Genomic DNA, 56,891 nt, shown 5'->3' with positions numbered 1-56,891 from the left:
CGCGGTGCGAGGCGCTGGATCTGGTGACGCGCAAGGTCAGCGAAACCGACCGGCGCCAGGTGGAGGTTCATCTGCTGAAGGCCGGTGAAAAAGTGCTGGCGCGCCTCGCCGAACTGCATCGTGCCGAACTCCGCTCGCTCAAGGGTGCCCTCACGATTCCTCAAATCGATCTTTAAACCACCATGCAACACGATACACACAAGCGCGATTTTTCGACCAATGCGCGACTGCCCGGCATTTCCGCGCTGGCAGCGGGCATCGGCGCGCTCAGCACGTTCGCGGCGTTCGTGCTGCTGAACCTGATCCACCTGTTCACCAACCTGTTCTTCTTCGGCAGCTTTTCGTTTGCAGACCGCTCGCCGGCCCTCAACACGCTCGGTGCATGGGTCATCGTGATTCCGGCGGTGGGCGGCCTGATCGTCGGCTTGATGGCGCGCTACGGCTCCGACAAAATCCGCGGCCACGGCATTCCCGAAGCCATCGAGGCGATCCTCTTCGGCAAGAGCCGCATGTCGCCGAAAGTCGCGATCCTCAAACCCCTGTCGTCCGGCATCGTGATCGGCAGCGGCGGGCCGTTCGGCGCGGAAGGCCCGATCATCATGACAGGCGGCGCGTTGGGCTCGCTGATCGCGCAGTGCGTGAAGGTCACGTCCGCTGAACGCAAGACGCTGCTCGTCGCCGGCGCGGCGGCCGGCATGACCGCGGTGTTCGGTACGCCCGTCGCGGCCGTGCTGCTGGCGGTGGAACTGCTGCTGTTCGAATGGCGCCCGCGCAGCTTTCTGCCGGTCGCGCTCGCGTGCGCCGTGGCGGGTTTCGCGCGTGCCGCGTTCTTCGGCACGGGCCCGCTCTTTCCGCTCGTCACCGCGGCGCCGGATGCATGGTCGCTCGTCTCGTGCGTGATCGCGGGCCTGCTGTCGGGCGCGCTGGCGACCGGTCTTTCCACGGCGCTGTACAAGACCGAAGACCTGTTCGGCAAACTGCCCGTTCACTGGATGTGGTGGCCCGCGCTCGGCGGTATTGTCGTCGGTATCGGCGGATTCATCGAACCTCGCGCGCTGGGTGTCGGCTACGATGTGATCGGCGACCTGCTGCACCAGCACATTGCCATCCAGGTCGCGCTGGCGATCCTGATCGTGAAGGCGGTCATCTGGGTCGTCGCGCTGGGCTCGGGCACCTCGGGCGGCGTGCTGGCTCCGCTGCTCATGCTGGGCGCGGGACTCGGCGTCGTGTTCGGCCACGTGCTGCCGGGTAGCGAACCGGCACTGTGGCCGCTCGTCTGCATGGCGGCGACGCTCGGCGCCACGCTGGGCGCACCGCTGACGGCGATCGTCTTCGCGTTCGGCCTCACGCACGACAGCAACGCGTTGCTGCCGCTGCTCGCGGCCACGCTGGTGGCGCACGGGTTTGCCACGGTCGTCATGAAGCGCTCGATCATGACCGAGAAAATCGCGCGTCGCGGGTATCACATCTATCGCGAGTACGGCGTCGATCCGCTCGAACGTCACTATGTCGAAGAAGTCATGACGCGCACGGTCGACGCCCTCGACGCACAACTCACGGTGCGCGACGCACTCGCCGGATGGTTCGGCACGACCCAGACACGCCGTGCGTATCCAGTAGTCGAAGACGGTGCGGTGCTGGGCGTGGTGGACCGCGCGATGCTCGAACGCGTGCGCGCCGCCGAAACCGGTGCCGAAGACAAAGCCGAAGCCGGCAACGCATCCAGCCAGACACTCGCGGACGTGCTGCACACGCATTCAGCGGTGTTCGCCCTCGCCGACGAAACGTGCCGTCTCGTCGCGACGCGGCTCGCCGTACACGGTCTGGAGCGGCTCGCGGTGGTGACGGACATGGACAGCCGGCACCTCGTCGGCATCGTGTCGCGCAGCGACCTCGTCAAGCCGTCGATCGCGCATTTCGAAGAGGAACACAAGAAAGAGCGCTTTCGCCGTCTGCGCCCGCGGTTCGGCAAGCGCCACTCCTGACGGGCGCCCCCGCCTGCTCTATCGCCCGTCGCACAGGACAGCGGTGATCAGAAGCGGGACCACCTGCTTGACGATGGCCCGGCTGCCCGCTTCGCGCACGCGCGACTCCACGGTTTCAGCGGGCCCGTTCACCACGACGCCGTAAGCGGAATCGCTGATCGGCTCGCCGTTCCCCTTCCTGAAGATCGCGTCGTCGTGTTCGTAGCCGAGCACGGCGTAGACGCGAAATCCGAACGCGGTGAGATTGCTGCCGCGTATCGGCCGGAACGCGTTGATCGAGTTGGCCTCGACGCGCATCGGGTTCGGCTCGATGTACCGGCTGTTGAGCAGCTGGGAGATGTAGTCGTGCGCGTTCGATTTGCAGTCGAGTTGCGGATCGAGTTCGTAGGCGCGGCACAGGGCCGGCGTGGACATGACGCCGCCGGTGGCAAGCGCGATCAGTGCATGGACAGCGACCTTTCTCATGGTAGCAATGCCGTTTCCTCTATCGCGTCACGCTCTCACGCAACGGCGCGAGGCGTATGTACGCCAGCCGCCAGTGTCACACACCCGCGTCGCGTCTGCAGGCGCGCGGGCGGCCGGCGGCTTCCTGACATTGACAGTATGCCGGAGCCGGCGTTCATGCCGCGAACCGGCGGCCGTCCATCGCGGGCCGGGCGTCGGCGGGCGGGAACACGTTCCATGAGCCGTCGTCGTGGCGAAAAAAAATGATCGACAGCAGGCCGCCCGGACGCAGCGCCTCGACGCGGACGTAGCGCCGACGCGCCACGCCGTGGCAAAAGCGCGTGACGCGCGCGGGCATCGCGGGCGTCGGCGCGAGCCATTTGTCGACGGCCTCGTGCAGCGACTTTTCCGGGGCGTTCATGACGGTCTCCTTTCGGTCTGTTCGGGTATGCATGGGAAGTGTCAGGCGGCCTGCGCCGTGACATACGCATCGTTCCTGCCGCCTTCGACGAATGCCTTGACGAGGCACACGAGCGCGCGCACACCGGCACGCGGATGCATGAGGCAGGTCTGCACCTGCTCGCTATGGCTCTTGCCCAGCAGGCACCACGCGCAGAAGTGTTCGCAGTTGTTGGTGAGCAGGCGATAACGGTTTTCGCCCAGACGGGAGCGTGCGCGGCGCACCGCTTCTTCGCTGCCGTAGCGGGCGTGCGGGTAAGGACGAACCACCACCGCGTGGCCGGCGGCGAACTGCGCGAGCGTGACTTCCTCGACCGGACCGCGATGCGTCGACGTCGCAAAACCGGCATAGTGAACAACCCGGCCGTCACCGACATAGATGCCGTGGTGCTCGTAGCCGCGACGTTCGGTGACGAGATGCGCGCCGGGTGGAAGTTCGCTGTACGTGCGAAGCGGAAGGTCCGGCGACATCGAAACGACGATGGGGTTTTCTCCCCATCCTTCGCTGCATGTCAGTTGCTGGTTGCTGTTCATGGCTGCCCCGATTCCGTCTGGTTCGTCTGGTTGCTGCAAGTGGCGCTTGCGTCCGATGGCCAACACTTCTGACCGGTGTTTCGCATCAACCGGGCCATATCTCTCAAATCATTGATTTGTATCGATATTTCAGTTTTCGCATTGCAAGTGGTGACACCCGATGTGCGCATCGGGCCGACACACTATCGGGCGAACTGTTGGTGAGCAGCCGTCACCTGAAGGCGGGCAACGCCTGTATGAGCGGACGTTCAGGGTGTTGGGTCGACCACCGCTATCCGGCGGCCGATGTTGGCGCGGGGCCAACGAACAGGCGTGAAATTGCGAGGACCGTGTGCGCGAGCCCACAGTTAACCTTCAAACAATCAACGGGTTGCGCGATACGTCGGGCACCGGCCGGCGCCCGGCATGGCCCTTGCATATCAGGGCTCAGACTTCTTTTGACCAGGCCGGGGCAGACGGCCAACCGGAGACCCAACATGGCTTCCATTACTGTGAACGACCTCTCGTTGAATCTCGCGCTGGATCGCAAGGCCATGGCCGCGATCCGGGGCGGCGGCGGTGCGCCGTGGGTGTACGGCTGGATCCAGCCCTACGTCCGCGAGACGCCGAGCTTCGGTCCGACCGTCAACCTGTACGAGATCTCGAACAGCTTCTATGCTAACCAGATGATCAACACGTTCCAGTCGGTCGACGTCAACAACACCGGCTCGAATTCGAACGTCACCGTTTCTCCCGACGTGCGCAGCAAAAACAATGCGGTGTAAATGTCGTGACCTGTGCAAGCCAGTTTCGATGGACGTCATCGGCGCGTTCCGACGTGGGACGCGTCCGTGAGATCAACGAAGACGCCTGCCTCGATCAGTCCGCGCTCGGACGCTGGGCCGTCGCCGATGGCATGGGCGGCCATGCGGTGGGCGATCTGGCGAGCCGTCTCGTCATCGAAACGTTAAGCCAGCTGGCGCCGCCCGCGAGCATGAAGCGCTTTATCGCGGATGCGCGCACACGCCTGCAGGTCGCGAACCGGCAGCTGCGTGAAGAAGCCGCGCGACGGCAGGTGCAACGCATCGGCAGCACCGTCGTCGTCCTGCTTGCGTGCGACCGGTTCTGCGGCTATCTGTGGGCCGGCGACAGCCGCATCTATCTGCTGCGGCAGGGCCAGTTGCGGCAATTGACGCGCGACCACAGCCAGGTCGAGGAACTGCGCCTGATGGGCCACATCACCGACGAGGAAGCGCGCCATCACCCCGCGCAGCACATGATCACGCGCGCGGTGGGCGCAACGGACCGGCTCGATCTCGACGAAGCCGCCATCGAAGTCGCCGACGGCGACATCTTCCTGCTTTGCAGCGACGGACTCTGCAACGAGGTGAGCGACGAGGAAATTCTCACTGCGCTGGCATCGGTCGACTGCCTGCGCGCTTCGGATGAACTGGTGGACATCGCGCTCGCACGCGGCGGGCGCGACAACATCACCGCCGTGGTCGTGCGGGCGGAAGACCCGGCTGCCTCCGACAAGACGTTGCTCAACCCCGCGCCCTGAGCGTGCGTGATGGGTGCATTGCTTAAGCCTTCGCGAGCGCGTGTGGCACGTCAGGCGTCAGCCCGCCTCTTTCTCTTCGCCGTCGTCGCGGCTTTCCTTGCCGGCCTGATTGCGAAAATCCTTCGAATGCAGGCCGTGTTTCTTGAGCAGCATCTGCAGATGCGAGCGGTTCATGTCGACGCGCCGCGCGAGTTCCGCCACCGTGCCACCCACTTCGTGAAGACCGCGTTCGAGAAACGCCTTTTCGGCTTCATCGCTGGCGGCCCGCTTCGCGTCGCTCAGCGACATCAGGTTCGTGACGCTCGCGCCGTTCGCGCCAGCCTGGCGAGCGCCTCCCGATGTCGCCGACACAGTTGCCGCGGGCCGCATGTCGAGCGGCAGATGTTCGATGTCGGCCGTATCCCCCGCCAGACACGAAACGCGATACATCACGTTGCGCAGCTCGCGGATGTTGCCCGGATACGCGTAGCTCAGCAGGAAATCGCGCAGCCGCGGCGTGAGGCGAACCGGCCGCCGCTTGAGCGCACCGGCGGCTTCGTCGCCGAACCATGAAAAGAGCAGTGGGATTTCGTCACGCCGCTCGCGCAGCGGCGGCAGCGTCACGTGAATCACGCTCAGCCGGTAAAACAGGTCCTCGCGAAACCTGCCCTCCTCGCTCAGTTGCCGCAGATTGCGGTTGGTCGCCGCGACGATGCGCGTGTCGACGGCGATCGGTTCATCGGAACCCACGCGCTGGATTTCGTGCGCTTCGAGCACGCGCAACAGTTTCACCTGGCCCGCCAGCGGCAACTCGCCGATTTCGTCGAGAAAGATCGTGCCCGTATGCGCGCTTTCGAACTTGCCCTTGCGGTCGCTCGATGCGCCAGTAAACGCGCCGCGCCGATGCCCGAACAGTTCCGACTCCAGCAGGTTGTCGGGAATCGCGCCGCAGTTCACCGAGATATACGGTTTGTCCGCGCGGCTGCCGTTCGCGTGAATGACCTTCGCCATCAGTTCCTTGCCGGTGCCGCTTTCGCCGTCGATCAGCACGGGCAGGTCGGTCGGCGCGGCTTTCTCCGCGATTTCGAGTGCTTCGAGCAAACGCGGGTTGTCGCCGAACGTGCCCTCGAAGATGAAGCTGCGTTCGAGCAGGCCCTGGCGCCGTGCCTGGCGCGACTGCTCGATGCGCACCGGTTCGGCCACCGCCGCCTGCACGAAGCGCTCCTTGTGCGACATCTGCATGACTTCGTCGCGCAACGTGTTCGCCTGGCGCAGCAGCTTCTCGATATCCGCGCGTTCGAGCCGCGACGACCAGCGCAGCGTCGAGCGCAGGATTTCGATCTTCTCGATCAGGGCGGCGTACGAGATCGCGGGGCTGCTGTCTTCGGGCTGGTCGAGTATCTGCATCACGCGCTCAACTGTTTTTGAACGAGCTGGTAATACATGCCTTTGCGTTGCACGAGTTCTTCGTGACGCCCCTGTTCCACGATCGCACCTTCGTACAGCACGAGAATCTTGTCCGCGCGCATGATCGTGCTAAGCCGGTGCGCGATGATGACCGCCGTGCGTCCCTTCAGGATGTCGTGCATGTTGCCGAGAATATTGCTCTCCGACTGCGAATCGAGTGCCGACGTCGCTTCGTCGAACACCAGCAGACGCGGGTCGTGATACAGCGCGCGGGCGATGCACATCCGCTGGATCTGGCCGCCCGACAGGCCGATACCGCGCTCGCCGACAATCTGTTCGTAGCCGAGCGGCATCTTGCTGATGAACGCATGCGCGTCGGCCATTTTCGCGACTTCCTCGATGCGGCGGCGGTCGGGCGTGTCGTCTCCGCTCGCGATGTTCTCCGCGATCGTGCCCGAAAACAGCAGATTGCTCTGCATCACGTAGCCGATCTGCGCGCGGTAATACGCCTTGTCGATCACGTTGAGGTCGTAGCCGTCCACCGACATCCTGCCTTCCGAAGGCGCGTAAAACCCCACGAGCAGTTTCGCAAGCGTGGTCTTGCCCGACCCGCTGCGCCCGACAATGGCAACGAGTTCGCCCGGCTTGATATCGAAGCTGATGTTTTCGAGCACGTACGCGCTGTCGCTGTCGCCATAACGGAAGTACACGCCGTTCAGGCTGATTTCGCCTTGCAGGTCGGGCAGCATCACGCGGGACGCCAGGTCCTGCGGCTTCTGTTCCGGTTCGATATCGAGCACGTCGCCGAGCCGCTCCATCGCGACGCCCGCATCGTTCAGCATGCTCCACAATCCGACGAGACCCATCAGCGGGCTCAGCACGCTGCCCATGAACGCGTTGAACGCAATCAGCTGGCCGATCGTCATCTCGCGCGCCAGCACGAGATTCGCGCCGACCCACAGGATCGCGATCGTCGTCGCGGCGTTCAGCAACTGGCTGCCGAGCCCGACCAGAATGCTGAACGCGTGCGCGCGATACTGCACCTCGAGCGCCTTCGCATACTTCTTTTCCCAGCGCAGACGCACCGGCCGCTCGATGCCCATGCCCTTCACCGTCTCGACGCCCGCGAGCGCCTCCATGAGAAACGACTTCGAATCGGTCGATGCGGTGAACGAGTCGCGCGCATAGCGCTTGATCCTCGGCGTGGCGATCGCCGTGAGCGCCATGATCGGAATCACGAACGCGATCAGCACCAGCGTCATCTTGACGTTATAGAAGAACATGATCGAGAAGTAGATGAACACCATCAGCAGGTTGAGCGCGGTGGTCACCGTCGATTCGGTCAGGAACGCGCGGATCGTCAGGTTCTCCTGGAAGCGCGCGAAGATGTCGCCGGTCTTGCGTTTTGCAAAGAACGAGAACGGCAGCGACAGCGTGTGCCTGAAGAACTGCGACATCATCGCGAAGTCCATGTTGCGCACCATGAAGTTCGCGAGGTACGCGCGGATCGACGACATCAGCTGCGAAAACACGTTCGAGATGATCAGCCCGACGATCAGCAGATGCAGCAGGCTCACGTTCTGATGCACGATCACGCCGTCGAGTATGTTCTGGATGATGAGCGGCGGAATCACGCCCAGCACCTGGATCACGAAGGTCGCAAGAAACAGGTACGCGAGAATTTTCTTGTACGGCGTGAGGTATCCGACAAAGCGGATCCACGGCGAGCGCGACGCCGAGATCTGCACGAGATCCGGGCCCGCCGTGAACACGAGACAGGTCCCGCTCCAGCCACGCTCGAAGTCTTCGACCGTGAGCTTGCGAAAGCCGAGCGCGGGATCGGCCACCCACACGTAATCTTTCGACAGGCCGTACACGACGACATAGTGATAGCCCTCCCAATGCACGATGAACGGCAGGTCGAAGCCGCGCAGCGAATCGAACGTGCATTGCACGCCGCGCGCGGTAAAGCCCAGCGATTCACCGGCGCGCGCGAGGCTGTCCAGCGTCGCGCCCTGCGTCGTCACGTTCGCGAGTTCGCGCAGCTTGCCTAACGTCATTGGAATGCCGTAATGGCGGCACACCATCGCGAGGCACGCCGCGCCGCAGTCCATTTCCTCTGCCTGTTCGACGAGCGCGAAACGCCTGATGATCTTTTCGCCGAACTCCGGCTTCGTATGAAGGTCGAGCATCAACGGCAGCTTGCGACGCTGCTCGATGCGTTTCTGACGTTGCAGTTCGCGATCGCCATAACGGATGCGCTCGTCGAGCACCTCGCGCAGTTTCGGATTGCGCTCCAGAATGAAGTGGACGGTGCGCTCGGGAATCACCAGCAGGCGCGTATCGGTTGTCGCCACCACGGAAGCCATCTGCTCCTGGCGCATCAGGCACGCTTTCTCGCCGAAGATTTCGCCTTCCTTGAGCGTCGCAAGCGTGTATTCGTTGCCATCCTCGGTGCGGACGATCCGCACCTCCCCCTGACGCACGACGTAAAGACGGCGGTCGTCGCGTGCGTCCTGCTTGAGGATTTCCTTGCCGGCCGTCACGCGCTTCACGCCGACGCTGCGCACGTATTCCTCGAGCTCGGCCTTGTTCAGCTTGCCGCGCAAATCGAACAGCTGCGCGACAAAGCCGCCCGCCGAACTGATCGCGACATAGCTCGCGATGAACGCCATCGCCGCCTGGTTGCCCGCGATCACCGGCTCGATCGCGCCGCGCGGAATGAACAGCAACTCAGTCTTCGCCGACGCACGCACCGACGATTCATGCATATACGCGCGCAGCATCGCGATATCGGCGAAAATTTCGCCCGCCTTGCGCACGCCCATGCTGATTTCCTTGCCGTGCTCCTCGGTAAAGATGCGCACCGATCCTGAACGGATCACAAAGAGACCCTCTGCCGGCTCGCCCGCGTTGCACACGGTTTCGCCAAACGAATAGAAGCGCGACTGCGCGTGTTCCGCGAGGCGTTCGAGTTCGTCGTGCGAGAACGGCGAGAGAATCTCGACCGTGGAGAGAAACCCGGCCGCCGAGGGCGTGGTCTGGGGCGCGTCCATGGGCCTAGCGCGCCTCGATCACGTGTTCCTGCGAACGCGCGATCAGCCAGCCTTCGCGCAGCAGACGCCTCACTTCGGCGGCGACGTCCGCATCGAGCGTCGCGGGATATTTCGCGGTCACCGCGAAAATCTCATAGCAGGAACGGTCTGGTGAAGGAAACGGCCCGAGCAGGTCGCCCACCTGTGCGTTGAAAATCTTCGCCTCGATATCGGGTTTCAGCGATCCGCGCAGCACCTTGCCGATCACGCCGCCCGCTTCGCGCGTATCCGCGATGGAATGTTCACGCGCCATTCCGGCGAAGCTTTCGGGATCGTCGTTCAGGTACGAGATCATTTCCTTCGCCTTGCCCTCGCTGTCCAGCACGATATGGCTCACTTCGATCGCGTCAAACTTCGGTGAATTCAGCGAGAAGTATTCCTCGATCGCCGCTTCGTTGCCGACCTGGTCGAGCATCTTTTCCTGATACAGCCCGTCGGTGATGAACGCCTCGAACTCGTCGAGGCTCACGTTGAGCGCGTCGAGGTACTGGTTCATGTCGGTCGCGCGATGCAGGCCGCGCACGCGGCGAAACTGGTCGGCGCGCTGCTGGATTTCGTCGGCGGTGACGGTGATGCCCTGCTTCTTCGCCGCATGCACGGTGAGCTTGTCGCGCACGAGCTGCTCGATCAGGCTTTCGAACTGGCCGGTCAGTTTAAGCAACCGGATAAATTCGGCGACGTCCACGACTTCTTCATCGATTCGCACTATCGCGGTCATCTCGTCCGCTCCTCAGGTTGGGCCGCGCACCCGCGCGCGGCCTTCGGTTCTTTTCGGTGCTGCAACCTCGCGCGTCGATCAGCCCGCAATCTGCCGGAACGGATCGAGGCCCAGATCGATCAGGCGCCTTTCGCGCACGACGATCTCGGCGGTCGCCGTCATGCCGTAGCGCAACGGATAACGGGTGTCCGCGATCTGGTAGTAGTTCTTGTCGAGCGTGACGCGGCCTTCGTAGACAGGCTGCTTGTCAACCGCCGAAGGCTTCGTCGCGGGCGATATGAACGCAAGCGTGCCGCTGATCAGCCCGTAACGCTGATAAGGAAACGCGTTGAATTTCATCTTGACCGGCAGGCCTTCGTGCAGGAACGCGCGGTCGTGCTCGGGAATCTCGATCTTCAGCACCTGGCGGGCGTCCTTGGGCGCAATGCCGCCAAGCGGCGCGTTCGCCTGGATCTTGTCGCCGGGCTGCGTCGACGTGACATCCGTGATCACGCCCGAAGCCGGCGCGAGAATCAGCAGGAAGTTGTCCTTGTCGATGTTCTCGAAGCGAATGCGCGCCGCGGCGTCCGCGACGAGCCGCGCGGTTTGCACCTGCAACCGCAGCTTGTCCTCGGTGGTGGCGATTTCGCGCACGGCGGCGTCGTACTGGATCTGCAGATTGGTGGTCTCCTGCCCGCTCGTTTCGAGTTGCGCGTTCGCCTGCGTGTATTCGTGGCTCAAACGGAAGTCCAGTTCCGCGAGCTTCGACTGCGCGACGCGATACGCGTTTTCCGCCGCCAGATACGCGGTGCGCTTCGCCTCCACCTGAAGCTCCGCGATACCGCCGCCGCCTGGCTGCGCGAAGAGCCGCGAATAGCTGTCGAGTTCCTGGCGCGCCGCGTCGCGCGAGCGTCGCGCGTTGTCGAGGATGCTGCGCGCCTCATCCAGTTCGGCTTTCTGCCCTTCGGCGAGCTTCGTCGTGCCTTCGGCGACACGCGTTTCGTGCTGGCGCGCTTCCACGTCGATCTGGTCCTTGAGCGCCGCGACCTTGCGTTGCATCAGCGCCTTCTTTGCCGGAAACTGCTGCCATTCGCGCTCGGCGTCCTCGAGTTTCAGCTGCGCCTGGAGTGCGTTGCTCGCCGCCTCGATCGCGCCGCGCGCGTTGAGCCGCGCAAGCACGTCGCCTTTCGACACGGGCTGGCCCTCGGCGATGTAGACGTCGGCCAGTTCGCCGTCGATCGGCGCATAGAAGCGCCGCACGTCCGATTCCGGCGAGAGCGTGCCGGGCGCGCTCACGATCACATCCGCGCGGCCGACGAACGACCACAGCAGCCCGACGACCACCAGCCCCGCCATCGCCAGGATCAGCGCACGGGCGAGCTTGACGGGTTCGGCCATCAGGATCGCGATGCCCTCGGCGCTGTGGTCCGCCAGCGCCTCCGACAGCAATTCAGGGTGACTGTCGCGTTTCACTGCCGTCGCCTCCGATGAGTGCCAGCTTCGACTTCAACAGTCCGGGTTCGAGCACCATGCGCAACTCCTGCAACGAGCGGCGCTGCATGTCGGCTTCGGCGTCGATGTCGGCAAGCAGCGTTTCCCAGCCGGACGGATGGTCGGCCTTTAGCTGCGTATAGATGCGCATGCCCTGCCGCGCGAGCGACTGTGCATCGGAAAGCAGGTGCGCCTGGCTGCGAAAGCCGCCGGAGATGCCGGATTCGAGCCGCTGCGTGCCGCCGATCGCGCCGTTCGCGCGGTACTGGCGCCATTCGGTCTGCGCGCGCGTCAGCAGATCCTGCGCGCGGGCCAGCGCCTTGTCGTGCGTCGCGGTGACATCCGCTTCGATCGCGTGCATGAACCAGGTATCGTCCGCCGGGTCGAGCGCGGCGTAGAACGACAGCAGGCGCTCGTCATAGTCCTTCGTGCCGCGCGATTTCCGCAGGTCGGCGTACTGATCGAACACCGCCTTCTTATGGGCCTGTTCGGCCGCCAGCACGTCGGACCACGGGTTCGCGGGAATGGCCTGCAACGCGGCCAGCGCCTGCAACCCGTCGCCGCGCTGCCACGCGGCCGTTACCGCGTCGTGCCGCTGGATGACGTCGGTTGAAGGCAGACGGCTCGCCACCAGCCGCGCGTATTGCGCCTCGAACGGCGGCGTCTGGAAACGCGCGTGTTTCATTAGCGCAAGCAGCGGCGTGAGCTTTCGCGCGACGGCGTCGCCCAGCAGTTCGGTGTAGGCCTTCAGGTCGTCGCGCACGCGCTCGAGGCCAGCGAGCCGCGGATAACGCTGCGCGTAGTCGTCGAGCACGGGGAGCAACGCATCGGGTTTGTCGCGCGCGAGCTCGGTGCCGATCGTCGCGTTCAGGCGGCTGATCGCGGCGAGATACACGGCGTCGTCGCTTTGCAGCTTGCGCAGATGGCTCAACGCCTGCGCGTAAGGGTCCGCGAACGCGGGCACGTACGACGCGATCCGGTCGAGCGCGCGCTGGTGAGCCCGCGCATCGTCTTCCCAGCGTCCTAGCAGATTGCCGATCCGGCCTTCGTCGGCGTAGATGCGGATCGGCGCATCCGGGCCGCCGCGCCCGACCACGAAGCGTTCGAGATCGCCCACCCATTGCAGCTCGCCGACAAGCGATGTCGCATCCGGATTCACCGCGCCCGGCGTCCTGATGTTGCCAAGCAGCGTATCGGCGCGGTCGAATTCACGCTTTTGCAGCGCGGCGAGCCAGTCGGGCACCTTCGCCTTCAACAGCGCTTCGCTTGCCAGCGCCTTCAGATGCGCGTCCGTCGGGTGCTGCCGCACGTCGTCGTTCGCGACGGCGAGCGCCTGTTCGTAGTCGCCCGCCGCGAGCAGGTTCTTCAGTTCGCGCTCGGATGCGCCCCTCATATACAGCGCCACGCCGATACCCGCCACCACGATCACGCCCGCGAGCGCCGACCACGCGGCACGCCGTGTCGCGAGACGCTCGCCGCCCGAGAACGCGTTCGAAAGCTCCGTCGCCAGCACGCGCCAGCGCCGCTGCGCGCGGTGCGCACGCGTGTCGCGCTTCGTGTCATCGGGATCGGGTTTCGTCGCTTCGTTGACTTCGTCTTCGCGCTGCCGCGCCTGGTCGACGCAGAAAATATCGAGGAACGAATGCGCGGCGCCGACGAAGGTGGTCTTGTCGGCGTCGAATTCCTCGATCGGCGGGGAGGCAATCATCTGGGTCACGGTCGGCTCGAATTCGGGTGTCTGCTGCAGCTTCACCCTGTAGACGAAGTGATCGCCGCCGAATGCAAGGAGGTCGCCTTCCTGCAGCACATGCGCCGACTCGTCGAGCCGCCTGCCGTTGACGAACGTGCCGTTCGTGCTGCCCAGATCCTCGACATGGAGATCGCCCGCGCGCACGAAAATATGCGCGTGGCGCCGCGAAATGTAATTGACCTGATGCGGATAACGCGCCTTGTAGCGCGCGAAAACGTCGTCGGCCTTGCTGACCAGAAACGGAAACGCACGGACGTCGACGGGCAACAGACCCAGGTCGTCGCGCTCGGGCACGAGCGTGAGGCCAGCCGGCTGCGCGGCCTGGGCAGCGACGATGCGCGCGCGCGGTTCGATGCCGATGCGGTACGACAGCTCGCCGCCAAAACACAGCTCGTCGCCCGCGCGCACGCGGCCAGGCGTCTGCCGTATGGGCTTGCCGTTGAGCGTCGTGCCGTTCTTGCTGTCGAGATCCGCGACGTAGACCGCGCCGTGTTCGGTGAAGATGCGTGCGTGCCGGCGCGACAGGCGGGTGAGCAGTTCGCGCGGGTAATCGACGAACGGCGGTTCGCTGCGGCCAATCGCAAAGAGCGTGTCGATGATCCGGATCGCACCGAGCGCCGGGTGCGACACCGGCGAGAGCACGACGTCGAACGCCGGGTCCAGGGTGGTGCGCGCCTCGGCAGTCTGGACTTCGCCTGGAGTCATGATCTGGATCACTAAGCGTTTACCTGCCGACGCGAATGCGTCAGGGGCGCGCCGCTCTGATCCGCGGCGAGTACCGCGTGACGGGCCCGAGCGTGAGGGCCGCGGTCACATAAAGATTGTAAGTCACGCATCGCGGTAGTCAATTGTCCGGCACCGAAGATGAACCGCGTGGGCGACCGCTCACCCTGCGCTTGTGCGCCACCTCGCCGGCTCATGGCTGTTTCACCTGCAACTGCACGTCGACAGTGGGCCAGCCGCCGCCGAGCGCCTTGTAGAGCAGCACCGTGTCCGACAGAATCTGCTGATGATTGGCGAGCAGGTCCTGCTGGGCCAGCAGCAACGTGCGCTCGGTCTCGAACACTTCAAGCTGCGACACCACCCCTTCTTTCAGCTGCGCCTCGATCTGGTTCGCGACGATCTGCAGCCGCGCCACCTCTTCCTGCAACTCGACGCGTTGCTGACGATGCGCATTCAGATTGACGAGCGCGCTCTCTGTTTCTTCAAACGCGGCCATGACCGTGCTGCGATATTGCTGTTCCGCGACCGTCTGCTGCGCCTGCGTGGTTTTCACGTGCGCGCGCACGCCTGGATCGAGCAGCGGAATATTGATGCTCGGCATGAAGCCATACGTGAACGATTTCAGCAGATCGGTCAGTGCGAAGCTGGCGGTCCCGCCGTGGCCGGTCAGGTTGATCGTCGGCAACTGAGCGAGCTTTGCTTCGCCGACGAGGTCGTACGATTCCAGCACGCGAAATTCGGATGCGACCACGTCGGGCCGGCGCGACAGCAACTGCGCGGGCAAACCGGCGGGCACCGGCGGCAACTGCACGCGCTGCTGCAGATGGCCGGTGGGCAGCCTGAATTCGCCGGCGGGCACGCCGATCAGCGTCGACAGCGCGTTGTTCGCCACGTCGCGCGAGCGGCGCAGTTCCAGCAGTTCGTTGGTCAGACGATTGATCTCCGCCTGCTGGCGCAGCACCTGTGTCTTCGGCACGAGGCCGTTGCGGCTCATGCCGTCGTAGATCGCGAGGATCTGGCGATTCGTCGCGAGCGTCTTCTGTTGCTGCTCGATCTGGTCGTCGAACTGCAGGATCTGGAAATAGGTCGTCGAGACGTTCGCCACCAGTTCCAGGTAGCCCGCGCGCCAGTCGGCCTCGCTCGCGTGAAATTCGGCCTTCTGCGCCTGCACGCCCTTTTCGACCTTGCCCCAGATGTCGATGTCCCAGCTCACCTGGGTCGCGAGGTTGTACTGATGCGAAAACGGCTGCCCGGTGATCTTCTGGTAATTCGCGCCCGCGCCGAGATCCATCACCGGCAGCGCGCCGGCCTTCGCCTCGCCGATCTGCGTGCCGGCCACGTCGATCCGCGCGGCCAGCACCTTGATGTCGAAGTTGCCGGCAATCGCCTTCGCGATGAGCGTGTTCAGGTACGGGTCATGGAAGCCCTTCCACCAGTCGGGTTCGATTGTGTCGGCAGGCGAAACGATCGAGCCGGTCTTGGCGGACCACGATGCTTTCGCCGGCGTATCGGGACGTTTGTAGTCGGGCATGCTGACGTCGACACACGCCGAAAGCAGCACGGCGCACAGCGCGACGGCTGCGCATGCCCGGAACGTGCCGATGGTGGATGCGACATGAGCCACGTGTGTGGCGGCAGGGAGAGGTTCGGCGCCCGCTCCGTCGTCCGCGACGCGGCGGCTGGCTGACGCGATGCGCCAGGTACGACGGACTGGGGAATGAAGCAACGCTGACACGATAGTCTCCGGTCAATCCGGCGGCACTGCATCCGGGCGCGTGCGATCAGGCAAGGCGCGTCCTGCACGTCTTCCGGCTGGGGAGCGTGGCGGGCGGCTGGCGCGGGGGTAGGTGCAGTACGGTGCGGTCTATGAAAAGAACGATTGGTTGCGGTGTCTTTTTCATGAAAGCCGGCTTGCGCGATGACGCAGCCGGCTTGTGTCCGCGGAGACGTCGAGGTCTCCGCGGTGGTCTCCCCGTCACGCTTTACATGTTGACGGTGTTCTTGCTGTCGATATACGGATTCGAGATCGTCTTGACGTTGTCGAGGAACGCCGAGCCGTCACCGGTGGCGATCTGCGAGCCAAGCTGGTTCTCGTTGAGCTGCTTGACGTAAGCCGTCTTGCTGGAATCGAACGTGATCGGCATGATGTTGACGAAGTTGTTCGACGGGAACGGCACGAAGCCGCCGCGCACCGCGCTCATCTTCTTGCTGTCGAGGTCCTGGGCGTTCGAGAGGTCTTTGATCATCAGCGTTGTCATGATAGGTCTCCAAAGAGGAAAAGGTCAGTCTTGCGATCGGTTTCGAGCATCTTGTCTGCTCGGGTGTCACTAACGCATGGCCTGTGCCAGGCACGTGATCTTTAACGATGAAAACCCGCGAAGCCTTGAAAACGCTGGGGTGTGTGCGATACGCGTCGATGCGCGAAGCGCGCAGGACGCAAGATGGGATCAACCTGGGTGATGGGCGTTGACCGACAACACGCCCGATAGTGTTGGGTCAGGAAAGACATTGAAGACTGCTGCAACGTCGGCGATGGTTGCGAAAGTGCTCGCACGGCCCGACTCTCACACCATGACTTTGATCGGCAACGGAGCGCAGAGCGAATTCCAGGCGATCGCGACCGCCTGCCGATAAACACGTGCGGCTGCCGCATAACCCTGTTCGACCGACCCTGTTCGCACGACTTCGCCGAGGTCGATCCTCCCAAGTGACGATCGACCTGTTATTAACGAAGCTTCACCACTGGTGATGGACAAAGGGCGCTATCTTTTCCCGGTACACGGCGCGAAGGGCGGCCATCGCCGGGTCTGTCAGTGCGGGCAGTTCGCTCGCCTCACTGTTTGCTTTAGCTTGCGCTGCGTTCCTCGCGCCCGGGATAACAGTTGTCACTCCCTGATTCATAAGAATCCAGCGCAGCGCAAACTGCGCCATCGTTGCGTTCTCTGGGACCAAAGGACGAATTTCCTCCACGGCTCCGAGCGCGACGTCATAGGGAACGCCCGCAAAAGTCTCGCCTTTGTCAAAAGCCTCTCCATTGCGATTGAAAAGGCGGTGGTCATTGGCCGCAAACGTCGTCTCGCGTGTCATTTTTCCGGTAAGCAGGCCCGATGCAAGGGGCACCCGGACGATGACGGCTATTCCCCTGTCGCGAGCTTCCTGAATGAACCGGGCTGGCCTTTGCCTGAAAATGTTGTAGATGATCTGTACCGACTTCACGCCCGGGTATTCGATGGCCTTCAGACCTTCCTCGACTTTCTCGACCGACACACCGTAGCTGCTGATTTTCCCCGATGCAACCATGCGGTCCATAACATCAAAAACCTCCGGTCGGTAGTAGACCTCGGTCGGTGGACAATGAAGCTGCACCAGATCGAGACACTCCATGTCCAGATTCTTGAGAGACCGGTCGACAAAAGCATTCAGATTCGCCGCGGTGTAGCCTTGCGCCAGGTGGGGATCCAGTCGACGGCCAGCCTTTGTCGCAACGAACGGTCGCGGCCCCGATCGTTCTTTGAGCACGTCCGCGATGATCCGCTCCGAACGTCCATCGCCGTAGACATCGGCGGTGTCAATAAAGGTTGTGCCGTTATCGAGCGCTGCATGCAGGGCTGACTTTGCATCACTCTCGGCGACGTCGCCCCATGAGCCTCCGATTGCCCATGCACCAAACCCAATTTCGGAGACGCTTCTTTCTGTTTGTCCGAATTTCCGCTGATTCATCTTGATTCCCCGTTCATGGCATGAGTTGTCCACCGTTGACTTCGATGACCTGCCCCGTGACATATCCCGACATAGCGGGAGACGCGAGGAACAGGAACGCGCCAGCGCATTCCTCTGGCAAGCCCTCTCTCCCCATCGGCACCGTGGCTGTTTGCGATGCCCGGATTTCCGGAGGGGTATATTTGTCGTGGAACGGTGTCTGGATAAGTCCTGGTGCTACCGCGTTGACCCGAATTCCGTCATGGACGAATTCCTTTGCCTGACCACGAGTCAAACTGCTGACAAAGCTTTTCGAAGCCGCGTAAAGCACCGCTCCCGCGCCGCCGCCCGTACGTGCGGCAACCGACGACGTATTGATGATGTAACCCCCGGCTGCCTTAAGAAACGGATAGGCAGCCGAGGTTGCCTCCCAAACTGATCTTGCGTTCAGATTGACAACCTGTTCGAAGTGGCTCGCCGAGGCGTTTGTAGATGCCACCCGTCCCAACATGCCGCCGGCGTTATTGATAAGCCCGTCCAGTCCACCTAGTATTTCCGCCGCTGCCTTCACGACCCGTGCTGCTCCGCCCGGCTCGCTGACGTCGCCCTGGACAAGCCGAATGCGCTCCGGTGATTCTGCACGCAGCGCTTGCGCAGCCGCTTCGCTCTCGTTGAAATGGGCGACCACTTGCGCACCCTGTGCAGCAAATGCGCGAACGATAGCCGCTCCTATTCCCGTTGACCCTCCTGTGACGAGGACCCTCGTATCCTTCAGATCGCCAATCTGCATCTGCTCAACCCCGTGCATGGAATCTCCCCGGAAAAAATCGAAATGCAAGCGCGGCGTACTTCGCAGCGCCCTCTGCATAGCCACAGGAAAATGATTACATACCGTAGAATGAAGCGGATTCACTGAAACAATGAACCGTATTCATCATGGCAAAGAACGACCGGATTGACTTCGCGGACTTGAAGTTGTTTCTCGCAATCGTCAGGTGCCGAAGCTTCAGGCTAACTGCCATTGAACTCGGACAGACGCCGTCAGCCGTCAGCCACGCAATACGGCGGCTGGAAGATCGCCTCGGCGCAAAGCTGCTAAACAGGACAAGCAGGTCGGTTTCGCCCACGGATGTGGGGTTCGATCTGGCTGCCCGGCTGGAGGACGGCTTTAACCAGATCGGGTCTGCGCTGGAGAGTTTTGAAGCGCCGGGTACCGGGCGACTCGGATCTATCCGTCTGAATATTTTCGCCGATGCCGCCCACTTGCTGGTCGCACCCGCATTGCCAGAATTCGTACGCGTGTGTCCCGAAGTGCAACTTGCAGTTGTTGTCGACAACCGGCCAATTGACATCGTCGCGGAAGGATACGACGCCGGGATTCGCTACGGTCACCATGTTCCGGAAGACATGATCGCGGTGCCGCTCACCGGCCCACAGCGATGGGTCATGGTTGCATCGCCCGCGTATTTGAACAAACACGGCACCCCTCGTCATCTCAGGGAACTGGCCAACCACAATTGCCTGCAGCTTCTGCTTGGCGACAATTCGAGCTACCGGTGGGAAGTGAACGTTCCAGGAGAGACACCCCCCCTTCGAGTGCCTGGCTCGATCACCATCAACGATACCGCGACCACGATAAGCGCATGCAAAGCCGGGATGGGGATAGCGTACCTGCTTGAGGCGCGAATCGCGGATGAACTGGGACGGCACGACCTCCGGGTTGTGCTGGAAGAGCATGCTTGTGCAGAGGATCCGCTCCATATCTATTACGGTAGTCGTCGGTACAACCACCCAGCGTTACTTAGCTTGATAAATATCATTCGAAAACAGCAGTCACTCCCGGAAATTTCACGTGTACACGCGTAATCCTGGTCGGTCCTCTCCTGGGCGTTGTCAACTTGCCATGCCACGCCGCGCGCATCTCATCTCACTTCGCGATGACGGTGATCTTCTTCGAATACACGGGCGGGTTGTGCGGGATGTGCATGTCGTCGCCCATCAGCAGTTGCAGCGTGTGCTTGCCGGGCGGCAGTTCGATCATCGTCTCCGTTTCACCCGCGCCGAAATGCAGGTGGTTACGATCCGATGGTATCTCCTGGTCCATCGGCGGCAGGTCGGTGTCGATCAGCAAATGATGATGGCCGGTGTTCGGATATTTGACGCCCTTGGGCGCGACGCCCATATAGCGCAGCCCGAACCAGACGCGAAACGGCTTGTTGGCCGGCACGACCTGGCCGTCGTTCGGATAGCCGATATAGGCGTGCGCGCCGGCGGGCGATGGCGTCGTGCCGGCGAAGGCCACTCCGGGTGCAACCGGCCCGAGCACCAGAAACGCAGCGATAGAAGCAGCGACTGCAATGATCTTGTACATGGATGGTGCTCTCCGTCCTGACAGGCCGAAGCGGTCGCGCCCGCTTACTTCACGATGATGGTGATCTTCTTCGAATACACCGGCGGATTGTGCGGCACGTGGTTATGGTCGCCGAGCAGCAGTTGCAGCGTATGTTTGCCCGGGGGCAGTTCGATGCGCGCATCCGTTTCACCCGCGCCGAAATGCAGGTGATTGCGATCCGATGGAATTTCCTGATCCAGCGGCGGCAGGTCGGTGTCGATCAGCAGATGGTGGTGCCCGGTGTTCGGGATGTTGACGCCCTTCGGACACACGCCCATGTTGCGCAGCCCCATGCGCACCCACAGCTTGCCGCCGTGAATCACGGTGCCATCCGCGGGCCAGATGATGTACTCCTCGGCACCCGGCGGCGAAGGCGTCGGGGCCGCGAACGCGGGTGCGTTCGCAAGGAACAGCGAAGCAAAAACATACAGCGCACCCAACATTGTTCTTTTTGACATTGCGCATTCTCCCGAAGAGTTGTCCGGGTCGCCCCCTGCCCTGCAAAAAGAGCCTGTCCGCGCGCGCTCGCGCGGGGTGTGCAAACGTGCGTGTCGAAACGACCGGGAGAAAACCCGATCTGTGTTGTCTGCTTTATGGATTAGCTTAGGACGGAACTTGCCAAAAAGATACGCCACTCTCGTTAACGTTTTGACGCGCGAACTGCGTGCTATCGTTGTTTATAACGACTCGCATGCATCGATACGCCAGCAGGATCGTGCGCGGACACTGCCGCGTCACGCGTGGCAGCGGTCGGCACCGGAGCGCTGGTGGCCGGAAACCTGAGTTCGGTCCAGAACAGACAGGAATTAAAAATGTGGCGAAAACTCCTGCTCATCGGTGTCGTTGGCGCGCTTCACGCACAATGGATCGACGCTTTCGCCGCATCCTCGCCGGCCGGCACGCGCGCAACCGCACAGGTCGTCTTTCCCGATAGCGGCATGATTCCACGCGGCGTTGCACTGGTGATCGGCAACGGCGATTACCCCGGCCATGCGCTGGAAAACGCACCACGCGACGCGCTGCGTATGCGCGACGCGCTCGCCGCGCGCGGCTTCGATGTCATCACGCGCACGGACGCTTCGTCACAAGCGATGAAAGCAGCGCTTGCTGAATTCGCACGACGTCTGCGGCACGGCGGTACCGGCGTGTTCTATTTCGCCGGACACGGTTTCCAGCTGGCGAACGCCACGATGCTGTTGCCATCGGGTGTCGATGCACGCGCACCCGCTTCGCTTGTCACGGATGGGCTGAATCTCGATGCGACGTTTCACGCGATGTCCGAACCGCGTCCGCACAAGCTCAATCTCGTGATTCTCGACACCTGCCTGAACAACCCGTTCGACGCGGCGAATACCGGCAACGTCACGCCGCCTTCGCAAACGATGATCGCGTACGCGACCGCGCCTGGCGGATTCGCGGCGGACGGGCCGCGCGGCGGCGTCTTCACGGATGCGTTGCTGCATGAGTTGTCCGGCGCCGCAACGCACGATGTCGCGACGCTTCTCGCGCGCGTGGCTGCGAACGTTCGTGTGGCAACGGGCGGTGCGCAGCGGCCCCAACTGGTGTCGTCGTTCGATCGGGGACCTGCAACGGGCGCTTTCGGGCATGACGCGACCCAGCCCGCGCGCGTGTCCGTCGCGAGCGTGGATGCCGAAGCCCCGATCACGCTGCATAGCCGCGGCATCCTGCCGAAAGACAGCAGCGAACAATACGAACTGACGTTCTGGGATTCCATCAAGGACAGCACGTACCCGAGCGACTACGAAGCGTATCTGAAGGCCTATCCGAACGGGCGCTTCGCGACGCTCGCGCACGCGCGCATCGACCGGTTGCGCGCCGCCGCGAAGACGCAGCCCGCGCCCGAAGCAACACGCACCGCGCCTGCATCCACCCCGCCGCCGCTGCCGCCGGAAAAACCACGCACGACGGCCGCCGCGCCAGCGCCAACACCCGCACCCGCCGCGGCAACACCGGCAAAAGCGCCCGCGGTCGCCGCCGCTCGCAGCGTGAACAATGGCGAGAGCAAGGACTGCGCGACCTGTCCGGTCATGGTCTCGCTGTCGCCGGGATCGTTCCCGATGGGCAGCGCTACCGACGATCCTTCTGAGAGACCCGTTCATCACGTAACCATCGAAGCGCCGTTCGCGATCGGCAAATACGCAGTCACGATCGAGCAATGGAACGCGTGCGTGGACGCGAAAGCGTGCCCGCCGCTTTCGAGCGACAACAACCCGTCGAAAACAGCGCCCGCGCGCGATCTCAGCTGGGACGATGCCCAGGCCTACGTGAAATGGCTGGCGAAAACCACGGGCAAGCCATACCGTCTGCCGACCGAAGCGGAATGGGAATACGCGGACCGTGGCGGCACGACGACGCAATACTGGTGGGGCGACAGGATGACCAAAGGCACCGCGAACTGCAAGGACTGCGGCGACCCGTGGCACAAGGAAGGACCGGAGAACGTCGGCACGTTCGCCGCGAACCCGTACGGTTTGCACGACATGAACGGCGGCGTCTGGGAATGGGTCAGCGACTGCTGGCACAACTCGTATCAGGGCGCGCCCGCCGATGGCCGCACGTGGGATGCGCCTGGCTGCAACATGCGCGTGATCCGGGGCGGCTCATGGCGCGAAGGGGCGAGCTACATGCTCACGTCGACACGCTTCAGGTACAGCGCGAGCGTGCGTCAGTCACAGGATGGATTTCGCGTCGCGAAGGACCTGAGATGAGCGTGGCGTGATCGCCCGTTCGAACCGCTCACGCCTGCAGCATGCACGCAACGTGCGCTCAATGCGAGCGGGCCTTCGTCGTGATCTGCGCGATGTCGACGCCGATGCGCTCGCGTCCGTATTTGTCCGCGATCTGCGCGAGCCGCGCATCAAGGGCATGCAGATAATCGGCGCGCGATTCGCTCTCCGGACGCATCCTGTCGAAGAGCGGCACGGGCGTCACCAGCAGCACCACCATTTCCGATCCGAACGGCTTTGCGATCACCCAGTCGCCACCACCGCCGATGGTCGCGGCATAGTGCGGCGGCGCCTGGTTGTCCTTCGCGCGCGGCCCCGGCACCATGTGGACGACGCTGCCATCCAGCTGGTAATAGTCGAGATTCACGTACGAGTCGTAGCCCGGCGTCGTCACGTCGACGACCAGCGGATCACCCTCGGTCAACTGCCCGCCGGCCGGGCGCACATGGAGTGCCGTGTCCCGCCCGCCCTGCCAGTTTCCGACCCAGTAAGGCGCGAACGATTTCATCTCGTCGCACTTGTCGTCGGCGAGTGTCTGCACGTCGAGCTTCAGCGTGTCGACGCCCGGCACCGCGCCTAACGTGCTTTTCAGCTGCGTCACGCCATAGCGCTGCGGCACGAAACCCTGTACGTGCAACGTGTGCCCGTCCACGGTGGAAGCAAGCGCGGAACACGGCACGAGGGCAAGCACGGGCGTCACCGCCGCCATCGATAGCGCGGGTTTCGGCGCGGGCACAGGCGCCGCCTGAACCACCGACGCAACCGGCTTTGCAGGCGCAACGGAAGCCACCGACCCCAAAGGCACACCGGACGCCGAAGAAGAAGCCACCGCAGCAGACGACGCAACGCCACCCGATGGCGCCGCTTCCTCATGCCAGCCCGACGACGCCCGGTACACCCCGACGCCAACGCCGACGCCCGCCACGACCAGCACCGCCACGCCGGCCGCGACGCCGGCCTTCACGCGCGTGGCGGATTGCGCCGTGACTTTTTCCTCGGCGCCGAACTCTTCGACGAAACGCGCGACGGTCGGCATGCGCGTGGCGCGGTCGAACGAAAGCGCCGAGCGCAGCGCGCGCCACTGCCGCGTGCCGAGGTTTTCCGGCCGCTCGGGCTTCCGGCCGGCACTGCGCGCCTGGGTCGCGGACTGCCGGTCGAACGGATGACGCCCCGTCAGCAGCTCGTACGTGATGCAACCGAGCGCATAGATATCGTCGCGCGGATCGGGCTCGCGGTGCTCCAGCATTTCCGGGCTCGCATACGCGGGCGTCAGCGCGCCGAGCGTGCCGGGATCGAACACGGTCGCGTCGCTCTCCTCCTCGGGCCGCTGGAACACGCGCGCGATGCCGAAGTCGATCACCTTCACTTCGCCGGTATCCGTCAGGAACACGTTCGCCGGCTTGAAGTCGCAATGCACGAAACCGCGTTCGTGCGCGTACGCGAGCGCGCCGCACATGCCGCGCACGATCGGCAGCGCCGCGCGCACCGGCATGCCGTGAAAATCCTCGGTGCGCAGAATCTGGCTCAACGCCCTGCCCGACAGATACTCCATTGTCAGATAGACGATCGCGCCGTCGCGGTCGAAATCGTAGACGGTCACGATGTTGCGGTGCGCGAGCACCTGCGCCTTGCGCGCTTCGCGCTGCAACGCGATCAGCGATTTCGGATTGCCGCGGAACTGAACGTTGAGCACCTTGATCGCGAGATACGGCTTGCGATCGGAGGCTTCGAGCTTGCGCAGGTCGAGCGCCTTGTAGACGGTGCCCATGCCGCCCACACCCAGACACTCTTCGAGCACGAAGCGGTTGTTGAGCGTGTCGCCGGTGCCCTTGATCTGGTCGTGACCGGGTAGCGGCCCCGACGTGTTCATGCCGGAAGAAGAAGCGGACGACGCCGCATCCACGTGCGCCTGCGGCCGTGTTTGCACGCGCGTTTCCTCGCCGCCCGCCGCCAGGTTCGAAACAGGTAACCGCTCGATCCGGCGCCGCACTTCCGCGTGAAGATCGGCGGGCAGCGGAGCGCGCGCGTGCGCTTCGTCGAGGACGTCCATCATCCGCGCGGGACTCAGGCTGTCCGTCGTCAGCGTGTCGTCGAGCCGTGCGATGAACTCATCGCGCGTCAGGCCGCCGCTCTGATAATCGCGGATCACATGCGCGAGGCTAGCCATATGTGCGAAGCGACGTGCTCCCGTAGAACCGGCAGGAGCGGCAGCAAACCGCGAAGAGGCCGGCGAACAACCTGTCGTAACCAGTTACATGCGCTGTTTCGATACTAGCCCGCAGGTGCGTCTTTCGCAAACCAGGATTGCCCCGCGACGTGCGCGCGGACACCCGCGCAACGCAGGTGTCGCAATGGGACCAACGCCATGACGCGGGCAGTTGGCTGCGCGCCACCATCGCCGGTACACGCGTGCGATTCATGTCGACGCTATACGTGCCGCGCGATTCGCGTTGTGCCTTGCGCAGCAGGCGTCGCGCGCGTTTTTGACGGCATGCGTCGCGAACTGGCACGACCTGTGCGTGAGTGACGCCCGAGCAAACAAGTTGCTCGCAACCCGCTGCAAGATTTCTTTTTCCGCCAGGAGACCCGAAATGAAAACGCTGATGATCAAAGACCTGTCGCACACCGAACAACTCGACGGCAGCGCGATGCGCGCCGTTCGCGGAGGCTACGTGTTCCCGACGAACAACTACTTCAACTTCTCGCCGATCACGGTCGACACGAGCAAGCACGTGTACGCCGACCAGTCGATCGCTTCGTTGATGAGCGTCCAGGTGTCCACCGGCGACGGCTCGGCGTTCCTCAACAACGTCACGTCGAACGTCAATCCTTCGATCGACGCGAAGAACACGATCAACGTGAAGTAATGCGTGTGGAAGCAGCGCGCGAAGACCCGCCGGTCTGATGCGGGCGGCCCGCTTCCCTTTCTCGTCCCGACACTTTTGGAGCATCGCCATGTCAACCATCATGATTCAGGATCTGTCCCAGGCACGTGAGCTCGACCGTCGCGCCATGTCGGCCGTGCGCGGCGGCACGGGCATCAGCAGCAACCCCTGGCTGCAAGGCAAGGGCCCGATTGGAAGCCCCACCGTGAACGTCAACGTGAACCAGAACATCGAGCAGTGGCAGTACACCAACGTCGAAGTGCTGAAAAACATCGGCGTGCTCGGTACGACCCTGGGCCCGCTCGCTTTCGACGTCAGCCCGATACAATCGGCCGCCAACACGGCCAGCGTTTGACTCCGCGCCGTGGCAGGGAACCCGGGGGCTCCCACCACGGCCGGTTAAATAAAGAGCCGCGGCATACGACGCGGGATACGGGGTAGAGGCGAATTTCCTATACTGGTTGTGCGAAGCAGTATCCACATCGGCAACCATCGAACGGCGGCCGGCCATGCCGGCTGCCGCGCCTTGCATTCCATGATTATCTGGATCACCTGGGACCGTCATGACTCTCCTCGTCATCACCGATCTGACCGAAAGCGTCGAGCTCGACAGACAGGCCATGGCCGCCATCGTCGGCGGCATGCGCATCGGCGCGCATCACGTCGCCCAGCCGGCGCCCGGCGCGCCGCGTGTCGTCGACTATCCGCCAGGATTTCCCGCTGCCCGGCAGGCGCCGCTCGCGCAATCCGGTGCCGCCGGCATCGCGGCATCACCGTCGTCACTTCACCCGTAGCGCGGCTACCTTACGTGGCGCGTGGATTCCAGCAGCCACGGGCCGCCTGTTCGCCGCACGCCGACACGTTGCGTGCAGCACACGGCGCGCGCACACCAATCCACGAGCGAAGCCGCGCCCGAACACCCCGTCACAGCGCGTTCTGAACGCGCGCCCGGCCCGCGGCGCGAATGCGCCCGCGCGCGCCGCTCCATTGGCATAGCCCTTGCACGACTGGAAGCGGGCACACCACCGTGCTCGTTCAGCCGCCCACAGGAGAACTGCCATGAAAACCACTGTCGTTATCAAAGACCTCACACCCTCTATCGAAGACGCCCGCGAAGCCACCCTCACCGCCGACCAGATGAAACGCCTGACCGGTGGGCGCGCGGTGCGCGTCGGTGTCGACGGCACGTCCACGGGTACCGTGGACGACTGGGACATCGACATCGGCATCTTTGAAGGACGCATCGGCGGAACCTATCTGTAGGACGTTCGTCATGTCCGAAATTAAAAGAAGCGCCCCTCCGGCCGGACACGGCGGGAGGGGCGCGGTTTTATCCTTCGCGGCATGCATTCAACGCGGATCTGGCGCGAGGCGCGCCCGCGGCTACAGCAGGCTATAGCGGCTGCGCAGCGTGTTGATGATGCCGGCGGCGACCGGCATCACGACGTCCTTCACATCGGCGGCGTCGCTGTTGCCGCGCAGATACGGAATGTCCCAGTTGCAACCTTCGCTGTCTTCCACCTGCTCCTGGATGCCAGTCGGGCTCCATCCGCATGTGTCGGGATTCGAGTCGAGCGCCGCGCTCACGAGCGCAAGCAGTTCCTGTTCCGTTCGGGCTTCACGCGGCATGTCGGCCTCCATCGTCCTCGCGCGCGGAACCGCCGCGCCCGGCTCAGTCCCAGTTTTCGTCACACCATTCGATAGCCCACGCCTTCGCGCAGGAAATGGCGTCCGATTCGTTCACGAACGAATCGATGTCGCCGGAATCGTGCGCGGTGACGCGCCCGGCGCCCACGGCCGGCACCGTGATCCTTGCGCGCGCGACGTAGTGACCATCTTCGTCGTGCCGGGCCCGGCAATCGATATGAAATGTCTTGTAGTCGAACTGCATGGCAGCGTCCTGTTGTCCTGATGTTTTTCTGATGTACACGCGAGTGCGGGGTCGCGTGGGCGGGTCTCAGTCGCCGAGCGGATCGGGTTCGCCGAGTGCTTCGTCGATCGCGCGTCGCGCGCGGTCCATCGCTTCGCCGACGGCCGCCGGCCCGGCGCGCACCGAACGGTAATGCTCGGGCTCGGAACGCGGCGCCCCACCGCGCGTATCGCCGCCCGGCGCCAACGCGCGCTCGATCAGCAACGTCACGAATGCGCCGCCCGCGCGGTCGTCGCGCGTGCTGACCGTGATCGTGAAACCGCGATGTTCCTGCTGCTCGTCCATGGTGCGTCTCCGGATCGGTGCAGAAACCCTAGCATGCGGTCAAAACCGCAAAAGGGAAAGACCCTGCAACGCCACGCGTCAGCAATGCCACATCCACAACCCGCATCCACGACGGTCGTCGTCGCGCCGCCGCCGCGCACGATTTCGTCTGCCGACACGCAAAACTTGCTTCACGCGCCGCGCAGCGCCTAATCTTCGGCTTGGCGGCGCATTCGTCGGAAGAAGCCAGATGCCGCCCTGGACCTCGAACGATCGTTCGTTCGCGAGGCGTGCCCGTTGCGCCGGCATCGCGACGCACGACACTCACCGGAGCGCCCCATGTTCCAGATTTCGGTCGTCAATCGCACGAGCAGCATCGCGGAGCTGGACATGCATCGCGTGGTCCGCGCGATCAACCGTCAGATCACGGAGGACTTCGAACCGTACTGGGCGTTCGGCGGCCGGTTGCGGGTCGAGGGACCAACGGGCGCGACAGGCGCGACGGCCGACCTTCAGCAGCTGAACGAACTGCGTGGCGACGCGATCCTGTACGTGCTCGATTCAGCGAACTCGAACGACGCGCTCGGCTATCACGATCGCAACCTGTCGGGCATCCCGTACGGATTTGTGTTTCTCGACCTGTGCAAGTCGCTGGGCGACGACTGGTCGACGACGCTCTCGCACGAGGCGCTCGAACTGGTCGGCGATCCGCAATGCAACCTGCTGGTACAGGGCCCGCATCCTGAAGTGGCCGATCGCACGGTGTATCACTTCTTCGAAATGTGCGACGCCGTGCAGTCGCAGCATTACGAGATCGATGGCGTGCCGGTGTCGAACTTCGTGCTGCCGCACTACTTCACCGTCGGCGAGCAGCCGGGTGCGCGCAACGATTTTTGCGGGACCGGCCTCGGTTCGTTCGGCGTCAACCCCGGCGGCTATATCGGCTTCTTCGATCCGGCTTCCGGCACGAACCAGCAGTTTTTCGGGCACGATCCAAAGGCGGCCCGGCGTCTGCGGATCAAAACGGGATTTCGCAGCGGAAGAATGGTGCTGCGCGACACGATGCTCGCCGCAACCTCCACCGCGACGCCGCAGGGCGCTGCCGGCGCGAACGGCGCGGCGTGGGGAAGCGGCGATCGCGCGGCCGGCGTCGAGACGCTGCAGGCTCCGACGGTCACGGCATCGAACGATCCGATCCGGCACGTCGTTGTCCTGATGCTCGAAAACCGCTCGTTCGATCACGTGCTCGGCGCGTTGCGCGCGTCGTTCAATCACGCCATCGATGGCGTGGACCCCGACAGCCCGGGCACCAACTTCGACGCGAAAAACAACCTCACGTTTACGCAGAAGCCGATCGCCGCGCAGTTCGTCCGCAAGGACTTCAAGGTGCCGCATGAATTCGACAACGTAGAGGCGCAGATCAAGGACGGCATGGCGCATTTCGTCGATGAGTATCGGCGGATGAGCCCGGACGCGCCGGTTCCCGACGGCGACCAGGTGATGGCGTACTTCAGGGATGGCGAACTGTCCGCACTCCATACGCTCGCGAAAAATTTCATGGTGTGCGACCGCTGGTTTTCGTCGATGCCGGGTCCGACGTGGCCGAACCGTCTGTTCGTGCATAGCGGCACCACACTCGGCGACGTGCTGATGCCCGACGGCGCGTTCGACACCGTGCGGATGTTTTTCGGCCGCTACAGCCAGCCGACGCTGTACGACAACCTCGATACCCAGGGCGTCTCGTGGCGGATCTATCACGGCGGCATTCCGCAATCGATCGTCCTGACGCGCCTGAAGAAGCGTCTGCTGACGAATCACTATCAGGGCATGGACAGTTTCTTCACCGACTGCAAAGGTCTGGCTGACGACTTCCCTTCGTATGCGTTCATCGAACCGCGTTATTTCGCGGGCGTGGGCGGTGTCGAGAACGACCAGCATTCGCCCGCGGGCATCGCCGCGGGCGAGCAACTGATCGCGGATGTCTATAACGCGATTCGCGCGAACCAGGCACTGTGGGAATCCACACTGCTCGTCGTCACCTACGACGAGCACGGCGGCTTCTACGATCACGTCCAGCCGCCCGTCGCGACGCCGCCCGACGATCACGTCGACAACTACGGATTCGATCACCTCGGTGTGCGCGTGCCGGCGATTCTCGTGTCCCCGTGGGTGCCGGTGGGCGTCGATCACACCGTCTACGATCACACCAGCGTGCTTCGCTATGCGTGCGACAAATGGCAGCTGCCGCACCTGTGCCGCCGGACGATGTCGGGGCCGGGGCTGACCCCGATCGGCAGCTTCGCTTCGGCGATATCGCTCGACAAGCCGCGCACGGATACGCCCGCGACGATCGCGGCGACGGGTGTCGTGCAGATGGCGGCCGCCGTCGCCGATGTGCCGTCGAGTTTCCATGACGCGCAAACAGCGCTGGTCACCTACGCCGAACTCGTGCAACAGGAGCAGCAGCGAAATACGGCGGGTCCGCAACCGGCGGCGGCGCTGTTCGCCGCGCGGGCGCCGGCCGGCGACGTGCAGCCGGCTATCGACAAACGCGCGTTGAACGTCGAGCGCTGGATGTTCGCGGCTCAGGCGGCGAGCAAACCGCCCGCTTCGCAAACGGAGATCACCGTGCCGCCTGATACGGCGGTGGCGCCGGCTGCTGCGGCGTCGCTGGATGGCAAGGCCGTTGATCACGAAGCGCCTGATGGGGCCGTGGCACCGGCGACTGCTGCGTCACTGAATGGCAAGGCCGTTGACCACGAAGCGCCCGATGGGGCCGTGGCACCGGCGACTGCTGCGTCGCTGAATGGCAACGCCGCTGACCACGAAGCGCCCGATGGGGCCGCGGCCCCGGTCACGCCTGCGCCGGCTGCCGCGAAGCGGCGACGCGCACCGGGCACGCGACGTCCCCGGCAATAACGACATCGACCGCGAATCAACGGCGCATGCGCTGACGTCGCGGCTCAATTCGAAGACCCTGCGTAAGCGGCGTGACTACCAACACGCTTCCGTCGCGGAAAATCGCCTCATCACGCCTGACGTGAAAAGCACAAAGGCATCCGGCGATTCCCGCATGGCGGGTCGCCGGATGCCTTGTGCTTGCGCGCCGCGATCGCTCAGAAGCGGTGCGTCATGCCGAGCACAGCCAGCACCTGCTTCGTGCCGGCTGTGCTCACGGTGGCGCCCGGCCAGCTGACCGTCGCGGAGCCGTTGTTCTTCATGTAACCCGCGCGCATATAGAAGCTCGTGCGCTTTGAAATCGCGTGCTCCGCGCCGATCTCGATGCCCGGCGTGTTGTCGTGCGTGCCGCGCACGTTGCGCTCGGTAGCCGCGATCTGGATGATGTCCGCGGAGGTCGCCTGAATGGTCGCACCCAGTTCGGCGATGCTGAGCGAGTGCGCAGTGCCGAGCCGCGCGGCGAGCGAGCCTGGCGCCGGATCCTTCGAACGGTTATAGGAATAGTTGAACTGGAGGTTCACGATGCCAATCTGGTAGCCCAGTGCGCCGATGAAGTGCTCGGTGCCGAGCAGGCTGAGCGGTGCCGGCAGCGCGGCAAGCGTCTCCTGCCCCGCATGCTGGTTCACATAGGCGAGGCCCGCGTAAAAGCCGTAGCCCGAGTAACGCATCGCGACGTTCAGCATGTTGCCGGTCGTCGCCGGCACCGGCTGGCTGACGGTCGACGAAAACGCGTACATGCCATACAGCTGGAACCCGCGCATGTTCGGCGACTGGTAAAGAATCGAGTTGCTCGAGCGGCCAGAGTCGTACTGCGTCGACAGTGTATTGCGGTCGACGGCGAGCACATCCGCCGAGAACGGTGACGTGACTTCGTTCACGCGAAACGGATCGCTCGGATAGACGATGCGAAAGCTCGGCTCGTACTGACGCCCGAACGACAGCGAGCCGTACGTGGCGTGACTCAGCCCGACCCACGCCTGACGATAGAAGAGCGCCGTCGTGTCGGCGAACAGGCCGCCCGTGTTCATGTTGAAACCCGTTTCGACGTCGAACTGCGCCTTGAGGCCGCCACCCAGGTCTTCATCGCCCTTCAGCCCGAACAGCGAACCGGTCGCGCCGCCGCTTCGTTCGGAATACGAATGCTGCCCGCCGTTGTCGAGGTACTGGACGAACGTGTCGGCCACACCGTACAACGTCACGCCAGACCCGGCCGCCGCCGCACTGCCGGCGACGAGCGCCAGCGTGGCCCCGCAGATACCCTGACTGATCAAACGCATGCATGTCTCCTCTTTTATGTCCGCCTGCTGCGGATCTGATTGCACAGCTTTCTGGTGTCCGGCGATCCCTGCCGGTCGTGCCGCTGGCGTGGCATGTCCGGATCCAGCGCGACCGGCCGCGTGAAAATAGAATGAACGTGCTAATTTCACGTCAACGGTATCGATTACACCAATGCATTATTTTTATTAAAAGATTGCGGAGGATGCATGCCATCCGGGACACGGAATACGGGCTTTGGGCCGTCAGAAAAGGCGCGCCCGGCGTGGGCGAAAAAACCAGGGTTTGCGATGAGTTGTGCGATGCGCACAGTTTGATGGTGAAACCAGGTGAAACCCGCGATGCGATGGGATGAGGCCGGAGCCGGTCTCATGAATGCCGAAGGCGGTAAGGCGCACTCGTAACGTCTCGTCCGCACCCGGCTTCGTGGATGCAGTCGATCAGCACGCCCTCATGGTTTGATTGACGGCATTCCACTTCCACGCATGGCAGCGCGCGCGACGCGCCTTCCAGTTGAACAGGGCGAGCGCTGCCGGCCACTCCGGCTCCGCGCCCGCCTTCACTACGCGCCTGACTGCCCGGCCGTCACCGGCTGCCCGGCCGCGCGCCGGTGCCAGCCGAGCCACACCGCCAGCAACGCGATGAACACGAATACCGTGGCGAGATCGACGAAAAGATTCGCCACCGGCAGATGCATCGCCAGCAGCACGCCACCGAGCATCGAGCCCGCGACCGATCCGAACTTGCCGATGCCGATGGCCGAGCCGACGCCGGTCGAGCGCAGCGCGGTCGGATAGACCATGCCGGACACCGCGTATAGCGCGAACTGGCTGCCGATCACGCACACGCCGCTCACGAACACCGCTGCGAAGAGCAAGGCGGTCGGCATCGGCATCCCGAGCGACGCGACGACGGGACAGCCGACCACGGCCAGCAGCAGGATCACCACGATTCCGTAACGGTCGACGCAGCGGCTCAACATCAGCGCGCCGACCGTGCCGCCCACCGGAAACATCATCGCCGCCTGCGCCGCTCGCGCCGGCGCGAGCGTACCCATGCCGAACAGGATCGGCAGCCAGTTCTGCAGGAAGTGCAGCGCGAGTGAATTCAGGACGAAGAGCGCCCACAGCAGTGGCGTCACGTATGAGAGACCGTTCTGGAACAGCGCGGCCGGACGCACGCGCAGCCGCACCTCGTCGTCGACGACGTAGCGCACCGCGCCATCTTCGACGCCGGCGCCGAGCCGCCTTGCGATGCGGGCGATCCTGCGCGGATCGCGTCCGTTCACGATCAGGAAGCGGACCGATTCGGGCAACAACGCGAACGAGGCGAGCGCCACCACGATGGCCGCGCTCCCACACAGCGCGAACAGCACGGGCCAGCCGAAACGCGGCAGCAGCCACGAGGCGACCGCGCCGCCACCGCCCGCGCCGATCGAAAAGCCGGAGAACATCAGCGTGATCCACGTCGCCCGGCGCGCTTTCGGCGCATATTCGGACACGAGCGCGACCGTGTTCGGCACGACGCCGCCCATCCCGATGCCGGCAAGAAAGCGCAGCACGGTCAACTGGTCGAGCGACGTCGCATAGCTGCATGCGAGCGTCAGGATGCCGAACCAGAGCGAACCGTAGATGATCGTCGGCCGCCGGCCAAAACGGTCGCCGCTGAAGCCGAGCAGCAACGACCCCACGAGCACGCCGAACAGGCCGACGCCAAAAACACGGCCAAAGCCGGCCGCGTTCGTGTGCCATGCGTGGATCAGCGCAGGCGCCGCGAAGGCCGCCGCCACCTGGTCGAAGCCATCGATCAGCACGATCAGGAAACACCAGGCGATCAGGCCGAGTGCGAAACCGCCGAGCTTCTGGCGCTCGATGAGCGCGGAGACGTCTACGGGCGCCGCGGATAACGCGGACGATGCGGCAGTCGTCATCGTGCGTGCCCTCCAGCGATGCCGGACAAATGCGGTGAATGCGGTGAATGCGGTGAATGCGGTGAATGTGGTGAATGCGGCGGCCGCGCGTATGGGTTCATGTCTGTCTCCGTGGTTTCCGGGGTCGCCGGCGGTCTCGATGCCGGTCGCCCGTTTCTTCAGATGGGCGGTGCCGCCCGTGCGTCACTGCGTGTCAGATCCGGAACATCGCGACTTGCCGGTCCAGTTCCCGCGATTGCTGGTCGAGCGCCTGCGCGGCGGCGCTGGCCTCCTCGACGAGCGCCGCGTTCTGCTGCGTGATCGAATCCATCAGGCTGATCGCGGCATCCACCTGCTCGATGCCAGTGCGCTGCTCGTCGGCGGCGGCCGCGATACTGGCCATCATGTCCGCGAAGCGCTGTGCGGCGCCGAGGATGTGATCGATCGCCTGTTCCGCTTCCGCGACCATCATCGTGCCGTCGGACGCCGCGCTCACCGCGTCGGCCACCAGCTCGCCGATCTCCTTCGCGGCCGACGAAGCATGCTGCGCGAGCGAGCGCACCTCGGCGGCCACCACGGCGAAGCCCCGCCCGTGCACGCCGGCGCGCGCCGCCTCGACCGCGGCGTTCAGCGCGAGAATGTTGGTCTGGAACGCGATGCCCTCGATGATGCCAGTGATGTCCGCGATCTTGCGCGCGCTCGTCTCGATGCGATGCATCGTGCTGCTGACGCGCCCGATCGCGCCGCTGCCGTCGCTCGCCGCCGTGGACGCGTCATTCGCGATCGCATGCGCCTCCTGCGCGCGGGTCGCGTTCTGCCGGACCGTTTCGGTCAGCTCGCTCATGCTCGCGGCCGTCTGCTCGAGCGATGCGGCCTGCTCCTCGGTCCGGGACGACAGGTCGAGCGTGCCGGCCGCGATCTCACCCGTCGCGGCGCCGATCGACCGGCAACTGTCCCGCACCGCCGTCACGGTCCGCGCGAGCTGCGCCTGCATGTTGTGCAGACCATCGAGCAGTTGCCCCATCTCGTCGGCGCGATATCGGCCGATCGTGCGCTGCAGGTCGCCGGCCGCGATCGCGTCGAAATGCGCGAGCGCCTCGCTCAGCGGCGCCATGATCGCGCGGCGCAACGTCACCCAGCTGAACACCGCGGCGGCAATGCCGAACGCGATCATCGCCGCCGATACCGCAAGGAACAGATGGAAATATCGCTCCGCGTTTTCGTAGCTGCGTTTCGCGTTCGCGTACAGCGTGCTTTTCAGCCGGTCGTTCGCGCTGCTCATGTCGTTGAAGAGCGGGCTTAGAATCGACGTGCCGATCTTTTGCGCACCGGCGCGGTCGCCGGCTTTCAGCGCGTCGATGAACGCCTGCATGCCGTCGCGCATCGCGTCGCGCCGCTTGCCCGCCACCTCGATCAGCGGCGCCTCGTCGCTCTCGTGCGGTTCCTCGACGAAGTGGCGCCACGCGTCGTCCGACTGCCTGAAGAACTCGCTCGCGCGGCTGATCTGTTCCTGCGCGCGCGCGCCGTCCTGCTGCGCCATCGCACCGCCAAGCACGAGACGCGTGCGCCCGATCAGCAGTTCCGCGTTGCCGATGTACACCGCCGCGGTCAGCTTGTTCTGGTACGTGTCCTGGTTCGCCCGGTTCGCACGCCACGCGCCAGTGAGCCCCAGCGCGCCGATCGCCGTCATCAGCAGCGCCAGCAGCGCCATCGTCAGCGCGATGCGGGCCTGCAACGACATCGTCCCGCGGCGTGGTGAGCCCGGCGCGAGACGCGCTCCGGCTGCGGCGGGCGAGGCAGGTGTGTCCGTCGAAACGACGGCGTCGGCAGTCAAGGTTGGCGTCATGGCAGAACTCAGCTTCGTAATCGGAAAGAAATCGCGTTCAGGAAAACGCGCCGCAACGGCGGCGCGCAATCGTGGCCGCGGCTAAAGCCAGGGCGAACGTTCGAGATGCGCGGCCTCGAACGCGCGGATCGCGTCAGCGAACGCGAGCGTCGCGCCGGTCTCGTCGAGCCCTTCGAGCAGCAGCGTCCTGAGCGCGGGCGCAATGTCGAAGGTCCAGCATTCGCCGTCCGGCGCCGTCACGGTCTGCGCAGCCAGATCGACGCGCAGACGGTAGCCGGGCGAAGCCGCCACCGTCCCGATCAGCCGGTCGATCCGCGCCGCGTCGAGCCGCACCGGCAGCAGCCCGTTCTTGCAGCAGTTGTTAAAGAAGATGTCCGCGAAACTCTCGGCCACCAGTACCCGGAAACCGTATTGATGCAGCGCCCACGGCGCGTGTTCGCGCGAGCTGCCGCAGCCGAAATTGCGCCGCGCGAGCAGCACGGAGGCGCCCGCGTAGCGCGGCTGGTTCAGCACGAAGCCCGGCTCGGGCGTACGTTCGGCGGCCGGCTTGCCGTAGTAGCCGGGGTCGCGGTAGCGCCATTCGTCGAACAGATAGGGACCGAAGCCGGTTCGCGCGATGGACTTCATGAACTGCTTTGGCATGATCGCGTCGGTATCGACGTTGTCCCGGTCGAGCGGAACGACAATGCCTTCATGGCATACGAGCGGCTCCATCAGCAGCCTCCCGCGGCGCGAACGAACTGCCGGACGTCGGTGAAGCGGCCCGCGAGCGCGGCCGCCGCGGCCATCGCCGGGCTGACGAGATGCGAACGGCCGCCCGCGCCCTGCCGGCCCTCGAAATTGCGGTTCGACGTCGACGCCACGCGCTCGCCCGGTTCGAGCCGGTCGGGATTCATCGCGAGACACATCGAGCAGCCCGGCTCGCGCCATTCGAAGCCGGCGGCGATGAATACCTCGTGCAGCCCCAGCGCCTGCGCGTCGCGCCTGACCTGCTGCGAACCCGGTACCGCGAGCGCAAGCCGCACGTTCGGCGCGAGCCGGCCACCCGCCGCGCGCAGCACGTCGGCGGCCGCGCGCAGGTCTTCGAGACGGCCGTTCGTGCACGAGCCGATGAACACCTTGTCGATCGCGATCGTATCGATGCGCGTGCCCGCATCGAGCCCCATGTAGTCGAGCGCACGTGTCCACGACGCACGCCGCCCGGCGTCGTCGATATCCGCCGGATCGGGCACCCGGCCGTCGATGCCGGTCACCATCTCCGGCGACGTGCCCCAGGTCACCTGCGGCGACAGCGCCGATACGTCGAGCGCGTATTCGGCATCGAAGCGCGCGTCGTCGTCCGAGCGCAATGCGCGCCACGCACGCGCCGAACGTTCCCACGCGTCGCCCCGCGGCGCATGCGGGCGCGTGCGGCAGTAATCGAGCGTCGTGTCGTCCACCGCGATCAGGCCGGCGCGCGCGCCCGCTTCGATCGACATGTTGCACAGGGTCATCCGCCCTTCCATCGACAGCGCGCGCACCACCGGCCCCGCGAACTCGATTGCGTAACCGGTGCCGCCAGCCATGCCGAGCGCACCGATCACCGCAAGCGCGACGTCCTTTGCCGTGCAGCCGGACGGCAGCACACCGTCCACCGTCACGCGCATCGTCCGGCTGCGCCGCGTAACCAGCGTCTGCGTGCCGAGCACGTGCTCGATCTCCGACGTGCCGATACCGAACGCGAGCGCACCCAGCGCGCCGTGCGTGCTGGTATGCGAATCGCCGCAGACGATCGTCATGCCCGGCAGCGTGCTGCCGAGCTCCGGCCCGACGACGTGAACGATGCCCTGGCGCGCGTCGTCCATCCCGTAGTGAACGATGCCGCTCTGCTCGCAGTTCTCGCGCAGTGCGTCCACCTGGATCCGGGACACCGGATCGGCAATCCCGTGACGCCGGTCCGTCGTCGGCACGTTATGGTCCGCGACCGCCAGATTGGCGCTCGGGCGCCAGACCGGCCGGCCTTCGCGCCGCAATGATGCGAATGCTTGTGGGCTGGTCACCTCGTTGAGCAGATGCCGGTCGATGTAGAGCAGCGTCGTGCCGTCCGCATCGGTGCGAACGACATGCGCGTCGAAGATCCTGTCGTACAGGGTAAGAGGCTGGGTCATCGGAATGGATTCTCACACCGGGTCGCGAGGCGGCCGTCATCGCGGACAGGGCAAAAGCACGGCATCACGCGGATGCCGGTCGCGTCGCCTCGTTGCGCCGTCGCGAATGCCACGCGCGGCGGTCGTTCTGTTCCGTTCCGGTTCGCCATCTGAAGGAATCCATATGATTTCATGCATTGGCAGATCCCGATGGCAAACGCGCGGTCCGTGCCGCCATACGACCTCATGGCGGCACGGACCGGCGGCGCACCCGGTTACGCGTCACGCACCAGCGAACGCCGCGCCGGCTCGACGCCCGCCTGTGCGGCGTGCTGTGCGCCGAAGCGCGCGCGATACAGCAGCGCGAGCACCGTCGAGAACACCGCGACGACGACGAACAGTAGCGACGCCGAATAGAAGAGTTGCGTGACCGGCAGGTGCATCGACAGCAGCACGCCGCCGATCATCGGCCCGGACACGGAGCCGATCTTGCCGACCGAAATCGCGCTGCCGACGCCGGCCGAGCGGAACGACGTCGGATAGATCATTCCCGCCACGGCATACAGCCCGTATTGCGCGCCGACAACGCAAAAGCCGGCGGCGAACACCGCCACCATCAGCCATGTCTGCGACGAGCCGTGGCCGAGCAGCGCGACGACCGGGCAGCCGATCGCCGGCAGCGAGATGATCGCGAGCACGCCGTGACGGTCGACGAAGCGGCACAGGATCAGGCCGCCGAGCACGCCGCCGACCGAGAACATCATCGTAATCAGCCCGGCACCGCGCGGGTCCACGCCCATTCCCTCCATCAGGATCGGCAGCCAGTTCTGCAGGAAATACAGCGCCATCGAGTTCGCGATGAAGACGATCCACAGCAGCGGCGTGATCGCGGCAAGGCCATCCGAGAAGATCAGTTTCAGCACGAAACGCTGCTTCTCGCGCACCTCGCCGGGCACGAACTGCGCATCGGCGGGGATATCGAGGTCGGGACGCAGCCGCGCCACCAGACGGCGCACCGTTTCCACGCTGCGCTGCCGCACGACGAGCAGTTTCGCGGATTCGGGCAGCGTGAAGATCAGCAGCACCGCGACGAGCAGCGATCCGACGCCGCCCACCGCGAACATGACCGGCCAGCCGAACCGGTGGATCAGCGCCGACGAAACCAGTCCGCCGGAACCCGCGCCGATCGAGAAGCCGGAAAACATCAGCGTGACCCACGTCGCGCGCAGCCGCTTCGGCGCGTACTCGGCGACGAGCGCCACCGAATTCGGCACGACACCGCCCATGCCGATGCCGGCGAGAAACCGCAGCAGCATCAACTGCTGCAGCGACGTCGCCCACACCGACGCCCAGGTGAGCAGCCCGAAGAACAGGCTGCCAATGATGATCGCCTTCTTGCGGCCGAGCCGGTCGCCAAGATAGCCGAAGATGAACGAACCGATCAGCGTGCCGAACAGGCCCGCGCCGAACACCGGCCCAAAGCCGCCGCGCGCCACGTGCCAGTCCTTGATGATGGCCGGCGCCGCGAACGACACGGCCGTCTGGTCATAGCCGTCCATCAGCATGACCAGGAAACACCAGAACAGCAGGCCGACGGCGAAGCGTCCCGTCTTCTGCTCTTCTATCAGTACCGCGATGTCGAAAGTCCGGTCTGCTTGCATGTGTACCCCATTTACCTCGCCCTCGGCGCGCGCGCCGGGTCGGCTCGCGTGCGCTTCGCGCTGTTGCTCCTGACATCTCTCATGGCGACGCCACGTCGGAGAGCCACAAACTATAAGGTGGCGACCCGGCGCGCCTCAATCACAAAATAGCGATGAAGAGATCGAAAAGTGTGAATAGACCCGTTTGCATCCCGTTTCACCGTACGATGGCGCCTCCGCTTCAGAACATGTGATTAATGCCGATGCGCGCGACCGTCTGGCTGCCGCTCGTCGACGGCTGATAGCCGAACTGCGCGGCGCGCGCACCTGGCCCCGAAGCGCGCTGCAGGCCGACACCGGCATAGACCTGTGTGCTCTTCGACAGGTAATCGGTCAGGAACAGGTTGTACTGGTTGATCGCGAGGCCCTGAAACGTCGAGTGATCCATCGAGAGGCCCAGGATGTAGAAGTTCTTGCCGCCGCTCAGGTCGATGTTGACACCCGCCTGATAGTTGTTCAGCGTCACGGAGCCCTCGGCGTTTTCCAGCTTCACACCGGAATACGTCAGATGCGGCGTGAAATAGCCGATCTTCACCGAGCCGCCGACCGCAAGCGTGCTGTAGCGGCTCGCATTGAACATCGTGCCCTGTTTCAGCGGCTGGCCGAGCAGCGAAGACAGGCTGAACGTGCCGAATATGTCCGCGGTCCGGTTGTGGGACATCGTGTACGCAATGCCGAGCCTCACCGCGTTGTTCGCGTACTGCGCGCCGAGGCTGTATTGACGGCCGTCGCTGAAATTGCCCGCCTGGTTGCCGAACGCGTTCATCGCGCCCGCCTGAAAGCCGTGAAAATTGATCGACTCGAACTTCACCGCGTTGTTCATCGCGTGGTTGTTCGCGAGGCCGTCCAGATTGCCCGGCGTATAGAACGACGAGATGCCCGGTACCGAGTTGTTCAGGCGGCCCACGTACTGATAGACATAGTCGTTGATGTTGCCGAAACTGAGCGAGCCCCAGCGATCGTTCGTGAGGCCGACATACGCCTCGCGGTTGAAGAAGCTGGTCGGATTGATCTGGGCGCCCGTGGTGCTCACGAAACCCGATTCGAGCCGCGCGAACACGGTGTTGCCGCCGCCGAGCCCCTCCCTGATCAACAGCCCCCAACGGTCTGGCTGACGCTTGCCGGACGATTCCTGATACAGATGCTTGCCATGCGAATTCGACACGAAGTCGACCCCGACGTCCACGCTGCCGTAAAGCGTAACGGACGACTGTGCCCATACCGGGCCGGCAAGGATCGCGGCGCAACCGCCGACGAGCAGACGAGTTCTCAACGCATGTCTCCAGTGTTTTTATCGTTCGCCGGTCCCTCATCCGGACCGGCGTCGTGCATCGGATATCCCGCCGGGGCCAATCGATGCCCCGTTGCCTGATGCGGGACAGAGTTTAACGGCTCCGATTTACGATTTGAATCGCGAATTTTTTATCAATCAATAGAACATTCCGAATACTCGGCCAGGGTATTTACCGATTAATTACAAAATACGGCATATCGCTTCGGACATAATGAATCGTTGTGCTAACATCCGCGACGTCCTGATTCAATTACCGTTTCATCGGAGAGCACAGATGCATTTCAGCGCAGTATCGCCCCGGCGCCTCGTCGTGGGTATCAGCGGCGCGTCGGGTGTCGTGTACGGCGTCCGGCTGCTGCAGTTGCTCAGGCAGCTCGACATCGAGTCGCATCTGGTGATGAGCCGCTCCGCGCAGGTCACGCTCGCGCACGAGTCGCCCTACAGCGTCGCCGACGTGCGCGCACTCGCGACGGTGACCTATCCGAACACCGACATCGGCGCGGCCATTTCGAGCGGTTCGTTTCCTGTCATGGGGATGATCGTCGCGCCGTGCTCGATCCGCTCCCTGTCCGAGATCGCCACCGGCGTGACGAGCGGCCTGCTGTCGCGGGCGGCCGACGTCACGCTCAAGGAGCGGCGCCGGCTCGTGCTGATGGTGCGCGAAACGCCGCTGCATCTCGGCCATCTGCGCAGCATGGCGAGCGTGACAGAGGCCGGCGCGATCGTCTATCCGCCGGTGCCGGCGTTCTATGCGAACCCGGAGACGCTCGACGACATGGTCGACCATACGCTCGGCCGCGTGCTCGACCTGTTCGGGATCGAAACGTCGGTCGTGCATCGCTGGGGCATGTAACGGGCCGCGCGACAGGCCACCCGGCGAACCCGCCAGCACACGACAAAAACCCTTTCCGGCCGGCCGCCGGCATTATCAAAATTCATTAATAAGACGTTCGAATTCTTTTGCTTCTTTAGCGACGGGTGTTGATTTAGAGTGGTTTCGTTTTCAAACGGGATCGCATTAAAAAGATTTATCGATTGATTGATAAATTAACCCGATAAGAGAAGTGTCATTACAAAAAAGGTCGAAACGTCGAATGAAGATCGTCATTGCAGGAGCAGGTATCGGCGGCCTGACGGCTGGAGCCGCGTTGTTGGGAAAGGGCTTCGACGTCACCATCCTTGAACAGGCCAAAGCGCTGGGAGAAATCGGCGCGGGCGTGCAGTTAAGCCCGAACGCGACGCGTGTGCTGTACCGGCTCGGCGTCGGCGAGCGCCTCGAGGGGCTTGCCTGCGAGCCGCCCGGCAAGCGCGTGCGGCTCTGGAACACCGGCCAGACGTGGCCGTTGTTCGACCTTGGCGCGGCGTCGCGCGAGGTGTACGGGTATCCGTATCTGACCGTGCATCGCGCGGACCTGCATCAGGCGCTCGTCGATGCAGTGCGCGCATTCAGCGCGGATGCGATCCGGCTCAACGAAAAGGTCGAGGGCATCGTGCAGAAAGGCGGGAAGGTCGAGGTACAGACCACCTCCGGCGGCGTCTACGAAGCCGACCTGCTGATCGGCGCGGACGGCGTGCATTCGCGCGTGCGGCGTGCCCTCTTCGGTCCCGACGAGCCGGTGTATTCCGGCGTGATGGCGTGGCGCGGCGTGATCGACATCGAGAAGCTGCCGGAGCACATGCGCACGCTGTACGGCACGAACTGGGTCGGCCCCGGCGCACACGTGATTCATTACCCGCTGCGCGGCCACAATCTGGTCAACTTCGTCGGCGCGGTCGAGCGCGACGGCTGGCAGGTCGAATCGTGGTCCGAACGCGGCACGATCGACGAATGTCTCGCCGACTTCAAGGGCTGGCACGAAGACGTGCGCGCGATGATCTCCGCGATCGACGTTCCGTACAAGTGGGCGCTGATGATCCGCGAGCCGATGACGCGCTGGACCTCCGGCCGCGCCACGCTGCTCGGCGACGCGTGTCACCCGACGCTGCCTTTCCTCGCGCAGGGTGCGGGCATGGCGCTCGAAGACGGCTACCTGATCGCGCGCTGTCTCGCCCGGTACGACAACGACCTGCCACGCGCGCTCGGACGGTACGAGGCGCTGCGTCTCGACCGGACCTCACGCATCGTGCGCGGCGCCGCGGCGAACACCACGCGCTTTCACAACCCGGCGCTCGCGCATGCGGAAGGCGCGGCGGAATACGTCGATCGCGAATGGAGCGAAGAGCGCGTCAAGGAACGCTACAACTGGCTGTTCGAATACAACGTGGATACGGTCGAAGTCTGATCGCTTCCACCGCACAAGGAGACACCCCATGTCCGCCCTCCCCCCGATTCTCGGCCTGCATCATTTCGCCTGGCGTTGCCGCAATGCCGAAGAGACGCGTCATTTCTACGAAGACATCCTCGGCCTGCCGCTCGTCCATCTGATCCGCCTCGATCGCGTACCGAGTACCGGCGAATACTGTCCGTACGTTCACCTGTTCTTCGAAATGGCGGATGGCTCGAACATTGCGTTCTTCGATCTCGGCGACAACACCGCCGCCGAACCTTCGCCGAACACACCGCCGTGGGTCAACCACATCGCGCTGCGGCTCGCGACGCCCGACCAGCTCGAAGCGATGAAACAGCGGCTCGTCGAGCACGGTATCGACGTGCTCGGCGTGACCGACCATCACTTCGTGCGCTCGATCTACTTCTTCGATCCGAACGGCTTCCGGCTCGAACTCACCGTGCCCGTCGCCCCGGCCGAAACGCTGGAACGCTATAGAATGCAGGCTCGTCCCGCGCTCGACGCGTGGGCCGAGGAACAAAAAAGAGCCGTACCGGAGACACCCGCCGCATGACCCCCGTCAACGCCACCCACGATCCAGCCCGACATAGCTGGGTCGAATCGGCCAACCGTCCCGATACGGACTTCCCGATCCAGAACCTGCCGTTCGGCGCCTTCGAGCGCAACGGCGAACCGCGCGCCGGCGTGGCGATCGGCGCGCACGTCGTCGACCTGCGCGCGCTGCGCGACAGCGGCCTGCTCGCAGCGGGCAGCGATGCGGCCATCGCGTGCGAGGCCGCTGGCGACGGCACGCTGAACCGCCTGATGGCGATGCCGCCCCGGTATCCCGGCGCGCTGCGCGCCGCGCTGTCCGATCTGCTGAAGAGCGATTCGCCGCAACGCGCGAGCGTGCAGCAACACGTACAGGCGCTGCTGCCGCGCATCGATGAAGTCGCGCTGAGGCTGCCGTGCGAAGTGGGCGACTACACGGACTTCCTCACGTCGCTGCATCACACTGAACGGCACGGCCGCTACAAGGGTCTTGCCGATCCGTTGCCGGCGGCGTTCAAGTCGCTGCCGATCGCCTATCACGGGCGCGCGTCATCGCTGCGCGTGAGCGGCGGCGAAGTGCGGCGTCCGCACGGCCAGTACCGCGACGCGAACGGACAGGTCGTGTTCGGCCCCGCGCCCGCGCTCGACTTCGAACTCGAAGTCGCCGCGTGGATCGGCGAGGGCAATGCGCTTACGCAGCCGATCGCGATCGACGCCGCGCACGCACACATCTTCGGCTACTCGCTGCTGAACGACTGGTCCGCGAAGAGCATTCAGTGGTTCGAGCAGGTGCTCGGGCCATTCCTCGGCAAGAGCTTTCATTCGAGCGTGTCGCCGTGGATCGTCACCGCCGAGGCGCTCGCGCCGTTCCGCAAGGCGCCGGTGCCGCGCGCGAAGGACGATCCGCCGCCGATGCCGCATCTGCACGGCGCGCTCGACCAGCAACAGGGCAGCCTGCATCTCGACCTGTACGCGCATCTGTCGACGAACGGACTGCGCGAAGCCGGCGCGCAGCCGGTGCGGATCACGCACACGCATCTGGACAACCTGTACTGGACCTTCGCGCAGATGGTCGCGCATCACACGAGCAACGGCTGCAACCTGCGCACCGGCGACCTGCTCGGCAGCGGCACGATTTCCGGCGCGGCCGACGAGGCGCGCGCATGCATCACCGAGTTGACGGACGCCGGCAGGCATCCGCTGCGGCTGCCGAACGGCGAGACGCGCACCGCGCTCGAAGACGGCGATGAAATCGTATTGAGTGCGCGCGCAACGAAGCCGGGCGCGGTATCGATCGGCTTCGGCGAATGCCGCGGCCGCATCGCACCGGCGCTCGTGGACCGGCAGGCGGAGATCGCGGCATGACCCAGGCGCTCAACGGCTACGTGAAGGTCGGTAACGGTCCGCGCAAGGTGCTCGCGATGAGCGGCTGGTTCGGCAGTGCCGAAGACTGGCAACCGCTCGTGCCGGCGCTCGACACCGATGCGTTCACCTACGTGTTCTTCGACTACCGCGGCTACGGCCGCTCGCGTGAACGCGACGGCGCGTTCACGTTCGAGGAAGCCGCGCAGGACGTGCTCGCGCTCGTGGACCATCTCGGCTGGGACCGCTTCAGCCTGATCGGCCATTCGATGGGCGGCGTGGCGATCCAGCGCGTACTGCTTGCCGCGCCCGGACGCATCGAGCGGATGGCCGGCGTGTCCGCCGTGCCCGCGTGCGGCTCGCGCATGGACGAAGCCCGCCTTGCCGCGTTTCGCGCGGTGGTGGACGACGCCGCGCGGCGCGCCGCGGTCATCGCGTTCTCGACGGGCAACCGCCTGTCGCCGCGCTGGAGCGCGCATCTCGCGGACGAATCGCAGCGCCTTTCGCGCACGGACGCGTTCGCGGCCTACCTGCCCCACTGGGCGGCGAGCGACTTCTCGAGCGAAGTGCAAGGCAACGCGGTGCCGGTCAAGCTCTTCATCGGCGAACACGATCCGACGCTGACGGCCGACCTGATGACACGCACGTGGCTCGCATGGTATCCGCATGCGGCGCTCGAAACGCTGCGCAACGCGGGCCATTATCCGATGTATGAAGTGCCGGTCGCACTCGCGACCGCACTCGAGGACTGGCTGAAACCGGCCTGACGACTGGCGCAGCCGCAATCGGCCGCACGCACCGGGGTCCGGTGCGCGGCGGCAGGAGACATCATGTACGAAACCACCTATATACGAGCCGCATCGCTCGACGAAGCCGTCGCCTGGCTGCGCGAGCATGAGGAAGCGCGACCGCTGTCCGGCGGCATGACGCTGATCCCGACACTCAAGCAACGGCTCGCCGCCCCTTCGCATCTGGTCGACCTGACCCACATCGAGGCGCTGCGCGGCGTGAGCGTCGCAGGCAACGTGCTGCGCGTCGGCGCGCTGACGAAGCATGCGCAAGTGGCCGCGTCGCCGGTGGTCGCGTCGGCGATCCCGGCACTCGCGCAGCTCGCGGGCCTGATCGCCGACCCGCAGGTCCGCAATCGCGGCACGATGGGCGGCTCGGTCGCGAACAACGATCCGGCGGCCGACTATCCGGCCGCGGTGCTCGCGCTCGACGCGCAGGTCGTCACGTCGCAGCGCCGGATCTGCGCCGACGACTTCTTCGTCGACACGTTCGAAACCGCTCTCGAACCGGGCGAGCTCGTCACGGGATTCGAGTACCCCATTCCGCTGCGCGGCGCGTACGCGAAGTTCCGCCAGGCGGCTTCCGGCTACGCAGTCGTCGGCGTGTTCATCGCGCAGTTCACCGGTGCGGTGCGTGTCGCGGTGACGGGTGCGGGTGCGTCGGTGTTCCGCTGGCTCGACGCGGAAAACGCGCTCGGCGCCGACCTGTCCGAAGCCGCGCTCGCGAATCTGAGGATCGACGCGTCGACGCTGCCGGACGACAGCAACGGATCGGCCGCATACCGCGCCCATCTGATCGAAACCTACACGCGACGCGCATTGCAGGCACTGCTCGCGCAGCCGCTGCGCCAGCCCGCTTAAATTCAGACTCAGGAGATACGAATGGAATTCACCGGATCGCAGACCATCGCCGCCACACGCGAACAGGTATGGAAGGGATTGAACGACGCCGCGGTGCTGCAGGCATGCGTGCCCGGCTGCGAGGAGTTCGTCGCCGGCGGCGACGACGAGTACAAGGCGGTGGTCGTCGCGTCGGTCGGCCCGGTCAAGGCGCGCTTCAAGGGTACGTTGCTGCTGTCGGAGCGCGACGGCCCGAACGGCTACAGGATCGCCGGCCAGGGCGAAGGCGGCATTGCCGGGTTCGGCAAGATGACCGCGACCGTCACGCTCGCGGACGCAGAGGAAGGCGGCACGCTGCTCACGTACGTCGCCGAGGCGCAGGTGGGCGGCAAGCTTGCGCAGATCGGCTCGCGTCTCGTCACGTCGGTTGCGAACAAGCTCGCCGCGGAGTTCTTCAAGCGCTTCAACACGACGATGAGCGCCGCGACCGCCGATGCGGACACCGCTCACTGAGCGTCGCGGCCCAACCGAACGACCCAGCACACGAAGGGAAATCATGACTGAAGTCCAATTGCGAGTGAACGGCGTCGACGTTCGGCACGAAGTGCCCGACGAGACGCTGCTCGTCGAATTCCTGCGCGAAACGCTACGGCTCACGGGCACGCACGTCGGTTGCGACACGAGTCAGTGCGGCGCCTGCACCATCAATCTGGACGGTGTCTCGGTGAAGTCGTGCACGGTCCTCGCCGCGCAGGCGAGCGGCGGCACCGTCACCACCGTCGAGGGCCTGCGCGCCGGCGAAGACGCGCCGCTGCATCCAGTCCAGCATGCGTTCATCCAGTGTCACGGGCTGCAATGCGGGTTCTGCACGCCCGGCATGATCATGTCGGTCGACTTCTATCTGCGCCGGCCGCCGAAGCTCGACGAAGAGAGCATCTGTCACGCGCTCGAGGGCAACATCTGCCGCTGCACGGGCTACGTGAACATCATCGAGGCCGTGCGCCACGCGGCGCACGACATGTATCCGGCGCCAGCTGGCGCCACGATGGAGCGCTCACAGTCATGATCGGCCAACCCATTCCGCGCGTCGAGGACCGGCGCTTCGTGACCGGCAACGGGCAATACACCGACGACCTGCGCGTCGAAGGCCAGGCGCACGCGGCGTTCCTGCGTTCGCAGCACGCGCATGCCGTGCTGCGCTCAGTCGACGTCTCCGCGGCGCGCGAGGCGCCCGGCGTGATCGCGGTGCTCGTCGGCCAGGATTATCTGGACGACGGCTATCAGGGCGTCGATCACGTGCCGAACCCGGTCGATGCTGTCGATGCGACGAAGAAGGCGTTCCTTGCGTCGCTGACCGGCCAGATCTTCAACCAGCCGCACATTCCGCTGCCCGTCGACCGGGTCCGCTACGTCGGCGAGCCGATCGCGATGGTGATCGCGGAAACGCCGCTCGCCGCGCGCAACGCGACGGAAATGATCGACGTCGACTACGACGTGCTCGACGCGGTCGTCAACGCAGCCGACGCGATGCGGGACGGCGCGCCGCAACTGTGGGACGGCGCCGGTGGCAACCTGTGCTTCCAGACGCAGATCGGCGATCGCGACGAAGCGCGCCGGATCATCGCCGCTGCGCCGCTCGTCGTGCAGCGCGAGTTCCACCACAGCCGCGTCGTCAATTGCCAGATGGAGCCGCGCAGCGCGATCGGCGCGTACGACGGCGAAACCGGCGTCTACACGCTGATCTCCGGCAGCCAGGGCGCGGTGCGGCAGAAGCTGTGCCTCGCCGGCGCGCTGAAGGTGCCGCCGTCGCGGGTCCGCGTGGTGTGCCCCGACACCGGCGGCGGCTTCGGCCCGCGCTCGTTCATCTACGTCGAGCAGCTGGCCGTCGTGTGGGCCGCGCGCCGCGTGGGATGCCCCGTCAAATGGACGAGCGACCGCAGCGAGGCGTTCCTGTCCGACTACCAGGGCCGCGACGCGATCGTCCGCGCCACCTTCGGGTTCTCGAAGGACGGCCGTATTCTCGCGATCGACAACGAATGGATCGGCAACGTCGGCGCGCATACGGTGTCGTACGTGCCGATGTCGAACGGCACGCGGATCATGACGACCGTGTACGACGTGCCCGTGGCGGCGGTACACATCAGCGCGGTGCTGACGAACACCGTGCCGACCGCGCCGTATCGCGGCGCGGGCCGCCCCGAGGCGACGCACGTGATCGAGCGGATGCTCGACCTCGCGGCGGCCGGACTCGGTCTCGACCGCGCGGAGATTCGCCGCCGCAACCTCGTCGCGCACGAGAAACTGCCGTACCGCAGCCCGATGGGCCTCACGTACGACAGCGGCGAATTCGCGCGCAACATGGAGCGCGCACTGGAACTTGCCGGCTGGAATCGCTTCGAGGAGCGCCGCACGGCAGCGCGCGCGAGCGGCAAGCTGCGCGGCATCGGTCTCGCGAACTACATCGAGTCGCCGGTCGGCGCGCCGCGCGAGCGCATCGAGCTGACGGTGCTGCCGGAAGGCCGCATCGATATCGTCTCCGGCACCCAGTCGACGGGCCAGGGCCATGAAACGACCTTCGCCCAGGTCATCGCGCAGCATCTGGGCGTGTCGATGCCGGCGATCACGCTGCGCACCGGCGACACTGCGTTCGTGAGCGTCGGCGGCGGCAGCCATTCGGACCGCTCGATGCGGCTCGGCGGCATGCTGCTCGTCGACGCTGCCGCGCAGATCGTCACGACCGGCAAGCGCGTCGCCGCCGGACTGTTCAGCGTGTCTGCCGGGAGCGTGAAGTTCGAGGACGGCGTTTTCATCGATCCGTCGTCCGCGCGCCGCGTCGGGCTGTTCGACGTCGCCGCGCGCATCGCGAGCGACGGCATGCCCGGCGATCCGTCGAAACGCAAGCTGTACGCGGAGGCCGAGGTCAACACGCGGGTGCCGGCGCACCCCACCGGTTCGGCGATCTGCGAACTGGAAGTGGACCCGGATACCGGCGTCGTGAAGCTGGTCAACTACACGTCGGTCGACGACGTCGGCCAGCCGATCAACCCGCTGATCGTCGAAGGCCAGGTGCATGGCGGCCTCGCGCAGGGCATCGGCCAGGCACTATCCGAGACCTGCTACCTCGACCGCGACACCGGCCAGGTGCTAACCGGCTCGTACATGGACTACGGAATGCCGCGCGCGGGCGCGATTCCGCCACTGCGCGTCGAGCTCACCGAAGACCCGACGCACGGCAATCCGCTGCGCGTGAAGGGCGGCGGCGAGAGCGGCATCACCCCCGCCACCGCGACGATCTTCAATGCGCTCGCCGACGCGCTGAAAGAATTCGGCACCGAAGAACTGGCGATGCCGGCCACACCGAAGGTCGTGTGGGAATACATCCACTGCCGCGCCGCCTGAACGCCCCTGTCACAATGCCTGCATGACGAAGGAGACACGCATGCCTACCCCATTCGTTGCAATCAACCGTAACGGCCCCCTCGTGGAGATCGTGCTCGACCGTCCGGAGAACGGCAACCTGATCAACGCGGAAATGAGCGACGCGATCATCGCGGCAGTCTCGTCGCTCGACGACGAGGTGAAACTCGTGCGTATCGGCAGCAGCGGCCCCGACTTCTGCAAGGGCCGCCAGTCGCCGATGCCGCCGGCGGACGCGAAGCCCTCCGCGGAAACGCTGCGCCGCGTGGTCGCCGCGCCGCCGCTCGCGCTCTACGACGCGCTCAAGGCGGTGCGCGTGCCGGTGGTGTCGGTGGTGCGCGGCGCGGCGCTCGGCGTCGGCTGCGCGTTGGCCGGCGTGTGCGACGTCGCGCTTGCGGCCGACGATGCGGTGTTCCAGATTCCAGAAATGGAACGCGACATCCCGCCGACGCTCGTCATGTCCGCGCTGATCGGTCGCGTGCCGGTGAAGACGGTCGCGCACATGGTCCTGAGCCGCCAGCGGCTGTCCGCCGCCGAGGCGCTGCAGGCCGGGCTCGTGAGCCGCATCGTGCCGGCGGCGAGCCTTGACGCCGAGGCGAACGCGCTCACGCAGACGCTGCTCGGCTGCAGCGCGGTGACGCTGCGCGCGGTCAAGCAGTTCCTGCATCTCGCACCGGAGATGTCCGCCACCGGCGCGAGTGGCTTCGCCGCGCATCTGGCGGCCACCGCGCTGTCGGCCCGCTTCTGATTGCCCGCTTCTGATCACGCGAGGCAGCGATGCGCATCGCGCAGGCTGCCGCCGCCCCCGAAACGACGATCCATCGACTACAACATTGCGCACACATCCTGCGCGAGGAGCCCAGATTGAGACCCAGGACAGCGATCCCCTCCACCGCGGAAGGCACACCCGCCCCCGACCTCGAACAGTTCCGCCTGCGGCGTTTTCTCGAATCGCTCGACGACACCGAACTCGAACGCCATGAAGCGCCGGTCGATCTCGCTGACATTGCCGCGATCATGGAAGGCAACCCGCGCGCGGTCTGGTTCGAACGGCCGTCCGGCGGCACGACGTCGCTCGCCGGCAGCGTCACCGCGAGCCGCACGCGGCTGGCCAAGGCCTTCGACACGACGCCGCAGCGCCTGCTCGAAACGGTACGCGAGCGGCTGCGCGTGAAGGGCAAGCTCGTCGAGGTGAGCCGCGACGAAGCGCCGGTCCAGCAGGTCGTGCTGACCGGCGACGACTGCGACTTCACCGCACTGCCCGTGCATCTGCAACACGAGCTGGACGGCGCGCCGTACGTCTCCGCGTCGATCGACTTCGCGGTCGATCCGGAGACCGGCTGGACCAACGTCGGCATCCGCCGGCTGATGCTGCGCGGTCGCCGCACGGCCAGCATCGACCTCGTCGCCCCGTCCGACCTGCGCGCGATCGCCATCGCGCACGCGAAACGCGGCGAGCGCACGCCGATCGCGTTCGCGGTGGGCACACACCCGATCGACCACGTCGGCGCGACGATGCGCATTCCGGCCGACGAGCTGGAACTCGTCGCCGCGCTGCGCGGCACGCCGATGGGCGTCGTCAAATGCGTGACGAACGACCTGCTCGTCCCCGCCGACGCCGAATTCATTCTCGAAGGCTATCTGGACGAGCGCGGCCACGCCGAACCGGAAGGCCCGTATGGCGAATTCCTCGGCTACTACGGCGGCGTGAAGACGAATCCGGTGTTTCATCTGACCGCGATCACACACCGGCGTGACGCGGTGTTCCAGACCTGCACGATCGGCGGCCGCTCGATGGCGTGCACCGATACCGCGCAACTCGCCGCGCTGCGCACCGAGGTCACCGTATGGCGCGCGCTCGAAACGGCGGTGCGCGAAGTCAAGGCCGTCTACGCGAACCCGGCGACGGGCGGCATGTTCAACGTGCGCATCGCGATGCAGCAGCGAGTGCCAGGCGAGGCGCGCAACGCGATCGCGGCGGTGTTCGCGTCGCTCGCGAACGTGAAGCACGTGTTCGTCGTCGATCCCGACATCGACGTGTTCTCCGACGAGCAGATGGACTGGGCGCTCGCGACGCGCTTCCAGGCCGACCGCGATCTCGTGCTCCAGGACAGCATGCGCGCGATGCCGCTCGACCCGTCGCTGCTCGGCGCGACGAAAACCGCGAAAGCCGGCTTCGACCTCACGCTGCCGCTGCTCGCGCCAGGCGCGCAACGCGATCTCGAACACCGCGTGCCGACCCCGCCTGCCTGGCAAGGCGCGCGCTTCGATTCACTCGAAGCAGCGCTCGAACACGGTCCGAAGCGCTTCGCCGAGCTGATGGTCGCGACCGGCACACGCGATGGCCGCGAGGTGGTGCGCTGGCTCGAGGACACCGCGCAAAAACGCGCGCTCGCGCGCGACGCCGAGGGGCGCTACGCGTTTGCCTGACGTGCCGGCCGTTGCCGCACGGGCGTCCCGACGTGCGGCAGCCGCTGCGGCGGACGGGATAGAATCGGGCTTGCCCAAGCCCGATACACGAAGGATCTGTTGTCGATGAATCTGTCCCTTAAACAACTCAAGGTATTCCTTGGGGTCGCGAACACGTCGAGCTTCACGAAGACCGCGCAGAGCATGCATCTGAGCCAGGCGGCGCTCAGTGCGATCATCCGCGAGCTGGAGACGCAGTTGCGGTGCCGGCTGCTCGAACGCACGACACGCACCGTGTCGCTGACCGAGGCGGGCCGCGTGTTCTATCCGACCGCGATGAAGATCGTCGAGACGCTCGAAAAATCGGTGACCGAACTGAATGAGCTGGGGCGCCAGAAACAGTCGTCGTTGCTGCTGGGCTGCACACCGATGATCGCGGCGAGCCTGATGCCGCCGGTGCTCGCACGCTTCTCGCAGATCTATCCGAACTCACAGATCGAGCTGGTCGACCGGCCGCCGGGCGAACTCGTACACATGGTCGAGGAAGGGCATCTCGACGCGGCATTCGGCGTGTTCTTCTCGCAGATCTCCGGCATCGACCGCGTGCCGATCTTTCCGACGCGGTTCGTTGCGGTATCGGCAGACAACAACGCGTTGCTCGGGGCGTCCGCGGCGCGCGGCGGGGCCATCCGCTGGACCGCGCTCGAAGGCCTGCCGATGATCGCACTGCCGAAGGACAATCCGTTGCAGCGGCTCATCGAAGCGACGCTCTCGAAAGAGGAAGTGAACGTGAGCCGGCGCATCGTCGTCGGTCATCTTCAGACCGCGATCGCGATGGCGCAGGAAGGGCTTGGCATCGCGATCATGCCGTCGTTCTGCAAGCACATCTGCCGGCATTACCGTGTGAGGATCGACGCGATCCGGCCCGAGGTCGCGCTATCGTTCTACCGGATCACGCGAGTCGGCCGCGACGCACTCGCGGTACTCGACCAGTTCACCGACATGTTCACGGAGGCCGCGCAGGAACCCGTGGCCGCCATCGCCGACGACGAACTGGACTGAGTCTGGGTCACTAGCGACGCATGCGCGAAGGCCAGCGTCATGCGGCGCACAACGCGTTGACCGACGCATCGATTTCACGCACCGCCTTCGCCCCTTCGACCCGGAACGCCGCCGGCAACACCACGCCGTTCTTCGTCGCGGTCACTTCGGAGAGGATCGAGATGGCGATTTCGGGCGGTGTACGACTGCCGATGTAGATGCCAGCCGGCCCGTGCAACCGCGCGAGTTCGGCTTCGGTCAAATCAAACTCCTTCAGCCGTTCGCGCCGCGCCGCGTTGTTGCGTCGCGAGCCGAGCGCACCGACGTAGAACGCAGGGGTCTTCAACGCTTCCATCAGCGCGAGATCGTCGAGCTTCGGGTCGTGCGTGAGCGCGATCACCGCGCTGCGCTCGTCGAGCTTCATGCCGAGCACCGTGTCGTCGGGCATCGTGCGAACGAGCGTCGTACCGGGTACGTCCCACGTATCGGCGTATTCCTCGCGCGGGTCGCACACCGTCACCTGATAGTCGAGCCCCACCGCAATCGACGCCAGAAAGCGCGACAGTTGCCCCGAGCCGATCACGAGCATCCGGTAACGCGGGCCGTGTATCGTGACGAACCGTTCGCCGTCGAACGCGACGCCATCGGTTGCCTGCGCGGCGGATAGCGTCGTCTTGCCGGTCGCCATGTCGAGTGTGCGCGCAACCAGTTCACCGGCTTCGACGCGACGGCATAGCGCGGCGACGCCGCGCGCATCGGACAGCGGTTCGAGCACCAGTTCGATCGTGCCGCCGCACGGCAGGCCGAAGCGATGCGCGTCGTCCGCGCTGATGCCGTATTTGAGTGCCTGCGGCCGGTCCGGTCTCACCGCGTGGCGGCGCACGCGGTCGATCAGATCGTCCTCGATACAACCGCCCGATACCGAGCCCGTCACGAGGCCGTCGTCGCGAACGACGAGCATCGATCCCTCGGGGCGCGGCGACGAGCCCCACGTCTTCACGACCGTCACGAGCCACGCGCGATGGCCCGCGCCGAGCCAGCGTACGCTGGCCTTGAGGACTTCGAGATTCACGCTGTCCATGATCGTCTCCGACCCCATGCAAATTGTTGCGGTCCGCGCGGGCAACGCAAGTACACATCGCATCGGCCGACATCGCCGGGAAACGACACAAGGCAAACGACAGCAACAGGCGCGAGCGCGCGGAATGAATACCGGACGGCACGCGTCCGGGTTTGTCGTCGAGTGTAGAGAAACCGCGTTGCGCGGGGAATCAGCGATTTTCGATCAATTCATCGGAGTGGCCGATCAATGCGGCAGGCGCCCCTCGACGCGGCGCACCGTTCGACAGCGCGCCGGCCCGTCGCGAACGCACATCATGCGTTGTCGAGTCCGGCAAGCACGGCCTGCGTGTGTTCGCCCAGTCGCGGCACATGAAGATCCGGCTCGCCAGGTTCGCGCGCGAAACGGATCGGCGTGTTCAGGTGACGAAGCCCGGCCGCATCGGTCATCACCATAAATAAGGCTAAATTTTTCCTGTTTTCTTCCGTTATGCCTACAGGATGACCTCGAATGGGGTCATCGTATATTTTTCGCACTTCCGTCAGGATGGCGCTGCGGTTGCCGGCAGCCCGTACTGCATCGCTACGTATTGCGTGTCGTCGTCAACTGCGTCGCGCCCGCTTGCGTTTCGACTTCTAGACAAAAGCTCGCGCCGTTCGGCGCGGACAGCATTGAGACCATCCAGTGAACTACACACGAAGCATCGAAATTTCTCTGATTGCGGCATTGATTGCTACGAGCCTGGCGGCAACCACGGTGCATGCCACTGAGCCGACGGCGGACGCCGCGTCGGAGGCGGAACTCAACATGACCAACACCGCCTCGCCCCCACCTGTTGATCTGCCTCGAGGCCTCGGTGACTTCTGCTTTTTCGCAAACCTCCCGCCCGCTGGCCAGAAGTACAGGGTCATCAAGCGTGTGAGTATCGGCAAGAATTCGTACGGCAGTGTCACCGCCATCCTGCCCAGGATGGCCGAATACGCGCAGATGCGCGGGGCGGATGCGATTATCGAGTACACAGGATCGCAGCGCTTCGGCTTCTGGCCGTGGCGCGTGGTCAGGCCGGTGGTGCGCGGCACCGCTGTGCAGTGGACTGAACCGAAGGCGGTGGATTGCGAATCCATCGGAGGCACGAAGTTGAGCACGATCCTGTCCTCGGGTCAGCCTCCCGCAAAGTAGCGCAGAAGGTTGCGTCCGCAGGAGAGGACTGCGACCCGTCGCTCACTTGTGATGCTCTGGGATAAAAAATCCATGCGAGAAAAAGGAACTGACGGTACGACACCTTGAGTCCTTCATATTGCCGGGTCAGGACAAGAGGATTCGAACCTCCTGTCACCTGCCCTCACATGCATTTATTTTTTTGGATGCTCCCGGAGAGCACGGATCAATCGTCATTTAGCGAAGCGCAACGTCGACAGTCAGGCGTTGCGTTGCAAGCAACGCCCTGCCCGGATTCGCGCGAACATCCTCATTGCTGCAAAGGCCGGTCCCAATACGGCGGATCGCCAATATGCGCGCGAATGTGCTCCAGGAACAGACGCGCCCTCGTCACGTGCGAGCGGCCAGGCAGGCGAACCGCGTAGATCGCGGGGGCGTTCTTGACGGCGTTGCCGTCGTCGGACGAAAACAGCGGCACGAGCTGACCTTCGTGCAACCGGTCGCCGACCAGCCAGCTCGCCAGATGCACCACGCCAAAACCCGCGACAGCAGCGTCGAGCAGGGTCTCCGTGTCGTCGCACTGAAGACGTCCGCCGACCGGCAATGGCGCGCCGCGATTCAGACCGGGGAACGTCCACCATCCGGGCGGCGTCGGTTTTGACGACACCGTCAGACATTCGTGATCGACCAGTTCCTTGAGCGTGCCCGGTCGCCCGGCTTTCTCCAGATAGGCCGGCGCGGCGCAGACCAGCCGGCGTAGCGGCGCGAGCCGGGTCGCCACGAGATCGCCATCCACCAGACGTCCGATCCGTATCGCCAGATCGACACGCTCGACAGAAAGATCAATCACCTTGTCGCTCAGCTGAAG

At 64.9% G+C, this 56,891-nt stretch carries 53 protein-coding genes and 1 pseudogene (2 of these 54 cut by a window edge); 26 read left to right on the top strand and 28 right to left on the bottom strand.

What is annotated here, in order from left to right; all coding sequences use genetic code 11:
• Nucleotides 1–176, top strand: the 3' portion of a protein-coding gene (locus tag BLV45_RS04985) for a MarR family winged helix-turn-helix transcriptional regulator (RefSeq protein WP_090529733.1). The gene continues 238 nt to the left of window position 1, outside the view; 176 of the gene's 414 nt are visible here — the last part of the coding sequence; its start codon lies beyond the left edge, outside the window; it ends in the stop codon at nt 174–176.
• 6 nt (nt 177–182) lie between these two features.
• Nucleotides 183–1,985 (top strand): chloride channel protein, encoded by a 1,803-nt coding sequence (locus BLV45_RS04980; protein ID WP_090529731.1) that lies wholly within the window; start codon nt 183–185, stop codon nt 1,983–1,985.
• An 18-nt stretch (nt 1,986–2,003) separates the two neighbouring features.
• Here BLV45_RS04980 and BLV45_RS04975 read toward each other — a convergent pair whose 3' ends face one another.
• From BLV45_RS04975 to BLV45_RS04965, 3 genes are all read right to left on the bottom strand, one after another.
• The gene (locus tag BLV45_RS04975; protein WP_090529729.1) at nt 2,004–2,450 is read right to left on the bottom strand and encodes a hypothetical protein; all 447 of its coding nucleotides are present in this window, start codon (nt 2,448–2,450) and stop codon (nt 2,004–2,006) included.
• A gap of 154 nt (nt 2,451–2,604) precedes the next feature.
• Complete coding sequence (locus tag BLV45_RS04970) at nt 2,605–2,850, bottom strand: hypothetical protein (protein WP_090529727.1); 246 nt, start codon at nt 2,848–2,850, stop codon at nt 2,605–2,607.
• Nucleotides 2,851–2,891: 41 nt separating this feature from the next.
• The gene (locus BLV45_RS04965) at nt 2,892–3,422 is read right to left on the bottom strand and encodes a lecithin retinol acyltransferase family protein (RefSeq protein WP_090529725.1); all 531 of its coding nucleotides are present in this window, start codon (nt 3,420–3,422) and stop codon (nt 2,892–2,894) included.
• Between the two features lie 476 nt (nt 3,423–3,898).
• Between BLV45_RS04965 and BLV45_RS04960 the strand changes: the two genes are divergently transcribed.
• Complete coding sequence (locus BLV45_RS04960; protein ID WP_090529722.1) at nt 3,899–4,186, top strand: hypothetical protein; 288 nt, start codon at nt 3,899–3,901, stop codon at nt 4,184–4,186.
• A gap of 5 nt (nt 4,187–4,191) precedes the next feature.
• Complete coding sequence (locus BLV45_RS04955; protein ID WP_090529719.1) at nt 4,192–4,962, top strand: PP2C family protein-serine/threonine phosphatase; 771 nt, start codon at nt 4,192–4,194, stop codon at nt 4,960–4,962.
• A gap of 57 nt (nt 4,963–5,019) precedes the next feature.
• Here BLV45_RS04955 and BLV45_RS04950 read toward each other — a convergent pair whose 3' ends face one another.
• The 7 genes from BLV45_RS04950 to BLV45_RS04920 all read right to left on the bottom strand — a co-directional run bounded on the left by BLV45_RS04950 (nt 5,020) and on the right by BLV45_RS04920 (nt 16,362).
• Complete coding sequence (locus tag BLV45_RS04950; protein ID WP_090529716.1) at nt 5,020–6,351, bottom strand: sigma-54 interaction domain-containing protein; 1,332 nt, start codon at nt 6,349–6,351, stop codon at nt 5,020–5,022.
• Nucleotides 6,348–9,404 carry a peptidase domain-containing ABC transporter gene (locus tag BLV45_RS04945; RefSeq protein WP_090529713.1) on the bottom strand — a complete coding sequence of 1,019 codons (3,057 nt, stop codon included), beginning with the start codon at nt 9,402–9,404 and terminating at the stop codon, nt 6,348–6,350. The genes BLV45_RS04950 and BLV45_RS04945 overlap by 4 nt, the downstream gene beginning before the upstream one ends.
• 4 nt (nt 9,405–9,408) lie before the next feature.
• Nucleotides 9,409–10,161: a peptidylprolyl isomerase gene (locus tag BLV45_RS04940; RefSeq protein ID WP_090529710.1), complete on the bottom strand. Its 753-nt coding sequence runs from the start codon at nt 10,159–10,161 to the stop codon at nt 9,409–9,411.
• A gap of 78 nt (nt 10,162–10,239) precedes the next feature.
• Nucleotides 10,240–11,613: an HlyD family efflux transporter periplasmic adaptor subunit gene (locus tag BLV45_RS04935; RefSeq protein ID WP_090529708.1), complete on the bottom strand. Its 1,374-nt coding sequence runs from the start codon at nt 11,611–11,613 to the stop codon at nt 10,240–10,242.
• On the bottom strand, nt 11,591–14,086 hold the full coding sequence (locus tag BLV45_RS04930; protein WP_090529705.1) for an FHA domain-containing protein: 2,496 nt from the start codon (nt 14,084–14,086) through the stop codon (nt 11,591–11,593). Before BLV45_RS04930 ends, BLV45_RS04935 begins: the two co-directional genes overlap by 23 nt.
• Before the next feature lie 211 nt (nt 14,087–14,297).
• Nucleotides 14,298–15,707 (bottom strand): efflux transporter outer membrane subunit, encoded by a 1,410-nt coding sequence (locus tag BLV45_RS04925; RefSeq protein ID WP_245753145.1) that lies wholly within the window; start codon nt 15,705–15,707, stop codon nt 14,298–14,300.
• A 379-nt stretch (nt 15,708–16,086) separates the two neighbouring features.
• Nucleotides 16,087–16,362: a hypothetical protein gene (locus tag BLV45_RS04920; protein WP_090529703.1), complete on the bottom strand. Its 276-nt coding sequence runs from the start codon at nt 16,360–16,362 to the stop codon at nt 16,087–16,089.
• A 250-nt stretch (nt 16,363–16,612) separates the two neighbouring features.
• On the opposite strand from BLV45_RS04920, the pseudogene BLV45_RS04915 reads away from it, so the two are divergent.
• Nucleotides 16,613–16,723 (top strand): annotated as a pseudogene (locus tag BLV45_RS04915) (ornithine cyclodeaminase); the annotation flags it as partial.
• A 117-nt stretch (nt 16,724–16,840) separates the two neighbouring features.
• On the opposite strand, the gene BLV45_RS04910 reads toward BLV45_RS04915, so the two are convergent.
• Together BLV45_RS04910 and BLV45_RS04905 are read right to left on the bottom strand one after the other, a co-directional pair.
• Nucleotides 16,841–17,824, bottom strand: a complete 984-nt coding sequence (locus BLV45_RS04910; RefSeq protein WP_090529700.1) for an aldo/keto reductase — start codon at nt 17,822–17,824, stop codon at nt 16,841–16,843.
• 13 nt (nt 17,825–17,837) lie between these two features.
• A complete protein-coding gene (locus BLV45_RS04905; RefSeq protein WP_090529697.1) occupies nt 17,838–18,611 on the bottom strand; it encodes an SDR family NAD(P)-dependent oxidoreductase in 774 nt (257 codons plus the stop codon).
• Nucleotides 18,612–18,739: 128 nt separating this feature from the next.
• On the opposite strand from BLV45_RS04905, the gene BLV45_RS04900 reads away from it, so the two are divergent.
• The gene (locus BLV45_RS04900) at nt 18,740–19,669 is read left to right on the top strand and encodes a LysR family transcriptional regulator (protein ID WP_090529694.1); all 930 of its coding nucleotides are present in this window, start codon (nt 18,740–18,742) and stop codon (nt 19,667–19,669) included.
• A gap of 61 nt (nt 19,670–19,730) precedes the next feature.
• Here the strand turns inward: BLV45_RS04900 and BLV45_RS04895 are convergent, their stop codons facing one another.
• Both BLV45_RS04895 and BLV45_RS04890 read right to left on the bottom strand, forming a co-directional pair.
• Nucleotides 19,731–20,174 (bottom strand): DUF4399 domain-containing protein, encoded by a 444-nt coding sequence (locus BLV45_RS04895; RefSeq protein WP_090529691.1) that lies wholly within the window; start codon nt 20,172–20,174, stop codon nt 19,731–19,733.
• A 44-nt stretch (nt 20,175–20,218) separates the two neighbouring features.
• Nucleotides 20,219–20,653, bottom strand: a complete 435-nt coding sequence (locus BLV45_RS04890; RefSeq protein WP_176954066.1) for a DUF4399 domain-containing protein — start codon at nt 20,651–20,653, stop codon at nt 20,219–20,221.
• Between the two features lie 354 nt (nt 20,654–21,007).
• Between BLV45_RS04890 and BLV45_RS04885 the strand changes: the two genes are divergently transcribed.
• Nucleotides 21,008–22,924, top strand: coding sequence for an SUMF1/EgtB/PvdO family nonheme iron enzyme (locus tag BLV45_RS04885; RefSeq protein ID WP_090529685.1), 1,917 nt, complete (start codon nt 21,008–21,010; stop codon nt 22,922–22,924).
• Between the two features lie 58 nt (nt 22,925–22,982).
• Here the strand turns inward: BLV45_RS04885 and BLV45_RS04880 are convergent, their stop codons facing one another.
• A complete protein-coding gene (locus tag BLV45_RS04880; RefSeq protein ID WP_090529682.1) occupies nt 22,983–25,109 on the bottom strand; it encodes a serine/threonine protein kinase in 2,127 nt (708 codons plus the stop codon).
• A gap of 424 nt (nt 25,110–25,533) precedes the next feature.
• On the opposite strand from BLV45_RS04880, the gene BLV45_RS04875 reads away from it, so the two are divergent.
• From BLV45_RS04875 to BLV45_RS04860, 4 genes are all read left to right on the top strand, one after another.
• A complete protein-coding gene (locus tag BLV45_RS04875) occupies nt 25,534–25,809 on the top strand; it encodes a hypothetical protein (RefSeq protein WP_090529679.1) in 276 nt (91 codons plus the stop codon).
• A gap of 88 nt (nt 25,810–25,897) precedes the next feature.
• The gene (locus tag BLV45_RS04870; RefSeq protein WP_090529676.1) at nt 25,898–26,182 is read left to right on the top strand and encodes a hypothetical protein; all 285 of its coding nucleotides are present in this window, start codon (nt 25,898–25,900) and stop codon (nt 26,180–26,182) included.
• A gap of 208 nt (nt 26,183–26,390) precedes the next feature.
• Nucleotides 26,391–26,621: a hypothetical protein gene (locus tag BLV45_RS04865; RefSeq protein ID WP_090529674.1), complete on the top strand. Its 231-nt coding sequence runs from the start codon at nt 26,391–26,393 to the stop codon at nt 26,619–26,621.
• 265 nt (nt 26,622–26,886) lie between these two features.
• On the top strand, nt 26,887–27,090 hold the full coding sequence (locus BLV45_RS04860; RefSeq protein WP_090529671.1) for a hypothetical protein: 204 nt from the start codon (nt 26,887–26,889) through the stop codon (nt 27,088–27,090).
• Between the two features lie 120 nt (nt 27,091–27,210).
• Here BLV45_RS04860 and BLV45_RS04855 read toward each other — a convergent pair whose 3' ends face one another.
• From BLV45_RS04855 to BLV45_RS04845, 3 genes are all read right to left on the bottom strand, one after another.
• On the bottom strand, nt 27,211–27,456 hold the full coding sequence (locus BLV45_RS04855) for a hypothetical protein (RefSeq protein ID WP_090529667.1): 246 nt from the start codon (nt 27,454–27,456) through the stop codon (nt 27,211–27,213).
• 43 nt (nt 27,457–27,499) lie between these two features.
• The gene (locus tag BLV45_RS04850; RefSeq protein WP_090529664.1) at nt 27,500–27,718 is read right to left on the bottom strand and encodes a hypothetical protein; all 219 of its coding nucleotides are present in this window, start codon (nt 27,716–27,718) and stop codon (nt 27,500–27,502) included.
• Nucleotides 27,719–27,784: 66 nt separating this feature from the next.
• Entirely contained in the window at nt 27,785–28,042 is a 258-nt protein-coding gene (locus BLV45_RS04845) for a hypothetical protein (RefSeq protein ID WP_090529661.1), read from the bottom strand.
• A 318-nt stretch (nt 28,043–28,360) separates the two neighbouring features.
• On the opposite strand from BLV45_RS04845, the gene BLV45_RS04840 reads away from it, so the two are divergent.
• Nucleotides 28,361–30,940: an alkaline phosphatase family protein gene (locus tag BLV45_RS04840; protein WP_090529658.1), complete on the top strand. Its 2,580-nt coding sequence runs from the start codon at nt 28,361–28,363 to the stop codon at nt 30,938–30,940.
• A gap of 197 nt (nt 30,941–31,137) precedes the next feature.
• Here BLV45_RS04840 and BLV45_RS04835 read toward each other — a convergent pair whose 3' ends face one another.
• On the bottom strand, nt 31,138–32,256 hold the full coding sequence (locus tag BLV45_RS04835; protein WP_090529655.1) for a porin: 1,119 nt from the start codon (nt 32,254–32,256) through the stop codon (nt 31,138–31,140).
• A gap of 2 nt (nt 32,257–32,258) precedes the next feature.
• Between BLV45_RS04835 and BLV45_RS26935 the strand changes: the two genes are divergently transcribed.
• The gene (locus tag BLV45_RS26935; RefSeq protein ID WP_143130385.1) at nt 32,259–32,609 is read left to right on the top strand and encodes a hypothetical protein; all 351 of its coding nucleotides are present in this window, start codon (nt 32,259–32,261) and stop codon (nt 32,607–32,609) included.
• Between the two features lie 207 nt (nt 32,610–32,816).
• Here BLV45_RS26935 and BLV45_RS04830 read toward each other — a convergent pair whose 3' ends face one another.
• The 6 genes from BLV45_RS04830 to BLV45_RS04805 all read right to left on the bottom strand — a co-directional run bounded on the left by BLV45_RS04830 (nt 32,817) and on the right by BLV45_RS04805 (nt 41,108).
• Nucleotides 32,817–34,184, bottom strand: coding sequence for an MFS transporter (locus BLV45_RS04830; RefSeq protein ID WP_090529652.1), 1,368 nt, complete (start codon nt 34,182–34,184; stop codon nt 32,817–32,819).
• Nucleotides 34,185–34,377: 193 nt separating this feature from the next.
• Nucleotides 34,378–36,009 (bottom strand): methyl-accepting chemotaxis protein, encoded by a 1,632-nt coding sequence (locus tag BLV45_RS04825; RefSeq protein ID WP_090531127.1) that lies wholly within the window; start codon nt 36,007–36,009, stop codon nt 34,378–34,380.
• Nucleotides 36,010–36,090: 81 nt separating this feature from the next.
• Entirely contained in the window at nt 36,091–36,723 is a 633-nt protein-coding gene (gene leuD / locus BLV45_RS04820; protein ID WP_090529649.1) for a 3-isopropylmalate dehydratase small subunit, read from the bottom strand.
• On the bottom strand, nt 36,723–38,156 hold the full coding sequence (gene leuC / locus BLV45_RS04815) for a 3-isopropylmalate dehydratase large subunit (protein ID WP_090529647.1): 1,434 nt from the start codon (nt 38,154–38,156) through the stop codon (nt 36,723–36,725). The genes leuD and leuC overlap by 1 nt, the downstream gene beginning before the upstream one ends.
• 254 nt (nt 38,157–38,410) lie before the next feature.
• Nucleotides 38,411–39,796, bottom strand: coding sequence for an MFS transporter (locus BLV45_RS04810; protein ID WP_090529646.1), 1,386 nt, complete (start codon nt 39,794–39,796; stop codon nt 38,411–38,413).
• Between the two features lie 220 nt (nt 39,797–40,016).
• Complete coding sequence (locus BLV45_RS04805) at nt 40,017–41,108, bottom strand: porin (protein ID WP_090529641.1); 1,092 nt, start codon at nt 41,106–41,108, stop codon at nt 40,017–40,019.
• A gap of 295 nt (nt 41,109–41,403) precedes the next feature.
• Between BLV45_RS04805 and BLV45_RS04800 the strand changes: the two genes are divergently transcribed.
• From BLV45_RS04800 to BLV45_RS04745, 12 genes are all read left to right on the top strand, one after another.
• The gene (locus BLV45_RS04800) at nt 41,404–41,982 is read left to right on the top strand and encodes a UbiX family flavin prenyltransferase (protein WP_090529638.1); all 579 of its coding nucleotides are present in this window, start codon (nt 41,404–41,406) and stop codon (nt 41,980–41,982) included.
• Between the two features lie 241 nt (nt 41,983–42,223).
• A complete protein-coding gene (locus BLV45_RS04795) occupies nt 42,224–43,411 on the top strand; it encodes an FAD-dependent monooxygenase (protein WP_090529635.1) in 1,188 nt (395 codons plus the stop codon).
• 28 nt (nt 43,412–43,439) lie between these two features.
• Entirely contained in the window at nt 43,440–43,970 is a 531-nt protein-coding gene (locus BLV45_RS04790) for a VOC family protein (protein ID WP_090529631.1), read from the top strand.
• Nucleotides 43,967–45,313: a fumarylacetoacetase gene (gene fahA, locus BLV45_RS04785; protein ID WP_090529628.1), complete on the top strand. Its 1,347-nt coding sequence runs from the start codon at nt 43,967–43,969 to the stop codon at nt 45,311–45,313. Before BLV45_RS04790 ends, fahA begins: the two co-directional genes overlap by 4 nt.
• Nucleotides 45,310–46,077: an alpha/beta fold hydrolase gene (locus BLV45_RS04780; protein WP_090529625.1), complete on the top strand. Its 768-nt coding sequence runs from the start codon at nt 45,310–45,312 to the stop codon at nt 46,075–46,077. The genes fahA and BLV45_RS04780 overlap by 4 nt, the downstream gene beginning before the upstream one ends.
• A gap of 63 nt (nt 46,078–46,140) precedes the next feature.
• Nucleotides 46,141–46,959, top strand: coding sequence for an FAD binding domain-containing protein (locus BLV45_RS04775; RefSeq protein WP_090529621.1), 819 nt, complete (start codon nt 46,141–46,143; stop codon nt 46,957–46,959).
• A 21-nt stretch (nt 46,960–46,980) separates the two neighbouring features.
• Nucleotides 46,981–47,451, top strand: coding sequence for an SRPBCC family protein (locus tag BLV45_RS04770; protein ID WP_090529618.1), 471 nt, complete (start codon nt 46,981–46,983; stop codon nt 47,449–47,451).
• Nucleotides 47,452–47,494: 43 nt separating this feature from the next.
• The gene (locus BLV45_RS04765) at nt 47,495–48,004 is read left to right on the top strand and encodes a (2Fe-2S)-binding protein (protein WP_090529615.1); all 510 of its coding nucleotides are present in this window, start codon (nt 47,495–47,497) and stop codon (nt 48,002–48,004) included.
• Nucleotides 48,001–50,337 carry a xanthine dehydrogenase family protein molybdopterin-binding subunit gene (locus BLV45_RS04760; protein ID WP_090529612.1) on the top strand — a complete coding sequence of 779 codons (2,337 nt, stop codon included), beginning with the start codon at nt 48,001–48,003 and terminating at the stop codon, nt 50,335–50,337. The genes BLV45_RS04765 and BLV45_RS04760 overlap by 4 nt, the downstream gene beginning before the upstream one ends.
• 40 nt (nt 50,338–50,377) lie before the next feature.
• Nucleotides 50,378–51,103: an enoyl-CoA hydratase/isomerase family protein gene (locus BLV45_RS04755; RefSeq protein ID WP_090529609.1), complete on the top strand. Its 726-nt coding sequence runs from the start codon at nt 50,378–50,380 to the stop codon at nt 51,101–51,103.
• 116 nt (nt 51,104–51,219) lie between these two features.
• Nucleotides 51,220–52,785 (top strand): UbiD family decarboxylase, encoded by a 1,566-nt coding sequence (locus tag BLV45_RS04750; protein WP_090529606.1) that lies wholly within the window; start codon nt 51,220–51,222, stop codon nt 52,783–52,785.
• A gap of 105 nt (nt 52,786–52,890) precedes the next feature.
• Nucleotides 52,891–53,826, top strand: a complete 936-nt coding sequence (locus tag BLV45_RS04745; RefSeq protein WP_090529603.1) for a LysR family transcriptional regulator — start codon at nt 52,891–52,893, stop codon at nt 53,824–53,826.
• 37 nt (nt 53,827–53,863) lie between these two features.
• Here the strand turns inward: BLV45_RS04745 and BLV45_RS04740 are convergent, their stop codons facing one another.
• Together BLV45_RS04740 and BLV45_RS27410 are read right to left on the bottom strand one after the other, a co-directional pair.
• A complete protein-coding gene (locus BLV45_RS04740; protein WP_090531124.1) occupies nt 53,864–54,886 on the bottom strand; it encodes an XdhC family protein in 1,023 nt (340 codons plus the stop codon).
• A 293-nt stretch (nt 54,887–55,179) separates the two neighbouring features.
• Nucleotides 55,180–55,320, bottom strand: a complete 141-nt coding sequence (locus BLV45_RS27410) for a hypothetical protein (protein WP_176954065.1) — start codon at nt 55,318–55,320, stop codon at nt 55,180–55,182.
• Nucleotides 55,321–55,549: 229 nt separating this feature from the next.
• On the opposite strand from BLV45_RS27410, the gene BLV45_RS04735 reads away from it, so the two are divergent.
• Entirely contained in the window at nt 55,550–56,044 is a 495-nt protein-coding gene (locus tag BLV45_RS04735) for a hypothetical protein (protein WP_090529600.1), read from the top strand.
• Nucleotides 56,045–56,333: 289 nt separating this feature from the next.
• Here BLV45_RS04735 and BLV45_RS04730 read toward each other — a convergent pair whose 3' ends face one another.
• On the bottom strand, nt 56,334–56,891 hold the 3' portion of the coding sequence (locus BLV45_RS04730) for a LysR family transcriptional regulator (RefSeq protein WP_090529597.1). The gene runs 366 nt beyond the window's last position; the window shows 558 of its 924 coding nt (coding positions 367–924); its start codon lies beyond the right edge, outside the window — the gene reads right to left on this strand; the stop codon is at nt 56,334–56,336.

The sequence above is a fragment of the Paraburkholderia sartisoli genome (genome assembly GCF_900107685.1).
Taxonomy (GTDB): domain Bacteria; phylum Pseudomonadota; class Gammaproteobacteria; order Burkholderiales; family Burkholderiaceae; genus Paraburkholderia; species Paraburkholderia sartisoli.
This window is presented reverse-complemented; position numbering and strand designations above follow the sequence as displayed.

What these genes read in the sequence shown, in the direction of transcription:
- BLV45_RS04855 (WP_090529667.1), bottom strand. Translation starts at nt 27,456, where the DNA reads ATGCCGCGTGAAGCCCGAACGGAACAGGAACTGCTTGCGCTCGTGAGC.
- BLV45_RS04865 (WP_090529674.1), top strand. Translation starts at nt 26,391, where the DNA reads ATGACTCTCCTCGTCATCACCGATCTGACCGAAAGCGTCGAGCTCGAC.
- BLV45_RS04940 (WP_090529710.1), bottom strand. Translation starts at nt 10,161, where the DNA reads ATGACCGCGATAGTGCGAATCGATGAAGAAGTCGTGGACGTCGCCGAA.
- BLV45_RS04930 (WP_090529705.1), bottom strand. Translation starts at nt 14,086, where the DNA reads ATGACTCCAGGCGAAGTCCAGACTGCCGAGGCGCGCACCACCCTGGAC.
- BLV45_RS04760 (WP_090529612.1), top strand. Translation starts at nt 48,001, where the DNA reads ATGATCGGCCAACCCATTCCGCGCGTCGAGGACCGGCGCTTCGTGACC.
- BLV45_RS04770 (WP_090529618.1), top strand. Translation starts at nt 46,981, where the DNA reads ATGGAATTCACCGGATCGCAGACCATCGCCGCCACACGCGAACAGGTA.
- BLV45_RS04875 (WP_090529679.1), top strand. Translation starts at nt 25,534, where the DNA reads ATGAAAACGCTGATGATCAAAGACCTGTCGCACACCGAACAACTCGAC.
- BLV45_RS04975 (WP_090529729.1), bottom strand. Translation starts at nt 2,450, where the DNA reads ATGAGAAAGGTCGCTGTCCATGCACTGATCGCGCTTGCCACCGGCGGC.
- BLV45_RS04765 (WP_090529615.1), top strand. Translation starts at nt 47,495, where the DNA reads ATGACTGAAGTCCAATTGCGAGTGAACGGCGTCGACGTTCGGCACGAA.
- BLV45_RS04800 (WP_090529638.1), top strand. Translation starts at nt 41,404, where the DNA reads ATGCATTTCAGCGCAGTATCGCCCCGGCGCCTCGTCGTGGGTATCAGC.
- BLV45_RS04980 (WP_090529731.1), top strand. Translation starts at nt 183, where the DNA reads ATGCAACACGATACACACAAGCGCGATTTTTCGACCAATGCGCGACTG.
- BLV45_RS04740 (WP_090531124.1), bottom strand. Translation starts at nt 54,886, where the DNA reads ATGGACAGCGTGAATCTCGAAGTCCTCAAGGCCAGCGTACGCTGGCTC.
- BLV45_RS04780 (WP_090529625.1), top strand. Translation starts at nt 45,310, where the DNA reads ATGACCCAGGCGCTCAACGGCTACGTGAAGGTCGGTAACGGTCCGCGC.
- BLV45_RS04810 (WP_090529646.1), bottom strand. Translation starts at nt 39,796, where the DNA reads ATGCAAGCAGACCGGACTTTCGACATCGCGGTACTGATAGAAGAGCAG.
- fahA (WP_090529628.1), top strand. Translation starts at nt 43,967, where the DNA reads ATGACCCCCGTCAACGCCACCCACGATCCAGCCCGACATAGCTGGGTC.
- BLV45_RS04920 (WP_090529703.1), bottom strand. Translation starts at nt 16,362, where the DNA reads ATGACAACGCTGATGATCAAAGACCTCTCGAACGCCCAGGACCTCGAC.
- BLV45_RS04870 (WP_090529676.1), top strand. Translation starts at nt 25,898, where the DNA reads ATGTCAACCATCATGATTCAGGATCTGTCCCAGGCACGTGAGCTCGAC.
- BLV45_RS04790 (WP_090529631.1), top strand. Translation starts at nt 43,440, where the DNA reads ATGTCCGCCCTCCCCCCGATTCTCGGCCTGCATCATTTCGCCTGGCGT.
- BLV45_RS04845 (WP_090529661.1), bottom strand. Translation starts at nt 28,042, where the DNA reads ATGGACGAGCAGCAGGAACATCGCGGTTTCACGATCACGGTCAGCACG.
- BLV45_RS04945 (WP_090529713.1), bottom strand. Translation starts at nt 9,404, where the DNA reads ATGGACGCGCCCCAGACCACGCCCTCGGCGGCCGGGTTTCTCTCCACG.
- BLV45_RS04825 (WP_090531127.1), bottom strand. Translation starts at nt 36,009, where the DNA reads ATGACGCCAACCTTGACTGCCGACGCCGTCGTTTCGACGGACACACCT.
- BLV45_RS27410 (WP_176954065.1), bottom strand. Translation starts at nt 55,320, where the DNA reads ATGGTGATGACCGATGCGGCCGGGCTTCGTCACCTGAACACGCCGATC.
- BLV45_RS04775 (WP_090529621.1), top strand. Translation starts at nt 46,141, where the DNA reads ATGTACGAAACCACCTATATACGAGCCGCATCGCTCGACGAAGCCGTC.
- BLV45_RS04840 (WP_090529658.1), top strand. Translation starts at nt 28,361, where the DNA reads ATGTTCCAGATTTCGGTCGTCAATCGCACGAGCAGCATCGCGGAGCTG.
- BLV45_RS04965 (WP_090529725.1), bottom strand. Translation starts at nt 3,422, where the DNA reads ATGAACAGCAACCAGCAACTGACATGCAGCGAAGGATGGGGAGAAAAC.
- BLV45_RS04755 (WP_090529609.1), top strand. Translation starts at nt 50,378, where the DNA reads ATGCCTACCCCATTCGTTGCAATCAACCGTAACGGCCCCCTCGTGGAG.
- BLV45_RS04830 (WP_090529652.1), bottom strand. Translation starts at nt 34,184, where the DNA reads ATGACGACTGCCGCATCGTCCGCGTTATCCGCGGCGCCCGTAGACGTC.
- BLV45_RS26935 (WP_143130385.1), top strand. Translation starts at nt 32,259, where the DNA reads ATGTCTCCTCTTTTATGTCCGCCTGCTGCGGATCTGATTGCACAGCTT.
- BLV45_RS04900 (WP_090529694.1), top strand. Translation starts at nt 18,740, where the DNA reads ATGGCAAAGAACGACCGGATTGACTTCGCGGACTTGAAGTTGTTTCTC.
- BLV45_RS04890 (WP_176954066.1), bottom strand. Translation starts at nt 20,653, where the DNA reads ATGTCAAAAAGAACAATGTTGGGTGCGCTGTATGTTTTTGCTTCGCTG.
- BLV45_RS04960 (WP_090529722.1), top strand. Translation starts at nt 3,899, where the DNA reads ATGGCTTCCATTACTGTGAACGACCTCTCGTTGAATCTCGCGCTGGAT.
- BLV45_RS04835 (WP_090529655.1), bottom strand. Translation starts at nt 32,256, where the DNA reads ATGCGTTTGATCAGTCAGGGTATCTGCGGGGCCACGCTGGCGCTCGTC.
- BLV45_RS04860 (WP_090529671.1), top strand. Translation starts at nt 26,887, where the DNA reads ATGAAAACCACTGTCGTTATCAAAGACCTCACACCCTCTATCGAAGAC.
- BLV45_RS04895 (WP_090529691.1), bottom strand. Translation starts at nt 20,174, where the DNA reads ATGTACAAGATCATTGCAGTCGCTGCTTCTATCGCTGCGTTTCTGGTG.
- BLV45_RS04910 (WP_090529700.1), bottom strand. Translation starts at nt 17,824, where the DNA reads ATGAATCAGCGGAAATTCGGACAAACAGAAAGAAGCGTCTCCGAAATT.
- BLV45_RS04885 (WP_090529685.1), top strand. Translation starts at nt 21,008, where the DNA reads ATGTGGCGAAAACTCCTGCTCATCGGTGTCGTTGGCGCGCTTCACGCA.
- BLV45_RS04905 (WP_090529697.1), bottom strand. Translation starts at nt 18,611, where the DNA reads ATGCACGGGGTTGAGCAGATGCAGATTGGCGATCTGAAGGATACGAGG.
- BLV45_RS04795 (WP_090529635.1), top strand. Translation starts at nt 42,224, where the DNA reads ATGAAGATCGTCATTGCAGGAGCAGGTATCGGCGGCCTGACGGCTGGA.
- BLV45_RS04850 (WP_090529664.1), bottom strand. Translation starts at nt 27,718, where the DNA reads ATGCAGTTCGACTACAAGACATTTCATATCGATTGCCGGGCCCGGCAC.
- BLV45_RS04970 (WP_090529727.1), bottom strand. Translation starts at nt 2,850, where the DNA reads ATGAACGCCCCGGAAAAGTCGCTGCACGAGGCCGTCGACAAATGGCTC.
- leuD (WP_090529649.1), bottom strand. Translation starts at nt 36,723, where the DNA reads ATGGAGCCGCTCGTATGCCATGAAGGCATTGTCGTTCCGCTCGACCGG.
- BLV45_RS04745 (WP_090529603.1), top strand. Translation starts at nt 52,891, where the DNA reads ATGAATCTGTCCCTTAAACAACTCAAGGTATTCCTTGGGGTCGCGAAC.
- leuC (WP_090529647.1), bottom strand. Translation starts at nt 38,156, where the DNA reads ATGACCCAGCCTCTTACCCTGTACGACAGGATCTTCGACGCGCATGTC.
- BLV45_RS04880 (WP_090529682.1), bottom strand. Translation starts at nt 25,109, where the DNA reads ATGGCTAGCCTCGCGCATGTGATCCGCGATTATCAGAGCGGCGGCCTG.